At 62.5% G+C, this 57671-nt stretch carries 46 protein-coding genes (1 of these 46 running past the window's edge); 22 read left to right on the plus strand and 24 right to left on the minus strand.

Features of this window, described 5'->3' with window-relative positions:
• Together K289_RS49210 and K289_RS0131040 are read right to left on the minus strand one after the other, a co-directional pair.
• Nucleotides 1-122 (minus strand): twin-arginine translocation signal domain-containing protein (locus K289_RS49210; RefSeq protein ID WP_156918288.1); only part of this gene is annotated, 122 nt, incomplete at its 3' end.
• Nucleotides 123-257: 135 nt separating this feature from the next.
• The gene (locus K289_RS0131040) at nt 258-1991 is read right to left on the minus strand and encodes an adenylate/guanylate cyclase domain-containing protein (RefSeq protein WP_027555044.1); all 1734 of its coding nucleotides are present in this window, start codon (nt 1989-1991) and stop codon (nt 258-260) included.
• A gap of 217 nt (nt 1992-2208) precedes the next feature.
• Here K289_RS0131040 and K289_RS45760 point away from each other — a divergent pair, with 217 nt between their 5' ends.
• A complete protein-coding gene (locus tag K289_RS45760) occupies nt 2209-3792 on the plus strand; it encodes a glycosyltransferase family 39 protein (RefSeq protein ID WP_084788798.1) in 1584 nt (527 codons plus the stop codon).
• Between the two features lie 113 nt (nt 3793-3905).
• Here the strand turns inward: K289_RS45760 and K289_RS0131050 are convergent, their stop codons facing one another.
• Both K289_RS0131050 and K289_RS0131055 read right to left on the minus strand, forming a co-directional pair.
• Nucleotides 3906-4934, minus strand: coding sequence for a YcjF family protein (locus tag K289_RS0131050; RefSeq protein WP_027555045.1), 1029 nt, complete (start codon nt 4932-4934; stop codon nt 3906-3908).
• Nucleotides 4931-6400, minus strand: coding sequence for a YcjX family protein (locus tag K289_RS0131055; protein ID WP_027555046.1), 1470 nt, complete (start codon nt 6398-6400; stop codon nt 4931-4933). The genes K289_RS0131050 and K289_RS0131055 overlap by 4 nt, the downstream gene beginning before the upstream one ends.
• A 178-nt stretch (nt 6401-6578) precedes the next feature.
• Here K289_RS0131055 and K289_RS0131060 point away from each other — a divergent pair, with 178 nt between their 5' ends.
• Both K289_RS0131060 and K289_RS0131065 read left to right on the plus strand, forming a co-directional pair.
• Nucleotides 6579-7274 carry a hemolysin III family protein gene (locus K289_RS0131060; protein WP_027555047.1) on the plus strand — a complete coding sequence of 232 codons (696 nt, stop codon included), beginning with the start codon at nt 6579-6581 and terminating at the stop codon, nt 7272-7274.
• 40 nt (nt 7275-7314) lie between these two features.
• Nucleotides 7315-8109, plus strand: a complete 795-nt coding sequence (locus K289_RS0131065; protein ID WP_027555048.1) for an SDR family oxidoreductase — start codon at nt 7315-7317, stop codon at nt 8107-8109.
• Nucleotides 8110-8333: 224 nt separating this feature from the next.
• Here the strand turns inward: K289_RS0131065 and mdlC are convergent, their stop codons facing one another.
• The 4 genes from mdlC to K289_RS0131085 form a co-directional block, all read right to left on the minus strand.
• On the minus strand, nt 8334-9956 hold the full coding sequence (gene mdlC / locus K289_RS0131070; protein ID WP_027555049.1) for a benzoylformate decarboxylase: 1623 nt from the start codon (nt 9954-9956) through the stop codon (nt 8334-8336).
• A gap of 181 nt (nt 9957-10137) precedes the next feature.
• A complete protein-coding gene (locus tag K289_RS0131075) occupies nt 10138-10989 on the minus strand; it encodes a MaoC family dehydratase N-terminal domain-containing protein (RefSeq protein WP_027555050.1) in 852 nt (283 codons plus the stop codon).
• Between the two features lie 15 nt (nt 10990-11004).
• Nucleotides 11005-12108, minus strand: coding sequence for a CaiB/BaiF CoA-transferase family protein (locus tag K289_RS0131080; protein WP_027555051.1), 1104 nt, complete (start codon nt 12106-12108; stop codon nt 11005-11007).
• A 9-nt stretch (nt 12109-12117) separates the two neighbouring features.
• The gene (locus K289_RS0131085; protein WP_027555052.1) at nt 12118-13287 is read right to left on the minus strand and encodes an acyl-CoA dehydrogenase family protein; all 1170 of its coding nucleotides are present in this window, start codon (nt 13285-13287) and stop codon (nt 12118-12120) included.
• A gap of 125 nt (nt 13288-13412) precedes the next feature.
• Here K289_RS0131085 and K289_RS0131090 point away from each other — a divergent pair, with 125 nt between their 5' ends.
• Complete coding sequence (locus tag K289_RS0131090) at nt 13413-14333, plus strand: LysR substrate-binding domain-containing protein (protein ID WP_027555053.1); 921 nt, start codon at nt 13413-13415, stop codon at nt 14331-14333.
• A 293-nt stretch (nt 14334-14626) separates the two neighbouring features.
• On the opposite strand, the gene K289_RS0131095 is transcribed toward K289_RS0131090, so the two are convergent.
• Nucleotides 14627-15901: a cytochrome P450 gene (locus K289_RS0131095; protein WP_027555054.1), complete on the minus strand. Its 1275-nt coding sequence runs from the start codon at nt 15899-15901 to the stop codon at nt 14627-14629.
• Between the two features lie 183 nt (nt 15902-16084).
• On the minus strand, nt 16085-17350 hold the full coding sequence (locus tag K289_RS0131100; RefSeq protein WP_027555055.1) for a cytochrome P450: 1266 nt from the start codon (nt 17348-17350) through the stop codon (nt 16085-16087).
• Between the two features lie 302 nt (nt 17351-17652).
• On the opposite strand from K289_RS0131100, the gene K289_RS0131105 reads away from it, so the two are divergent.
• Entirely contained in the window at nt 17653-18810 is a 1158-nt protein-coding gene (locus tag K289_RS0131105) for a YjgN family protein (protein ID WP_027555056.1), read from the plus strand.
• A gap of 3 nt (nt 18811-18813) precedes the next feature.
• Nucleotides 18814-19938 carry a M48 family metallopeptidase gene (locus tag K289_RS0131110; RefSeq protein ID WP_027555057.1) on the plus strand — a complete coding sequence of 375 codons (1125 nt, stop codon included), beginning with the start codon at nt 18814-18816 and terminating at the stop codon, nt 19936-19938.
• Nucleotides 19939-19952: 14 nt separating this feature from the next.
• Here the strand turns inward: K289_RS0131110 and upp are convergent, their stop codons facing one another.
• From upp to K289_RS0131125, 3 genes are read right to left on the minus strand one after another with little or no spacing between them, the layout of a single operon-like run.
• Nucleotides 19953-20582 carry a uracil phosphoribosyltransferase gene (upp, locus tag K289_RS0131115; RefSeq protein WP_027555058.1) on the minus strand — a complete coding sequence of 210 codons (630 nt, stop codon included), beginning with the start codon at nt 20580-20582 and terminating at the stop codon, nt 19953-19955.
• 50 nt (nt 20583-20632) lie between these two features.
• On the minus strand, nt 20633-21877 hold the full coding sequence (locus K289_RS0131120; RefSeq protein ID WP_027555059.1) for a URC4/urg3 family protein: 1245 nt from the start codon (nt 21875-21877) through the stop codon (nt 20633-20635).
• Nucleotides 21878-21884: 7 nt separating this feature from the next.
• On the minus strand, nt 21885-23141 hold the full coding sequence (locus tag K289_RS0131125; RefSeq protein WP_027555060.1) for a GTP cyclohydrolase II: 1257 nt from the start codon (nt 23139-23141) through the stop codon (nt 21885-21887).
• A 433-nt stretch (nt 23142-23574) separates the two neighbouring features.
• On the opposite strand from K289_RS0131125, the gene K289_RS0131130 reads away from it, so the two are divergent.
• The 4 genes from K289_RS0131130 (at nt 23575) to K289_RS0131145 (ending at nt 27402) form a co-directional block, all read left to right on the plus strand.
• Nucleotides 23575-24552, plus strand: a complete 978-nt coding sequence (locus tag K289_RS0131130; RefSeq protein ID WP_035686446.1) for a hydrolase — start codon at nt 23575-23577, stop codon at nt 24550-24552.
• Nucleotides 24553-24631: 79 nt separating this feature from the next.
• Nucleotides 24632-25756, plus strand: coding sequence for a threonine synthase (locus tag K289_RS0131135; RefSeq protein WP_027555062.1), 1125 nt, complete (start codon nt 24632-24634; stop codon nt 25754-25756).
• 9 nt (nt 25757-25765) lie between these two features.
• Entirely contained in the window at nt 25766-26422 is a 657-nt protein-coding gene (locus K289_RS0131140) for a transcriptional regulator (protein ID WP_027555063.1), read from the plus strand.
• 179 nt (nt 26423-26601) lie between these two features.
• Nucleotides 26602-27402 carry a class I SAM-dependent methyltransferase gene (locus K289_RS0131145; RefSeq protein WP_027555064.1) on the plus strand — a complete coding sequence of 267 codons (801 nt, stop codon included), beginning with the start codon at nt 26602-26604 and terminating at the stop codon, nt 27400-27402.
• Between the two features lie 200 nt (nt 27403-27602).
• Here the strand turns inward: K289_RS0131145 and K289_RS0131150 are convergent, their stop codons facing one another.
• Together K289_RS0131150 and K289_RS0131155 are read right to left on the minus strand one after the other, a co-directional pair.
• A complete protein-coding gene (locus tag K289_RS0131150; protein ID WP_027555065.1) occupies nt 27603-28418 on the minus strand; it encodes a DUF2927 domain-containing protein in 816 nt (271 codons plus the stop codon).
• A gap of 84 nt (nt 28419-28502) precedes the next feature.
• Complete coding sequence (locus tag K289_RS0131155; RefSeq protein WP_027555066.1) at nt 28503-29081, minus strand: L,D-transpeptidase; 579 nt, start codon at nt 29079-29081, stop codon at nt 28503-28505.
• A gap of 263 nt (nt 29082-29344) precedes the next feature.
• Here K289_RS0131155 and K289_RS0131160 point away from each other — a divergent pair, with 263 nt between their 5' ends.
• Both K289_RS0131160 and K289_RS0131165 read left to right on the plus strand, forming a co-directional pair.
• Nucleotides 29345-30892: an acetolactate synthase large subunit gene (locus K289_RS0131160; RefSeq protein ID WP_027555067.1), complete on the plus strand. Its 1548-nt coding sequence runs from the start codon at nt 29345-29347 to the stop codon at nt 30890-30892.
• Between the two features lie 122 nt (nt 30893-31014).
• The gene (locus tag K289_RS0131165; RefSeq protein ID WP_027555068.1) at nt 31015-31533 is read left to right on the plus strand and encodes a hypothetical protein; all 519 of its coding nucleotides are present in this window, start codon (nt 31015-31017) and stop codon (nt 31531-31533) included.
• Between the two features lie 64 nt (nt 31534-31597).
• On the opposite strand, the gene K289_RS0131170 is transcribed toward K289_RS0131165, so the two are convergent.
• Together K289_RS0131170 and K289_RS0131180 are read right to left on the minus strand one after the other, a co-directional pair.
• A complete protein-coding gene (locus K289_RS0131170) occupies nt 31598-33139 on the minus strand; it encodes a heme peroxidase family protein (protein ID WP_027555069.1) in 1542 nt (513 codons plus the stop codon).
• A 376-nt stretch (nt 33140-33515) separates the two neighbouring features.
• The gene (locus tag K289_RS0131180; protein ID WP_027555070.1) at nt 33516-33749 is read right to left on the minus strand and encodes a DUF3551 domain-containing protein; all 234 of its coding nucleotides are present in this window, start codon (nt 33747-33749) and stop codon (nt 33516-33518) included.
• Nucleotides 33750-34017: 268 nt separating this feature from the next.
• Between K289_RS0131180 and K289_RS0131185 the strand changes: the two genes are divergently transcribed.
• The 10 genes from K289_RS0131185 to K289_RS47930 all read left to right on the plus strand — a co-directional run bounded on the left by K289_RS0131185 (nt 34018) and on the right by K289_RS47930 (nt 46657).
• Nucleotides 34018-34413, plus strand: coding sequence for a hypothetical protein (locus K289_RS0131185; protein ID WP_027555071.1), 396 nt, complete (start codon nt 34018-34020; stop codon nt 34411-34413).
• A gap of 162 nt (nt 34414-34575) precedes the next feature.
• Nucleotides 34576-35058, plus strand: coding sequence for a hypothetical protein (locus K289_RS0131190; RefSeq protein ID WP_027555072.1), 483 nt, complete (start codon nt 34576-34578; stop codon nt 35056-35058).
• 41 nt (nt 35059-35099) lie between these two features.
• Complete coding sequence (greA, locus tag K289_RS0131195) at nt 35100-35582, plus strand: transcription elongation factor GreA (protein WP_027555073.1); 483 nt, start codon at nt 35100-35102, stop codon at nt 35580-35582.
• 185 nt (nt 35583-35767) lie between these two features.
• Nucleotides 35768-36793: a D-cysteine desulfhydrase family protein gene (locus K289_RS0131200; RefSeq protein ID WP_051310993.1), complete on the plus strand. Its 1026-nt coding sequence runs from the start codon at nt 35768-35770 to the stop codon at nt 36791-36793.
• Nucleotides 36794-37613: 820 nt separating this feature from the next.
• A complete protein-coding gene (locus K289_RS0131205) occupies nt 37614-38945 on the plus strand; it encodes an integrase arm-type DNA-binding domain-containing protein (RefSeq protein ID WP_027555075.1) in 1332 nt (443 codons plus the stop codon).
• Between the two features lie 532 nt (nt 38946-39477).
• Nucleotides 39478-40113 (plus strand): hypothetical protein, encoded by a 636-nt coding sequence (locus K289_RS47925; protein ID WP_156918290.1) that lies wholly within the window; start codon nt 39478-39480, stop codon nt 40111-40113.
• 284 nt (nt 40114-40397) lie between these two features.
• Nucleotides 40398-41171 carry a Hachiman antiphage defense system protein HamA gene (locus K289_RS0131220; RefSeq protein WP_027555076.1) on the plus strand — a complete coding sequence of 258 codons (774 nt, stop codon included), beginning with the start codon at nt 40398-40400 and terminating at the stop codon, nt 41169-41171.
• Nucleotides 41155-44673 carry a DEAD/DEAH box helicase gene (locus K289_RS0131225; RefSeq protein WP_027555077.1) on the plus strand — a complete coding sequence of 1173 codons (3519 nt, stop codon included), beginning with the start codon at nt 41155-41157 and terminating at the stop codon, nt 44671-44673. Before K289_RS0131220 ends, K289_RS0131225 begins: the two co-directional genes overlap by 17 nt.
• Before the next feature lie 11 nt (nt 44674-44684).
• A complete protein-coding gene (locus tag K289_RS0131230) occupies nt 44685-46259 on the plus strand; it encodes an LA2681 family HEPN domain-containing protein (protein ID WP_051310996.1) in 1575 nt (524 codons plus the stop codon).
• Nucleotides 46247-46657, plus strand: a complete 411-nt coding sequence (locus K289_RS47930; protein ID WP_051310998.1) for a GNAT family N-acetyltransferase — start codon at nt 46247-46249, stop codon at nt 46655-46657. Before K289_RS0131230 ends, K289_RS47930 begins: the two co-directional genes overlap by 13 nt.
• A gap of 31 nt (nt 46658-46688) precedes the next feature.
• Here K289_RS47930 and K289_RS45775 read toward each other — a convergent pair whose 3' ends face one another.
• From K289_RS45775 to K289_RS0131270, 7 genes are all read right to left on the minus strand, one after another.
• Entirely contained in the window at nt 46689-47627 is a 939-nt protein-coding gene (locus K289_RS45775; RefSeq protein WP_156918291.1) for a hypothetical protein, read from the minus strand.
• Nucleotides 47628-48198: 571 nt separating this feature from the next.
• Nucleotides 48199-49104 (minus strand): DUF4238 domain-containing protein, encoded by a 906-nt coding sequence (locus K289_RS0131245; RefSeq protein WP_027555079.1) that lies wholly within the window; start codon nt 49102-49104, stop codon nt 48199-48201.
• Nucleotides 49101-49709, minus strand: coding sequence for a hypothetical protein (locus K289_RS0131250; protein ID WP_198024805.1), 609 nt, complete (start codon nt 49707-49709; stop codon nt 49101-49103). Before K289_RS0131250 ends, K289_RS0131245 begins: the two co-directional genes overlap by 4 nt.
• Nucleotides 49710-50031: 322 nt before the next feature.
• Complete coding sequence (locus tag K289_RS45780; protein ID WP_051311001.1) at nt 50032-54858, minus strand: hypothetical protein; 4827 nt, start codon at nt 54856-54858, stop codon at nt 50032-50034.
• A 105-nt stretch (nt 54859-54963) separates the two neighbouring features.
• Nucleotides 54964-55860: a DUF4238 domain-containing protein gene (locus K289_RS0131260; RefSeq protein ID WP_245284050.1), complete on the minus strand. Its 897-nt coding sequence runs from the start codon at nt 55858-55860 to the stop codon at nt 54964-54966.
• Between the two features lie 169 nt (nt 55861-56029).
• A complete protein-coding gene (locus K289_RS0131265) occupies nt 56030-57142 on the minus strand; it encodes an XRE family transcriptional regulator (protein ID WP_035686449.1) in 1113 nt (370 codons plus the stop codon).
• A 10-nt stretch (nt 57143-57152) separates the two neighbouring features.
• Nucleotides 57153-57671, minus strand: the 3' portion of a protein-coding gene (locus tag K289_RS0131270; protein WP_027555083.1) for a hypothetical protein. 153 nt of this gene lie beyond the right edge of the window; the window shows 519 of its 672 coding nt (coding positions 154-672); the start codon falls outside the window, past its right edge; its stop codon occupies nt 57153-57155.

Below are 57671 nucleotides of genomic sequence, written 5' to 3' on the forward strand. Positions count from 1 at the left end.
GGCCGTTCGCCATTGGCGAAAGGCAGGGTCACGGTGTCCTCGGCGAGCACTTTGCTGGCGCCGAATCCCGCCGCCAACGCGGCGAGGCCCGCTCCCTTGAGCAGGTTGCGTCTGTCGATCATGTGTCTCCCCCCGGAGATTTTTGCGCTGAGTCGCGATCATCACCGCGAGCCCGCGATCATCTGTTGCACCGCTGGCGGCGAAGTCAATTCGTGCTTTCGCAGCAGGCCATGCCGCTGCGCTGCAACAAGGCGGTGTTACGCCGCGACGCGCTCACCGCGGTCGACCAGGGCGGAGAGCTGCCTGACGTCCGCGACGACGCGCACGGTCATCGGCTCGTCGCGGCCGCGGATCGTGACCTCCCGCTGCGGCAGCGCATCGTCGCCCAGGCCGGCGGTGTGACGGACCTCCTCCGAGACGATCGCCTCGCAGGCCAGCGTCTTGGTCATGTCCTGGAGCCGGGCGGCGACGTTGACGGCATCGCCGAGCGCGGTGAAGACGGTGTGATCGCGATAGCCGATATCGCCGATGATGACCTCGCCGCCGTGGATGCCGATGCCGAAGCGGATCGGCTGGCGCAGATCGTGGCTCAACAGCTCGTTGAGCTCGTCGATATGGAGGGCGATGCCGGCGGCGGCCCTCAGCGCCTGGCGGCAGGCGGTCTGCGGATCCGTCGTGAGCCCGAACAGCGCCAGCATGCCGTCGCCGACGAACTGGTTTGGTTGACCGCCATTCTCGATCACCGCCTGCGACACCGCGCCGAGGAAACGGTTGACGATGAAGACGGTGTCGAACGGCAGCCGCTTCTCGGCGAGCTGCGTCGAGCCGCGCATGTCGACGAACAGGCTGACGAGATAGCGTTCCTGGCCGATCCGCGCCGGCGTCGAGGCCTGCGCGTTCGCCGACAGCGTGTGCGGCGTGAAGAGCTGGAAGAAGGAGAGGTCGCAGGTCGGCCGCAACTGGCAGGCCAGCCGGATCGAGGGATCGGTGGTGCCGACGCGGGTGAGCACGAAGGCTTCGCGCTGAGAGGGCTCGGGCAGGGCGCCATGATCGCCGATGACACGGATGCGGCAGGTCGAGCAGCGGGCGCGGCCGCCGCAAACGCTGGCATGCGGCACGTTGTGGCGCAGGCTTGCTTCCAGCACGGAGAGGCCCTTGGGGACGCGCACCGTCTTGCCGTTGCCGTAGGACAACGCGATCATGCCGCCGCGCCGCTCGCGCAAGGCCCGCACGCCGCGCGCGAGCAGGACCACGCCCAGCAGGCCGAGATAGCCGACGGTGAGGCCGCCGGTGATACGGTCGAGCGTGTTGGCTTCCGCGAGGGTGCCGAGCTGGCGCCTTGTGAGGTTATGCGTGCGCCATTCGCCGTCGTCGCTGTCGGCGACGACGCTGCGGCCGCCCTGGTAGATACCGAGCAGCGCCAGTGTCGGGATCAGCACGGCGGCGGCGAGCAGATAGGGCGCGGCGCGCGTGAAGAAAGACTTCAGGCGGAGCCAGAAACAGATTCCGATGCAGCCATGCACCCAGGCAATGACAAGCAGGATGGTCATCTGCCAGATCCGGTTGGATGACCCGGCGAAGAACAGATAGAGCTCCTGGGGATAGAGCTTCTGGTGGCCGTACAGCGTGTGGCCGAGGCGCACGCCGATAACATGGGCCATGATGAGGGCGGGGATGCTCAACCCCAGCACGAGCTGGAGCGGCTCGATCGTCTTCCAGCGGAACTGCCGGCGCTGGTACAGCGCGTACACGCCGAGCCCCATATGCGTCAGCGCCGCTGTGTAGAACACGATCGCGACCGGCAGGAACTGCCAGAAGGCTGTATGGTAGTAGACCCCGGCCTCCATCGCATCGACCGAGATGTTCCCGAGCGCATGGTTGAGGAAATGGCTGATCACATACGAGAAAAGGATGACGCCGCAGACCAGCCGCACTTGCCGCAGGCTGGTGCCGCGGATCATTTCGGACATTCGTGCGGAAGCGGTGGCCATGATTCGGTTGTATCAGTTCATGAAATAGAACAGCCAGCGGAGAGTTAAATTCCCGGGCGGAGGCAACGTCCCAGATCACATACCTGGCAAATCCCGCCGCCGTTGTCCCGGATCGGCGCGCTTGTCCGGGACGACGTAGAAATACGCGGCAACATGCCCCACATTGACTCGCTCTCCCAAGTCGGGGAAAAGCGCGGCCGTGACGACGACCGCCGACATGACACTGAAGCCCGACGGCGCTGCGCGTCGTTCCCTCGTCATGGCCGCGCTCGTGATCGCGGCGATGACGCTGCTGCGCATCGTTTACGCCTCCGCGATCGAGCTGCGCACCGACGAGGCCTATTATTGGACCTGGTCGAAGGAAACCGCGCTCAGCTTCCTTGACCATCCGCCGATGATCGCTTGGTTCATCCGCTTCGGCACCGCGATCTTCGGCGACACCGTGCTCGGCGTCCGCTTTGGCGGCATCGTCGCGATGCTGGTGATGCAGCTCCTGCTCATCGACATAGTCCGCCGCGTCACCCATGACGTGCGCGCGATGGCGCTCGCGGTGCTGATGCCCGAGGCCGCGCTCTACTACGGCCTCTTGATGGCCAAGGTCGCGCCCGACGTCGCCCTGATCCCGTTCGCGATGGCGATGATGTGGTCCTTGGTGCGGCTCGCGCTCGGCGGCGACGGCCGCTGGTGGCTCGCGGCCGGCCTGTTCGCCGGCCTGTCGCTGCTGTCGAAATTCACCGCGATCATGTTTGCGCCTGCGGTCGCGGCTTTTCTCCTGGTGCCGGATTGGCGCTGGCGCTGGCTGCGCAGCCCTTATCCTTACCTTGCCGTGGTGATCGCAATCGCGGTGTTCTCGCCGGTCCTGATCTGGAACGCCGGGCACGACTGGGCCTCGTTCCGCTTCCAGGGCGTGCGTGCCACGGCCAATTACGGGATCTCCTTGCGCACGGTCGGAGATTATATCGGACTGCAATTCGGGCTTGTCGGCTTCGTCATGCTGCCGGTGGTGCTGGCAGGGCTGGCGATGATGGCGTGGCGCGGCTATCGCGCGCGCGAGCCGGTTGCGATCCTCCTGTCCACCGCGGTGCTGGTGCCGTTCCTTTATTTTCTCGTGAAATCGTTCACGCTGCGGGTCGGTGACACCTGGCCGATGTTCATGTGGCCGGTCGGATTTGCCGCCGCCGCGATCAACCTCGCGATGCTGCCGTGCGAATGTTGGCCGGTCCGGATGGTCCGGTTTAGCGTGTTCTGGGCAAAGACGGCGGTCGTCTCGGGGATCGTATTCGTCGTGATCGTGTTCCTCTACTACGTCGCTGCCCCCTGGAACCTGCTCGGCAAGATCGATCCGGTCGGTGCCGAGGCCGGCTACGAGCAGGTTGCGGCACGGGTCCAGACCGCGCTGGATGAGACCGGCGCGACCTGGATCGCGACCACGGACTACCGCACCTACGCCATGATGCGCTGGCTGTTCAGGGGCCGCGTGCCGGTGATTGAGCTCAACGAGCGCGGCCGCTTCCAGGATTTTCGCGACCCCGGCATGGAGAAGATTCGCGGTCATGCCGGAATCTATGTCGGCCGCGTGCCCGACAATCGCTCACTGGTATGGGATTCGATCCCGGCCAGGCGCGAGCCACTGGCAGAGGTCGAACGGCGCTGGCGCGGCCTCGTGATCGATACCTACGCGCTGGAAAAGCTCACCGGCTGGACCCCGGAGCTCTCGCCGCCGAAGGACTCGCCGCTGTTCCAGTGGCGTGTGCTGGCCCTCTTCTCCCTCTCCCCGCTCGCGGGGAGAGGGTTGGGGTGAGGGGGAGTCTCCGCGGGGACGGTGACAGATGGATTCGCGGAGAGTCCCCCTCACCCGAAATTCAAGCTGCGCTTGAATTTCGGCCTCTCCCTGCAAGCGGGGAGAGGCGAAGGCTATTCCTCGTCCTCTTTCTTCCGCAGCAGATCCGTCGCGAGGTCGGTTAGCTTCGGCTGCGGCAGAGCCGCGAACGGCAGCGGGCGGGTGACGTCGATCGCGGCCAATCCCAGCCGCGCGGTCAACAGGCCGTTGAGCACGCCTTCGCCGAGCCGCTGCGACAGCTTTGCCGCAATGCCATGGCCGAGCATCTGCTGCACCAGGCTGTCGCTCGCGGCCATGCCGCCGGTGATGGCGAGATGGGCGATGACGTGGCGGATGAGGCGGATCATGCCGAGTGCGCCGGGCCGGCCGCCATAGAGCCGGGCGAGTTGCCGGATCAGGCGGAGCGAGGCCACGAACACGAACAGCACGTCGATCAGCGCGCGCGGCGAGACCGCGGTCACGATCGAGACCCGCTGCGCGGCCGATGACACCAGCCGCCGTGCCTCCGTATCCAGCGGCGTCATCAATTCGCGCTCGGCGAGCCGGATCATGTCGGCGCCATCGATGATCTCGCCGGCGTGGCTCTCCAGCGTCGTGCGAGCGCGTGCGAGCTGCGGGTTCTGATGCGCGATCTTGAGCAAGTCCTGCACGATCGCGCGGCTCTCGGCGCGATCATCGCTGGTGAGCACCGCGGCCGCGCGCTGATGCAGCTTCTCGATCGTGGCAAGCCGCGCCAGGCCGAATGCCTCGCGCCCGATCACCACCGCGAGCGCAAGCGTGGTAACGAAAGCGAGGGCAAGGCCGACGATCCCGAGGCTTTCACTGCGCGCGAAGAGATCCTCGATCAGATGGACCACGCCAAGCCCGACCCCGAGCAGTGTCAGGCCGGCGACGCCTGACCAGAACAGCGTGCCCCAGGGAAAGCCACGCCGCGCCGGTAGCGCCGGCTCGATCGGCACAGGCAGCATCGACGGATCGGGCTCCGGCGTGATCTGGATCGTCCCGCGACCGATCCGCCCGGTCTCATCGGCCTCGGTGACGACGACGCCCGGATCATCCAGCCGGAACGTTGCCGGCCGCCGCTGTTGGGATCGGTCGTTCATAGCAACTTGTCTCCGATCAGGAACTGCAAGGCACGGTCGAGGCGGATGTGAGGCAGCGCCGGCTCTTCCGTGCCTTCGCGTTCGAGTTTTGGCGGGCGGAAGCGCAGGAAGCGGAAATCGCTCTTCTCGGCTTCGCCTGTGGAAAGGCCACGATAGGCATCGGTACCGTCGAACAACGCTTCGGGATCGGCGGGCAGGTCGCCCGGAAAGGTCGCCACTTCCGTGTTGCCGTCGAAGAACTCGCCGCCGGCACTTTCACCCGCCGCCGGTGTTCCCAGGATCGACGGCAGCCTGTCGCGGCCATGCGCGACCTGCGCCTCGCGGGTGGCGCGCACGGCGGCGAGCGCCACCACGTCGATCTCCGCGCCGGTGTTTTCGGCCCGCGCCACCGCGCGCGTGACCGCGCGGCGCAGCACGGCCTCGAGCCGGTCGTGACTGGAATGATGCAGATGGTCCGCCTTGGTGGCCGCGAACAGGATGCGGTCGATGCGCGGCCGGAACAGGCTGGAGAGGAACGTGCTGCGGCCGATGCGGAAGCAGTCGAGAATGCCGGCGAGCGCGGCTTCGAGATCGTGCAGTGCCTCGGGCCCCGCGTTGAATGCGGCGAGCGCATCGGCCAGCACGATCTGGCGGTCGAGCCGGGCGAAATGATCACGGAAGAACGGCCGCACCACGACGGCCTTGTAGGCTTCAAAGCGGCGGACCATCATCGCCCAGAGCGAGCCGTCCGGCGCCTGTCCGTCCGCAGGCACGTCGAGCGGCGCAAAGGTCAGCGCCGGTGTATCGGCGAGACTGCCGGGCATCAGGAAGCGGCCGGGCGGCAGCAGGCTCATGGCAAAGCGCTCGTCGCGGCAGGCGCGCAAGTAACCCGTGAAGAGCCTTGCAGCGACAAGCGTCGCCTGCTCGTCCTCGCGCGCCTCCGGCTTCAGCGTCGCAAGATGCGCGTGCCATTCGGCGGCAAGATGGGCGCGGGGCGCCTCGCGCGACAGCGCCAGACTCTCCGCCGACCACTGCTCGTAGCTCTTTTGGAGCAGCGGCAGGTCGAGCAGCCATTCGCCGGGATAGTCGACGATGTCGAGCGTCAGGGTCCGGTCCGCTCCGTTCTGGCGCTGGTAGTCGATGATGAGGCGCAGCTCGCTGATGTCGACGGTCGAATTCGGCCAGCGCCGCTCCTCGAGCAACGCGCGCAGATGGTTCTCATAGGCGAAGCGCGGCACGGCGTCGTCTGGCTGGGGCGCCAGATGCGCCCGCGCGATCCGGCCCGACGCGTAGGCCTCGAACACCGGAAACCGCCCGCCGCGGGTGAGGCCATGGATCAGCGCGGTGATGAACACGGTCTTGCCGGCTCGCGACAGGCCGGTGACGCCGAGCCGCACCGTGGGGTTGAAGAAGTGCTCGCCATAGTCCATCAGCGCCCGGGCCGATAGGCGTGCCTCCTCGACCATATCCTGAAAGCTGAATGCCATGTGAACGAAGGGGCTCGGGCGGGGTAATACGCAAAATGGATTAGTCACAAAGGTGGCAACTGCCTGACGAAAATCAAGTTCATACTTCCACCGCCTTTGTCGGCGAAGCAGCGGTTGAACGCTCTGCCGAGCCAGCAAGACCCACATAAGAGTGCCATAGCGTCGCCTCCGGATTGCCATGACCGTCTTCAGAGTGAAGCAACTTGCATCCAACTCGGTCCATGCCGCGGCCGATGCGATCGGCTGGGACTATGACCGCGCCGAGCTGATCGCCGACGGCATCATCCATGCCATCGGCGTGCTCTCCGGCATCATTGCCGCCACCGTCCTCGTGGTGCTCGCGGCGGTCTATGCCAGCGCGGTCGACATCGTCGGTGTCTCGATCTACGTCGCCGGCCTGCTCTCGATGCTGGTGCTCTCGGCGACCTATAATCTCTGGCCGGTGTCGCCGGCCAAATGGCTGCTGCGGCGCTTCGACCATTCCGCGATCTATCTCTTGATCGCCGCGACCTATACGCCGTTCATCCTGGAGCTGAAGGACAGCGTGTTCGCGCTGGCGCTGCTCGTCTGCGTCTGGTGCGTGGCGATCCTCGGCATCGTGCTGAAGCTCGGCTGGCCCGGCAAGTTCGACCGCGTCTCGATCGGCATCTATCTCGCGATGGGCTGGAGCGGCCTGATGCTCTACGACGCCGTGGTCACGGCGCTGCCTGCGATGGCGCTGGGCCTCGTGCTTGCGGGCGGCGCGCTTTACTCGCTCGGCGTGATCTTTCACGCCTGGCGTCGCCTGCGCTTCCAGAATGCGATCTGGCACGGCTTTGTGTTGGCCGGCGCGGCGTGCCATTATACCGCGGTGCTCGACCTCGTGTTGAGCTGAGCAAGACCAAAAGCGGTATAAGAATAAGAGGAGACGTCGCATGCAGGTGACCGGCAAGATCGTGGTCGTCACGGGCGGCGCCAATGGCATCGGCAAGGCGCTGTGTGAAGCCTTTCATCGCGCAGGTGCGGCCAAGGTGGTGGTCGCGGATATGGAGGCCGCCGGCGCGAGAGCAGTGGCGGCGACCGTGAACGGTGCCGCCTTCAAATGCGACGTCGCCCAGGAAAAGGACATCGCTCACGTCATCGAGGAGAGCGAGCGGCAGTTCGGCCCCATCGACCTCTTTTGCTCCAATGCCGGCATCGGCGGCGGCTTCGATCCGATGTCGGTGAATGCCGGCGGCTCTTCGGACGAGCCGTGGCAGCGCAGCTGGGCGATCCACGTCATGGCCCACGTCTACGCAGCGCGGCATCTCGTCCCACGGATGAAGGCGCGCGGCGGCGGTTATTTCCTCAACACGATCTCGGCCGCGGGCCTGCTGTCGCAGGTCGGCAGCCCGGCTTATTCGACGACCAAGCATGCCGCGGTCGGCTTTGCCGAAAATCTCGCGATCTCGCACAAGGCGCACAACATCCGCGTCTCGATCCTGTGCCCGCAGGGCGTCGACACCAACATGCTGCGCTCGATCCCGAAGGGACCGCAATCCGGCGACGGCGATCTCTCGCCCGAGCAGGTCGCCAAGGACGCGCTCGCCGGCATCGAGCAGGAGACCTTCCTGATCCTGCCGCACCCGCAGGTGCTCGGTTACATGCGCAAGAAGACCGAGAATTACGACCGCTGGATCGGCGGCATGGCCAAGATCCAGGCGAAGATGCGCGAAGAGTTTGGGAAGTAGGCACTGCTGACGCCGCGTTTGACGCTGTCATGCCCCGGCTTGCCGCCTTCGCTGAAGCTTCGGCGGCCGAGCACCCTTGTGGCCCGGCGTAGCCTTGGCGGGAGCCGGGACCGGGGCATCCAGTACGCCGCGGCGTCTCCGTATCACGTCACCGTCGCTGGAATACTGGATCGCCCGATGAAGTCGGGCGATGACAGCTGAGTGTGTGGAGAAAAGTCGCGCCCCTAATGCTTCTGCGCGTAGAGCAGCGGCACCGCCGAATCCACCACCACTTCGACCAGGCTCGTGCCCTCGAACGCCATGGCGCGCTTCAGCGCATCGCCGAGCTCCGCGGCCTTCGTCACCCGCACGGCCTCGCAGCCCATGCCTGCGGCGAGCTTGACGAAGTCGATTCCCGGCAGCTCCAGCCCGGGCACGTTGCGCACCTGCATCACCTGGCTGAACGAGCGCATCGCGCCGTAGCCGGAATTGTTGATGACGACGATGGTGAGCGGCAGCTTGCGCTGCGCGGCGGTCCACAGCGCCTGGATCGAATACATCGCCGAGCCGTCGCCGATCAGGCACACCGTGCGCTGCTTCGGCTTGCCGAGCGCCATACCGACAGCGGCGGGCAGTGAGTAGCCGAGGCCGCCGCTCGCCATGGTGTAAAAGCTATCCTGGCCGCGCATCGGCAGGAATTTTTGCATTGCGGGCCGGTGCGAGGGCACTTCCTCGACGAGTGAGGCGCCATCCGGCATGGCCTGCGACAGCGAATGCAGCAAATATTCCACGGGCAGTGGATCGGCGGCTTGCGGCGCTGGCGGCAGCGTGCGGCCTTTCGGCGTCGCGCGTCTGCTCTCCGGCAGGAGGTCGAGCAACATCGCGAGCGCCGGCTTCATGGTGGCGATGATGCTGCTGCCGACCGGCGTCACCGCCGCGGCATCCGGATCATCGGTGATCTGGAAGATCGTCGCGCCACCGTTGAAGATCGATGCATGGCCTTCGACGTGAAACGTGAAGACAGGCGCGCCGATCACGACGACGAGATCATGCTCGCGCAATGCGTCGGAGAGTTGCGCCGGTGAGGCGTGCAGGAAACCCGCGAATTGCGGATGACGCTCGGGGAACGAGCAGCGCGCCGAGAACGGGCTGACCCAGACGCTCGCCCTGGCTTTCTCGGCGACGTGCACCATCAGGTCGACCACGCCGGCGCGGTCGACGCCGGGGCCGACGACGAGGGCAGGGTGCTTGGCTGAACCGAGCGCCGCCACCAGCGCCTTCATCGCCTCCGGCTCCGGGCCGACCTCGCGGCTGACCTTGCGCGCCTCGACCGGCGCGGTCGCATGCGTCCAGTCGTCGATCGGGATCGATACGAAGGTCGGCCCGCACGGCGGCTGCATGGCGGTGTAATAGGCGCGCGCGATCGCGGCCGGCACGTCCTCGGGTCTTGCCGGCTCGACGCTGTATTTCACGTACGGCCGCGGGAATTCCGAGGCGCGCTCGGCATAGAGGAACGCCTGCAACGGGAGGATCGATCGGGCCTGCTGGCCCGCGGTGATGACGAGCGGCGTCTGGTTGCGGTGCGCGGTGTAGATGTTGCCGAGCGCGTTGCCGACGCCGGCCGCCGAATGCAGATTGACGAAGCCGGCATTGCGCGTCGCCTGCGCATAGCCGTCGGCCATGCCGACCGCGGAGGCCTCCTGCAGCGCCAGCACGTATTCGATGTCATCAGGCCAGTCGCTGAGGAACGGCAGCTCGGTCGAGCCGGGATTGCCGAACACCCTGTTGATGCCGAAGGATCGCAGCAGGTCGAGCGTCGCCTGCTTGACGGTGACGGATTTGCTGCCGGTCTTGCCATTCTTTGACATTGTTTCCGTCCCTTCTTAGTTCCTCATCCTGAGAAGCGCGGAACGCGCGTCTCGAAGGATGAAGGCCCGGCTCTCGGCCTCGCCCTTCGAGACGCGCACGAAGGGCGCGCGCCTCAGGGTGAGGGTCTAGGTTCCTACATCGCGGCTGTACTCGCAAGGACGACGAGGGTGCAACGGTGACTCACCACACCGCCGTGCCCTTCATGGTCGGCTGCCCCTCGGCATTCGCGGTCCACAGCTCCATGCTCTCGCCGCTGTCGTTGGCGTTGATGGAGAACTCCGTGCCCTCGAACAGCGGCTGCAGGCCACGATAGGTGAATTTTTTCGGCGCGATGCCGCCGCGCAGCTTCGCGGCCATCTCGATGATGAGCGCGGCCTGCAACGGCCCGTGGAAGATCAGGCCGGGATAGCCCTCGACCCTGGTGACGTAGTCGCGATCGTAGTGGATGCGGTGGCCGTTGAAGGTCAGCGCGGAATAGCGGAACAACAGCACGGGATCGGATATATGCGTCTCGCGGTGCTGAGCCTTGGGCGGCGGAGGCGGGGCCTTCGCAGATGCCGCCTGCGCGCTCGTCATCTCGCGATAGACGATGTCCTGCCGCTCGCGGATGGCAACGCCGCGCGGTGAGCTGATGCTATGCTCGACCGAGACGAAGCACAGCGTGCCGGTCGAGCCGGACTTCACCTGCACATCGGCAATGCGCGAGGTCCGCGTCGACTCGTCGCCGACGCGCAGGGGCTCCAGAAACTCGATCTCGCCGCCGGCCCACATCCGGCGCGGCAGCGGCACCGGCGGCAGGAAGCCGCCGCGGGTCGGGTGACCATCGGGGCCGAGCATCGACATCGGAAACACCGGCTGCGCCAGGCACCAATGCACTGTGAACGGCGCTGCGTCGCCTTTCGCGGGCTCGCCCACCTCCTGGAACAGCGTCGCGCGCAGGCCCTTGACGAGCTGCGCGGTGACGATGTCGGTGGCTTCCTGGGTGCGGCCGATCCATTGCCGCAGATGATCGATGTCGAGCTTCTCGGTCATGACGCCTCGCTCTTGTTACTTCTTCGACTGGGGACCTTCGCCGATGGCCGGCACGGCGCCGTAGCTGCGCGTCTCGCCGACGATGATCGGCGCCGGCGCGGGATAGCTGACAGGGCCGTTCGGCGTGTCGACCTCGATGCGGCGCAGATGTGGATGGGTGGTGAGGTCGGCCATGGTGTTGACCTCGGCGAAGGCGATGTCGGCATCCGACAGGCGCTTCAGCAGCTCATCGCGTGTCATCTTGCCGAAGGCATCGGCAACCGTCTTGTCGGTGAAGTCGCGGTTGCGCACGCGCTCGACCATATTGGCGACGCGCGCATCGCTCGGCAGATTGGGCTGGTCGAGCACCTCGGCGCAGAGCGTCTTCCATTCGCGCTCGCTCTGGATCGAGATCAGGATGTCCTTGCCGTCCTTCGACGTGAACACGCCATAGGGCGCGATGGAGGGATGGCGAAGGCCCATGCGCTTTGGTGGATTGCCGGCCTCGGAATTGAGCAGCGGCACGGTGCACCAGTCCGCCATCACGTCGAACATGGAGATGCGGATGTCGGCGCCCTTGCCGGTGCGCCCGCGCGCGATCAGCGCCTCCAGGATCGCGGCATGCGCGGTCGCGCCGGTCGCGACATCGACGATGGACATGCCGACGCGCGAGGCGCCATCGGGATTGCCCGTGATCGAAGCCAGCCCGCTCTCGGCCTGGATCAGCAGGTCATAGGCCTTGCGATGCGCGTAGGGACCCTCGTCGCCATAGCCGGTGATCGTGCAGGAGATCAGCTTCGGATAGTCCTTCAGAAGCCGCTCGCGGGAAAAGCCGAGCTTGTCCATCGAGCCGGGCTTGAGGTTCTGAACCAGCACGTCGGCGCTCGCGATCAGCTTTTCGAGTTCGGCGCGACCCTCCTTGGTGGCGAGATCGACCACCGCCGACTGCTTGCCGCGGTTGAGCCAGACGAAATAGCTGCTCTGGCCCTTGGCCGCCGCGTCATAGCCGCGAGCGAAATCGCCCTCGGGCCGTTCGATCTTGATGACCTCTGCGCCGGCATCCGCCAGGCGCGACGAGCAGAACGGCGCTGCGACCGCCTGCTCGACCGCAATCACCCTGATCCCGTCAAGTGCTCCCATGATGCGACCTCAGTATGAGCGGGGCATGCCGAGCACGTGCTCGGCGATGAAGGACAGCACGAGGTTGGTCGAGATCGGTGCCACCTGGTAGAGCCGGGTCTCGCGGAACTTGCGCTCGACGTCGTATTCCTCGGCGAAGCCGAAGCCGCCATGGGTCTGGATGGCCGCATTGGCCGCCTCCCAGGACGCATCCGCTGCCAGCATCTTGGCCATGTTGGCCTCCGCGCCGCAATCGAGGCCGGCTTCGTATTTCCGCGTCGCTTCCTTCACCATCAGCTCGGCCGCGCGCATCGAGGCATAGGCCTTGGCGATCGGGAACTGGATGCCCTGGTTCTGGCCGATCGGCCGGCCGAACACCGCGCGCTCCTTGGCGTAATTCGATGCCTTCGCAATGAACCATTTTGCGTCGCCGACGCATTCGGCAGCGATCAAAATACGCTCGGCATTCATGCCGGAGAGGATGTAGCGAAAGCCCTTGCCTTCCTCGCCGATCAGGTTTTCCGCCGGCACCTTCATGTCAGTAAAGAAGACTTCGGTGGTGGCGTGATTCATCATGGTGCGGATCGGTCGGATCTCGAGACCCTTCCCCTTGGCCTCGCGCATGTCGACGATGAACACGGAAAGCCCATCGGTGCGCTTCTTGGCCTTCTCCTTCGGCGTGGTGCGCGCGAGCAGGATCATCAGGTCGGAATGCTCGGCGCGGCTGGTCCAGATTTTCTGGCCGTTCACGATGTAGTGGTCGCCCTCGCGGCGGGCGAACGTCTTGAGAGAAGAGGTGTCCGTGCCGCTGGTCGGCTCGGTGACGCCGAAGGCTTGCAGACGCAATTCGCCGGTTGCGACCTTCGGCAGATACTTCGCCTTCTGCGCGTCATTGCCGTGCCGCAGCACAGTGCCCATCGTGTACATCTGGGCGTGGCAGCCGCCGCCGTTGCAGCCCGCGCGCTGGATCTCCTCGAGGATCGCGGCCGCAGCGGAGAGCTTCAGGCCCGCGCCGCCATATTCTTCCGGAATCAGCACCGAGAGATAGCCGGCTTCGGTCAGCGCATCGACGAAGGCCTTGGGGTAAGCCATCTCGCGATCGAGCTTGCGCCAGTATTCGCCGGGAAACTGCGCGCAGAGTTTTGCCACGGCCTCGCGGATGTCGGCGTGATCTTCGGTGTGGTGCTCTTCTTGGCTCATGGCGTTTCCCGTGGGCTTTGGTTGAGAGAATAGCGCCGGCCAATCCTCCGGCGTTGTGAAAACAACGCCAACCCCCTATGCTCATTTGCTATAGCGTATGGAGTAGCGTTCCAAGATTGGCAAGTATGGATTTCCGGCAGCTCAGGACCTTCAGTTGCGTGGCGGAGCTCGGCAGCCTCTCCAAGGCATCCGATACGTTGCGCGTGGCGCAGCCGGCGCTGAGCCGCCAGATCAAGCTCCTGGAACACGAGCTGCGCACCGAGCTGTTCACGCGCAACGGCCGCGGCATGGTGCTGACCGAGGCCGGGCGCCTCCTGCTGGCGCGCACTTCCGGCATCGTCCGCCAGATCGACCAGATCCGCGACGACATCCAGTCGGCGAAGGGGCTGCCGTCCGGCCAGGTCGTGCTCGGCCTGGTTCCGACGGTGAGCTGCGTGCTGTCGGCGCGCTTTGCGCGGCGCTGCGTCGAATCCTTTCCCGACATCTCGCTGCGTATCGTTGAAAGCTATAGCGGCCATCTCGTCGAATGGTTGCATCGCGGCGAGATGGATCTTGCGATCCTCTACGGCCGCTCGGCCGATCTGCATCTCAACGTGCAGAGCCTCGGCCGCGACAATATCGTCGCGGTCGGCCCGCGCGGCTGCGGCCTGTCGCGCAAGAAGAGCGTCGATGTCGGTTGGCTGTTGCGACAGCGGCTGGTCCTGCCCAGTCATTCCCACGGCCTCCGCGCGCTGATCGAGCACGCGGCCGCCCAGCGCAAGATCAAGCTCAACGTCCAGCTCGAGGCGGATTCCTTCCGTGTCCTCACCAGCCTCGTGGAGGAGGGGCTGGGCTTCGCGCTGCTGCCGCCCTCGTCGGTGCATGGCGAGGTCGCGGACGGGCGGCTCGAAACCGCGGTCGTCTCGAAACCGATGACGCGCGAGCTCATTTTCGCTTCTCCGATCGACCGCCCCGCCTCGACGGCCTCCCTCGCCATCACCGCGCTCCTGCGCGACGAAGTCGCGGCCTGCCGCAAGGAAGGCCTGTGGGAGATCAGGTTGAATTAGAAGTGCTCGTGTCTTAGAACAGCCGCGCGCCGTCTTGCCTTCGCATCTGGCGCGACCTGCAATGCCGAAATGTTATAGCTGGACTACCGTCACTGCGAGTTTGACGCGCATGCGCATCCAAAATTTCGTTGTTGCGAACGCAGCGAAGCAATCCAGGGATTTATCCGCGGTGACAGTCTGGATTGCTTCGCTGCGCTCGCAATGACGGAGAATGTTGCAGCGGCGCTCGAATCAACTCGCAACTCAATCGCGGAGGCGGCTTCCTTTCTCCGGCCCTACAAAGACGGCAACCGTCAGCCCGGAATCCGCACCGGCAGCGTCTCATAGCCCTTGATGAAGCTCGAATAGATCCGCCGGGGCTCGCCGACCACCTCGATGCGGTCGAACCGCTTCAGCATCTCCTCCCAGACGATCCGGAGCTGGAGCTCGGCGAGCCGCATGCCGACGCAGCGGTGGATGCCGAAGCCGAAGGACAGATGCGTGCGCGGCCGGGGGCGGTCGATGATGAACTCGTTCGGCTTCTCGAACATCTCCTCGTCGCGGTTGCCCGAGACGTACCACATCACGACGCGGTCACCCTTCTTGATGTGCTTGCCGCCGATCTCGGTGTCCTGCAGCGCGGTGCGCCGCATATGCGCGAGCGGGGTCTGCCAGCGGATCACCTCCGGCACCATGGAATCGATCAGCGCCGGATTGTCGCGGAGCTTGTCGTATTGCTCGGGGTTCTCGTTCAGCGCCAGCACCGAGCCGGTCATGGTGTTGCGCGTGGTGTCGTTGCCGCCGACGATGAGCAGGATGATGTTGCCCATGAGGTTGTCGGGGTCCATGAAGCGCGTGGCGTCGTTGTGGGCCATCAGCGACAACAGGTCGTTGCGCGGGGCGGAATTGACCCGCTCGTTCCACAGCTTCGACATGTAGGCGTAGCACTCGTCCATCTCGCGGCGGCGCTCTTCGGCGGATGCGACGATGCCGCTCTTGGGCAGCGCAGTCGAGACGTCGGACCAGCGCGTCAGCTTGCGCCGCTCCTCCCAGGGGAAGTCGAACAGGGTGGCCAGCATCTGCGTCGTCAGCTCGATCGAGACGCGCTCGACGAAATTGAAGGTCTCGTTGCGCGGCAGATTGTCGAGCACTGTCTGCGAGCGCTGGCGGATCAGTTTCGCCAATTCGTCCAGATGCGTCGGCGTGAACATTGGCGACACCGTCTTGCGCTGCGCCGAATGCTGCGGCTGATCCATCGCAATGAAGCTTGGCCAGTCATAGCCGGACGGCACGTCGCGGATCGAGATGCCGCCGAGCGTCGAGTCGGAGGAGAAGAGGCCGTGATTGGTGTCGACATGCATGATGTCGTTGTACTTCACCACCGACCAGTAGGGCTCGATCGGCGCATTGGTGCAGTAGTGCACCGGCTCTTCCTTGCGCAGCCGCTCGAACCACGGCCACAGCGTGTCGTCCTGGAACAGCCGCGGCGCGCCCGGGTGGAACTGCGCCAGCGGCGTCGCATAGGCCTCCTCGCGCGCCCTGCGCATGCGTTCGGCCTTGTCCACGTTGACCGGGGTTTGGATGTTCATGGTGGTGGCTCCAGTGTGTTCCTCTTCGCCTCTCCCCGCTTGCGGGGAGAGGTCGGAATTCGCGCAAAGCGCGGATTCCGGGTGAGGGGGACTCTCCACGATTCGGCTCTCACCGCCCCCGTGGAGACTCCCCCTCACCCCAACCCTCTCGCCGCAAGCGGGGAGAGGGAGTGTTCTTACGCCTTACGCCGCAATCTTCACCGGCAGCGTCTCGTAGCCCTTGATAAAGCTCGAATAGACCCGTTTGGGCTCGCCGACCACGTCGATGTGATCGAAGCGCTTCAGGATCTCCTGCCAGATGATCTTCAACTGCAATTCGGCAAGCCGCAAGCCCACGCAGCGGTGAATGCCGAAGCCGAAGGAGAGATGCGTCCGGGGACGCGCGCGGTCAATGATGAATTCGTAGGGTTTTTCGATCGCCTCCTCGTCGCGGTTGCCCGAGACGTACCACATCACGACCTTGTCACCTTTCTTGATCTGCTTCCCCCGAAACTCGAAGTCGGCAAGGGCGGTGCGGCGCATATGCGCCAGAGGCGTCTGCCAGCGGATCACCTCAGGCACGAAGCTGTCGATCAGCGCGGGGTTGTCGCGCAGCTTGCGATACTGCTCCGGATGCTGGCTCAGCGCGTAGATCGAGCCCGACATGGTGTTGCGCGTGGTGTCGTTGCCGCCGACGATGAGCAGGATGAGATTTCCGAGGAAATTCTTGGCGTCCATGTGACGCGTCGCATCGCTATGCGCCATCATCGAGAGCAGGTCGCTCTTCGGCGGCTGCTGGCTGCGCTCCTTCCACAGCGCGGAAAAATACTGCGCGCATTCGAGCAGCACGGCCTGCCGGTCATCCTCGGTGGGGACGAGCCCGTCCTTGCCCGGGATCGTCATGGCGACATCGGACCAGTGCGTCAGCTTGCGGCGTTCTTCCCAGGGAAAATCGAACAGCACCGCCAGCATCTGGGTGGTGAGCTCGATCGAGACGCGATCGACCCAGTCGAACACCTCGCCTTTGGGGAGATTGTCCAGGCATTCCGCCGAGCGCTTGCGGATGTTGAGGGCGAGCTCGTCGAGATGTGTCGGCGTGAACATCGGCGCCACGGTCTTGCGCTGGGCGCTGTGGCGCGGCGGGTCCATCGAGATGAAGCTTTCCCGGCGCAGCTCCGGATCGACGTCACGGATGGTGATGCCGCCGAGCATCGCGGCCGAGGAGAACGCCGCGTGATTGGTCTCGATCTCCATGATGTCGTTGTATTTGGTCACCGACCAGTACGGCCCGAACATCGAATCCTTGCAGTAGTGGACGGGCTCTTCCTTGCGCAGCCGGTCGAAATAGGGCCAGAACGTATCGGTCCTGAACAATTCAGGATCGCCGGGATCGAACTGTTCGAGCGGCAGTGATAGAGCGCGTTCGCGCAAGGCGTCGCAACTGGCTGTGCTCTCGATGGTCCCATGCATGGCCGTCTCTCCCTGACGTTTCCCGCGCGTTTTTCTTAATTCTGCTCTGCGGTATTTGGGCCGTAATTACAGCCGGTTGTCCGCGTCGGGGCAAGGGAGAGTTTTGCCACATCCAACCTTCGCGTGAACGTTGGACGGTCGTCACGCTTCGCGGCGAACGTGACCTCCCGCACGTCGGTGGGGACGGAATCGTGCGAGAAAGCGCTTGAAATCCCGCTAAATCGAACCCGTCCGTCTTGGGTATCGACTAACCTCTGATCTATAGTTTGACCCGATAAAATCCGCATCCCGAGGTTGCCGCCGTGAACGACCTGCAATGGAGCCCCATCGGCCCGCCCCAACCGGTACCGCCGCCGCTGCCGCCCACGCGGGTCGATTTCACCGGCGACCGCACCGAGTTCCGCAAGATGGCGACAAGGGGCGCGGCGCTCGAGCTCGTCACCTTCGGCTTCTACCGGTTCTGGCTGGTCACCGACATCCGGCGGCATCTGTGGTCGAACACATCCATCGACGGGGATGCCGCCGAATACACCGGGCGCGGCAAAGAGCTCCTGATCGGCTTCCTGATCGCGCTCGCGATTCTGGCGCCGATCTATCTCGCCTATTTTCTGGTCGGCATCGAGTTCGAGCGCTGGCGGGGCTTTGCCTCGACGCCGCTGTTCATCAGCTTCTACGCCTTCGGGCAATTCGCGATCTATCGCGCGCGGCGCTATCGCCTGACCCGCACGGTCTGGCGCGGTGTTCGCTTCTGGATGGACGGATCGGGTTGGGCCTATTCGCTCCGCGCCATGCTGTGGGGCCTGCTCGTCTTCCTCACGCTTGGCCTCGCGCTGCCCTGGCGTGAAGCGTCGCTGGAGCGCTACAAGATGCGGCACACCCATTACGGCGATCTCACCGGCGATTTCGAGGGCGACGGCTGGGAGTTCTTCAAGCGCGGCTGGTGGCTGTGGCTGCTGACCCCGATCGCGATCGTCATCTTCCCGCTGGCGCCGTTCCTCTATGCCGAGTTCAAGGCGCGCGAGTGGCGCTGGTGGCTCGCAGGTATCCGCATCGGCGGTGTGCGCGTCAGCTCCTCGCTGCCGCACGATGCGTTCTACGGCCTCTACTGGAAGGTGATCGGCTGGTGGTTGCTGCTCTCGACATTGTTTGGCTTCTATCTCGCCGGCGCCACCGCGCTCGTCGTCAAGCTGAGCGGCCTGCCGGTCGAGCAGGCGCTCGGCCCCGACGGGCCTGCCAAGAACATCCCGATGCTGGTGATGATGGTGATCGGCTATCTCGCCCTGGCGCTCGCCGTCAACATCGTGATGCGCGTCTATCTCCAGCGCGATCTCTGGGTGAAGGTGCTGGAGACCGTCGAGGTGCATGACATCGGCGCGGCGGCGGATGTGCGCGGCAGAGGCGAGCTCGCCAGCGCGCTCGGCGAAGGTTTTGCCGATGGGCTCGATGTCGCAGGATTCTAGGTCGTGAGTGACGTGTCTGCCGAGGCCGCGGCCCAGCCCGGAAATCCGACGATCTTCTTCGACGGCGTCTCGAGCCGCAGGCGGAAGGTCGCGCTGACGTTCGGTGACGCGCTCGAGATCCTCGAAGAGGGCGAAGCGCAGGACCAACAACCGATCTCGCGCTGGGCCTATGCCGACATCCGCCGCGCCGACAGTCCGGCCGGGCTCCTGCGCCTCGCCTGCACCTCCGCGGCGCCGCTGGCGCGGCTCGAGATCCGCGACGCCTCCGTCGCGGCGGAGTTGACCGCGCGATGTACGCGGCTCGATGAGCACCAGACCACGCGCCGCGGCACGGTCAAGATCGTCGGCTGGTCACTCGCCGCCGCGGTCTCGATCGTCTGTGTCGTGCTGTTCGGCGTGCCGCTCGCCGCCGACCGGCTCGCGCCGCTGGTGCCGAAGCCGATCGAGCGGCGGATCGGCGACGCCGCAGAGGTCCAGATGAAGACCATTTTTGGCCGCGGCGCCTGCGACGATCCGGCCGGGCAGGCGGCCTTCGCAAAACTCGTGAACCGCCTGCGCGACGTCGCCGGTCTCGACGAGTCCATGACGGCCGCGGTGCTGCCGACCGGAGTGCCGAATGCCTTCGCGCTGCCGGGCGGCAAGGTCTTCATGCTGAAGGGCCTGCTCGACAAGGCCCAAAGCCCCGACGAGGTTGCGGGCATCCTCGCCCACGAGCTCGGTCACCTTAGGCATCACGACAACATGCGCGGGCTGATCTACAACGGCGGCACCTCGTTCCTGATTGGCCTGTTGTTCGGCGACGTCACCGGTTCGTCCGCCGTGATCTTCGCCTCGCGCAGCGTGGTCGAAGCCTCCTATTCGCGCGAGGCCGAGACCGGCGCCGACACTTTCGCGATCGAGACGATGCACGCACTCGGCCGCTCGCCCAAGCCCGCGGCCGAACTGATGTTCCGCATCACCGGCAAGGAAGGCGGCTCCGGCTTCACGATCCTGTCGAGCCACCCGCTGACCGAGGACCGCCTCGCGCGCATGACCAAGGAAGATCGCCCCGCGAGCGGCCCGCCGCTCCTGACCGACGCGGAGTGGCACGCACTGAAGGGGATTTGCGGCGGAAGCGGGAAGATATGATCTTTCCGCGGCTGCTATCTCGTCCCGTACGCGCGATCGCCGGCATCGCCGAGGCCTGGCAGGATAAAACCGTTCTCGTCGAGGCCTTCGTCGATCGCGGCGGTCCAGATCCGGACGTCCGGGTGCAATCCGCGAACGCGCTCGAGTCCTTCGGGGGCGGCGATCAGGCAGGCGAGACGGATGTCCTTCGCGCCGCGCTCCTTGAGCCGGTCGATTGCGGCGACGGCAGTGTTGGCGGTCGCGACCACCGGCGTCACCACGATCGCAAGCCGCTCGCTGAGGTCGGACGGCGATTTGAAGAAATACTCGACCGCGGCGAAGGTGTTGGGCTCGCGGTAGAGCCCGATATGCGCGACGCGCGCCGTCGGCACCAGATCCATCATGCCGTCGACGAAGGTCGTGCCGGCGCGCAGCACCGGAACGAACACCAGCTTCTTGCCGGCGATCTTGGCCGAGTGCATGCGCGCAAGCGGCGTGTCGACGACGACGTCCGCAAGCGGCAGGTCGCGCGTCACCTCATAACACAGGAGCATGCCGATCTCCTTGACGAGCTCGCGGAACGACTTGGTCGAGATGGATTTGTCGCGCACCAGGGTCAGCTTGTGCTGGACCAGGGGATGATCGACGATCGTGACGCCTTCCATGAGGGGATGCTCCTGAAAATGATCGATGCGCAATGCGTTCGGATCATGCGTTAGAAAACAGTGCCGTCGCTGATCACCTTGAGCGGCGGCGCGCCGTCGGGACGGCGCGCGAAGGCAATGGCCCGGCCCGCAGCCCACGTGCCGCCTTCCAGAATGCTTGCAAGCGGGAGTGATTCCGGACTGCGGCCGAGTTTTTCGCGCACGCGCTCTGCAAGCCGATCCAGCAGCGAGACGGTGAGCGCGCGCCATTCCACGACGAGCAGGGAATCCACCGCATGCGCGCGCTCGGCGTCAGCGGTATCGCGCAGGCGCAGCACCTCGTGATCGACGAACAGGCCGCCATTGCGGTATTCGGCAAGCCCGGTCAGGCCATCGATGTCGGTCACCTCAAGGCCGGCGCGCTGCAGCGGCTCGATCAGCGAATAGCTCAGCCATTGCGACAGCTTGTGCAGGGGGACGAGGCCCGCGGTCGCATCGTCAGATGCGATCGCCGGATGACGCCAGCAATCACCGAGCGGAATCCCCGCAAGCTCGAGTCGCGACGGCCAGATCGGCCCGAGCTGGTTCAGCACCTCGGACAGGATCGTGGGAGCAGCGATCGCGCCATTGTTCGCCTGCGCCGCGAGGCGATCGAACAGGCCTCCGGGCCGCGGCGTATCGCGCAAGCCAAAGATCTCCGGGTGCCCCGCTACCAGCCCGCCGAGCCGCCGCAGCAGATCCGCGCGGCCCTCCAGACCCAGCAGCGGATTTGCATCGCTCGCCTGAAAGCCCGACGTAAGCGAAGCAAGCGGCAGCGCCGCGATCACATCCGCATCGACCCTGAAGGGAGCCCGTGCGTCGCCGGAAAAGGCGCCGCTTGCGAACATGTCGAGACTTGCGATCGCGAGCCCCTCGGACCGGCCGATGCTCTGTCCTGTCAGAGTGTCGCGATATCGCCACGTTGCGCCCGCGCCGGCATCGAGCAGCACGCTGACGATGGCCAGATCAAACTCGGCGCGCGCACGCGCTGCGCGATCCGGCCAAGCGGCGGCATCGGCAAGGCGCGCCCAGCGGTCGATACCGCCGAGCACGAAATGCCGCCACCGCGCGTGGAACGGGATATCGAGCGTCGGATAGGCCCTGCGCGTGACCGCGACCACGGCCTCCGCAACGCCATCCATGCGATCGAGATCGATCGTGAAGTGCGTAAGCCCGTTGCCAAGGCCGAGCTCGAGCATCTGTCCGGCACGCGCGCGCACCGCTTCTGCGGTGAGCAGCGAACGGGCCTGTTGTTCTGTCGCCGTGGCGTCCGCCATCACGGTATCAGTATTTCTCCAGCGAACGCCCGACCACGCCATTGACGTCGTCTTCGGGCGCAACGTCGGTCGAGTAATATCCGGCGGCCTTCTTCGCGGCGATCTCGACATAGGCGTCGGCCGGAATCAGCTCCGGCGGGATCGGCACGCGCTCGACGATGTCGATGCCCTGCGAGGTGAGAGCGTCGTATTTCATGTCGCTCATCGACAGGAAGCGGTCGATGCGCTTTAAGCCCAGCCAGTGGATCGTATCAGGCATCAGCTGCTGGAAGCGCGCGTCCTGGACGCCGGCGACGCATTCGGTGCGCTCGAAATAGGCCGCGGCCGCATCGCCATCCTCCTGGCGCTTGCGCGCGTTGTAGACCAGGAATTTCGTGACCTCGCCGAGTGCGCGGCCTTCCTTGCGGTTGTAGACGACGAGCCCGAGCCCGCCCTCCTGCGCGCCGCGTGCGGATTCCTCGATGCCGTGAATGAGATAGGGCCGGCAGGTGCAGATGTCGGAGCCGAACACGTCGGAGCCGTTGCACTCGTCGTGCACGCGGCAGGTGATCCTGGTGCGGTGGTCCGGCAGCTTGCCGACATCGCCGAACAGATAGACGGTGGTGCCGCCGATCGGCGGCAGGAACACCTTCATGTCCGGCCGCGTCACCAGTTCGGGGAACATGCCGGCGGTCTGCTCGAACAGCGTCCGCCGCAGCTCGGTCTCGCCGGTGCCGAAGCGCGCTGCAAGGCCCGGCAGATACCAGACCGGATCGATCGCGATCTTCACCACTGACACGCTGCCATTGGCGTGCACGACCTCGCCGTCGGCGCGCAGGCGCTTTGCGGCCAGCGCGTCGCGGATCTCCGGCAGGTCGAGCCGCGCGCGCGTCACTGCGATGCTCGGCCTGATGTCGGCGCCCTCGGCGATCTCCTGGCGGAAATTCTCGGCGACGAGATGGCCCCAGGGATCGAGCGCGACGATCTTGGTCGGATCGCTCCATTGCGGGAACGGCCCGATGGTTGCCGCCGGAAAGGTGTTGGTGAGATCAGGACGCCGGATCGGATCGAGCGCGCCCGCGGAAACGGCGAGCGCCCGGTACACCGCATAGGATCCGCCATGGCTGCCGATCACGTTGCGATCCTGCGAGCGCGACACTGTGCCGATGATCGGCCCGCGCTCGCGCGCGTCCGCGGCGCCCCAGTGGATCGGAAAGGCCGCCTTCCTGCCCGGCTCCGGATGGGAGGTGAGGCGGATGTGGTCGGTACGGTTCGCTCGGCTCATGACCAAACTCCCAAAAAGCCAACGGCCCGCCTGTCCGACGGGCCTGGCTCAGTCGCGCTGCCGATACACCGGCGACGCGCCTAATCTTTCATATTGTAGCGGCGAGCCACGACGGACAAGTTAATCGTTCTGTGTGACGCTACCGTTCATTTCCAACACCAGACATATAGGTACTCGTGGCTCTCGGCTGAATGCTGCGGCCGGGGCCTGCGCGATACTTTGGCTTGCAGTGGGTGTCTTGATTATCTAGTTGAAAATACTTACGTTTATTTGGTTTTATCCGGAGCGCTAGGCGCTGCATTGCGCAGGTCCTTTGGACCATGTGAGCTACGCCCGACGCCGGAGCGGGTCGCGATCCCGATGCGCGCCAACCGTCCGACACAATTCAGTCGTCGTCTCCCGGTTAGGTTGATTTATAGGATCGGGGGCAACCTTGTCGTACAGAACGTTTTGGGCCTGCGCTGTCGTGCTCTGCTGCCTGGCCTCGACGGCGCGTGCTGCCGGCATCCAGCTCCTCAACTCCGATCCCGCTTTGTCGGGCGCCATCTGGTACCCTTGCGCCGGCGAGCCCGCGCACATCGCGCTCGGGAATCTGGATGTGGGCGCTGATTTCGGCCTGACCGGCGTGAAGGACTGCCCGGTCACCGGCGCGAAGCTGCCGCTTATCTTGTTCTCCCACGGCCGCGGCGGCTGGTTCGGCCAGCATCACGACACCGTGGAAGCATTGGCTGATGCCGGCTTCGTCGTCGCCGCGATCAATCATCCCGGCGACAGTTTTGGCAACTCCGCCCAGCGTGACGATCTCTCCGTCTTTGCCTCGCGTCCGGTCGACATCGTTCGCCTGCTCGATTTCGTCCTGCACGACTGGAAGGACAGGGCCGTGATCGATCCCGCAAAGGTCGGCTTCTTCGGCTTCTCCAAGGGCGGCTATACCGGCCTGGTCCTGATGGGAGCCGCGCCGGATTTCGCGAGGTTGGTCGAATTCTGCCAGGACAAGACGGGAGCTTGCGCAGAGCTCCGTGGCGGGGCGGCCGCGCCGCACCCGCCTCAAGATGCGCGCATCCGGGCCGCCGTGATCGTCGATCCCTCGACCGGAGTATTGTTTACGCGCGACACTCTCGCCGCCATCACTATCCCTCTGCAGTATTGGCGATCCGAGCGAGGGGGCCCGGGTGTCGGCGATGGTTCGGGCACCGCACGCATCGCCGAAATTCTGCCGAGCGAGCGTGAATTTCATGCCGTGCCGGCCGGCCACTTTGCCTTCCTCGCGCCCTGCTCGCCGGAGCTCGCGGCTGCGATCCCGCGCATCTGCACCGACAACCCGGCGGATTTCGACAGGGCCGCGTTCCATCGCGACTTCAACGCGAACGTCGCGCGGTTCTTCCGCGAGCATCTCGCAGCCGTGCCGTGATCCGCACCGTCTAGCGATCTCGACAAAACGTCCAATTTCAGACATATAGTCCAGACCGGCCTTCGCCCAGGAGAACGCCATGTCTGCCAGCTACATCGACCCGCGCAACGGAAAGCTCTATCCGCTGGACCAGCCGCGCTGGTGCTCGGACGAGCGCACGCCGCTCTTGGTCACGCCGGGGGCCGGCATGTCGCGCGAGGACATCGACAGCCGCACGCGCTCGCTCTGGCGCTACCGGGCGGCGCTGCCGGTCGAGATCAAAAACCCGATTACGCTCGGCGAAGGTTGCACGCCGCTGGTGCAGCAGGCCTGGGGCGACCTGCGCCCGTTCTTCAAGCTCGAATGGTTCAACCCGACCGGCAGCTTCAAGGACAGGGGCTCGGCGGTGCTGCTGTCCTTCTTGCGGCAGATCGGTGTCGACGCCATTCTGGAGGACAGCTCCGGCAATGGCGGCTCGTCCATGGCCGGGCTCGGTGCTGCCGGCGGGATGCGCGTGAAGATCCTGGCGCCGGCCTCGACGTCGCCCGCGAAGATCGCGCAGGTGCGCGCCTATGGCGCCAAGGTGCAGCTCGTCGAGGGCTCGCGCGAGGAATCGGAGGCCGAGGCCATCCGGCAGTCGAACCAGACCTTCTATGCCAGCCACAACTGGCAGCCGTTTTTTCTCGAAGGCACCAAATCGTTCGCCCATGAAATCTGGGAGGATCTCGGTTTTCGCGCGCCCGACAACGTCATCGTTCCCGTGGGTGCCGGCAGCAGCCTGCTCGGTTGCGCCTTCGGCTTCCGCGAGCTGCTCAAGGCCGGCCAGATCGCAAAACTGCCGCGCCTGTTCGCAGCGCAGCCGCTGAACTGCTCGCCGATCGATGCGAGCTTTCAGGCCGGCATCGATACGCAGGTCGCCCGCGAGGTGCACAAGACCATCGCCGAAGGCACCGCGATCAAGCATCCCCTGCGCCTGCGCGAGATCATCGGCGCATTGCGCGAGAGCGGCGGCGGCACCGTGGCGCTCGCCGAGGAGGAGATCGTCGCCGCCCTGCGGCGGCTGGCGCGGCAGGGACTGTTCGCCGAGCCCACCAGCGCAAGCGCGGCCGCAGCGTTGGACAAGCTCTCTAGTAGCGGAGCGATCAAGGCGAGCGAGACCACGGTGGTGGTCCTCACCGGCACGGGCCTGAAGGCCGCAACCACCGTTGCCGATCTCGTGCAGTAGGACCGCGCGATGAGCCGTCGCAAGTCCGTTCCGAGTTCGAGCAAGGCCGGCGCGGATCGCAAGGTGCTGTTCGATCAATTGCAGCAGATCGCCAAGGGGTTGGGGGACACTTTCGCGCCGTTCTGCGAAGTCGTCCTCCACGATCTCACCCATCCCAAGAACGCGATCCTCGCCATTCACAACAACCTGTCGGGACGCAAGGTCGGCCAACCCGCGACCGAGCTTGGTCTCGCCCGCATCGCCGATCCCGATTACGCGCAGGTGATCGCGAACTACGCCAACTCGTTTTCGGACGGCAGGCAGGCCAAGAGCACCTCCATCGGCATCAAGGACGCGGATGGGGACTACGTCGCCGCGCTCTGCCTGAATGTCGACCTGACGCTGTTCCAGGGCCTGCAAAGCGCCATCGGCCAGTTCATCAAGGTTGATGCACAAAACAGTCCGCGCGAGATGCTCAGCCCCGTCGGCGCCGACGCCATCCGGGAGCATATCGACCGGTTCGCCGCGCGCCGCGCCACTACGCCGCGCGCGCTCACCACGGAAGACCGCCGCATTCTGCTGCGTGAATTGCGAGAGGCCGGTTGCATGCAGGTGCGCCGTTCCTCGGAGATCATCGCGGCCCATCTCGGCGTCTCGCGCGCCACGGTGTACGCCGATGCCCGGTGATGCGGCCGGCTGACAACTGCGCAATCGCGGTCGGAGGGCGTTTCGATTTTTTGCCTCGCAGATCGCTGATGCGGCTGCCCGGTCGCGTTCTTGGGACTTTGATCGCAGGCGCGCGTTGAACCTTCGGCATCTGTCGTCATCCTCATAATGACGGAGTTCGAGCGAAGGGAGAGAGTTCCATGAACGACCCGTTTTCAGGTTTCAAGGCGATCCAGAAGGAAGCCTGGTCGCTGTTCACGCCGATGGAGGTGTTCACGACGCCGAGCGCGGCCAAGCTGGTCAATTTTGCCGGCGTGGCCGCCGGTCAAAGGCTGCTCGACGTCGGATGCGGCACCGGGGTCGTTGCGATCACGGCGGCGCGCCGTGGCGCGAAGGTGAGGGGTCTCGACCTGTCGCCGGTCCTCATCGAGCGCGCCCGGGAGCATGCGCAGCTCGTGAACCTCGATGTCGATTTCAGGGATGGCGACGCCGAGAATTTGCCCTACGGCGACGGTGAATTCGACGTGGTCCTCAGCCAGTTCGGCCACATGTTCGCGCCGCGTCCCGACGTCGCCATCGCCGAGATGCTGCGCGTGCTGAAGCCCGGCGGCACCATTGCCTTCTCAACCTGGCCGCCGCATCTCTATGTCGGGCGGATGTTCACGCTGGTGGCGCGCCATGTGCCGCCGCCCGAGGGGGTGGCCTCGCCGGTGCTGTGGGGCGATCCCAAGATCATCACTGACCGCCTCGCGGGCAAGGTGAAGGCTCTCTCCTTCGAGATGGACATGATGACGCCGTCCGCGCTCAGCCCGCAGCACTTCCGCCGCACCATGGAATCCACCATCGGGCCCCTGATCAGGCTCGTCGTCCAATACAAGGACGAACCGGACAAGCTGCGCAGCTACCGCGCCGAGTTCGACGCGCTGATCTCGGAGTATTTCGACCGCAGCAACAACGTGATGCGCCAGCAGTTCCTGATGACGAAGGCAAGGAAGGTGTGAGGACGCGATCGCGGCTGCTTGCCCTTCTCCCCTTGTGGGAGAAGGTGGCGCGCTTTGGAGCGCAATTGCGCTTCTGAGCGCGCCGGATGAGGGGTCGCTTCAGCGAATTCAAATGCGAGAGGATTACTCGCGCAGAGAGACCCCTCACCCGCCTCGCTTCGCGAGGCCCCCTCTCCCACAACGGGAGAGGGGGAGATCGTTCACTCCTTCAGATCGTTCACCTGTCTCACCCAGGCCCGCACATCGGCGAGCACGTCGGGCAGCAGCGCCTTGACCTCCTGCACGGTCATGCCGGGCTTGATGCGGGGATCGTAGAGCAGGTTGAGGATGTACTGGTCGTAGACGTCGAAATAGCCCATCGAGACGTTGTCGTTGAACATGGTCCAGGGCACGCTTGCGGTGTCGTTGATCGGACCGAGCGACTGCAACACCTCCTCATAGGCGCAGTCGAGGAACGTGAAATCGCCGTTATCGACGGTGAGGATGACGTCGGAGTGCTCGATCTCGTAATTGTCGTTCTTGCGGAAGCCGGACAGGCACTGCGGATCGAGCGAGGAGCGGATCTCGCGCGCCTTCTCAGCGCCGTAGAAGCTGGCGATGGTCCGGTAGAGGTCGCGGTCGCGCACGAGCTTGACGCGCACGTTCGCCGCCTCGCTGGTGTCGGTCATGGCGATGTCGAGATGCTGCACGCGGGCGCCGATGTCGTCCACGATCCTGGCAAGCTGCGCCTTGCGGTCGGCGCGGTCGCTCTCGGCGTAGACGCGCACCGGCCCGTCGAACTTGCGGATGCGGTCGACGCGGCCGGCGAGGTGGTATTCGGCGCCGAAGGCGGTCTTGAAAAAGCCCTCGACGATCTCGGCATCGGTGAAGCTCTTCTTCTCGGCGCGCTGGCGCGAGGCGATCGCGGGCAGTTCGGCCGCGGCGGCGATGGTAGCGATGTCACCGACGAACGCGAGGGCTGCGAGCGCCACGAGGGCGATGCGAGTGACAGGCGAAGGCGGAACGGATGCGCTCATCGTTGCCCGACGCTGCCGTATTCGCAAGCCGGGCACAAGACCGCAAATTCACGCGCCCGCACGGTTCCCGCCGCGCAGCTCCGCCTAGTTGTTCAGCACCACCACGGTGGTGCCGACCGAGACGCGGCCATAGAGGTCGGTGACGTCGTCATTGGTCATGCGGAAGCAGCCGGAGGAGACGGCCTGACCGATCGTCTCCGGCTCGTTCGACCCGTGGATGCGGTAAAGCGTCGAGCCCAGATACATGGCGCGCGCGCCGAGCGGGTTCTCGATGCCGCCCCTCATGTGGCGCGGCAGGTCCGGACGGCGCGCCAGCATCTGCGACGGCGGCGTCCAATCCGGCCACTCCTTCTTGGCGGTGATCCTGTGCACCCCGCCCCAGCGGAAGCCGTCGCGGCCAACGCCGATGCCATAGCGCAGCGCCTGGCCGTTCGGCAGCACCAGGTATAGCCGCCGCTCGGCGGTGTTCACCACGATCGTGCCGGGTGCGTAGGTCCCGGTATAGGTGACGGTGGTGCGGGAGATCGCGCTCACGCCGGTGCGGAAGAAGTTCGGGCCGCCGCCCATGATGTCGCGGGTGTCGAACCCTTCCGCGAACGCGCCGCTGACCCCGGCCGTCAGGAGTGCGATGGCTGAAATTGGCGCGGCAAAAATCCGGATCATGGTTTCCCCCAGAAAAAAACGATTCAACGAAAGCCACAGGCCATATTTGCGCCCGTTCCGCAAGCCACGGCCCCGTGAGCGGACCATCCTTAACGATTGGCGTTGCCAAATCGCAACCCGCGCCAATTTGCCGAAAAGCGTTAGCCAAGACGATGCGTCGTTGCGCGGGGCAGGGCCGCGATGCCCGCTATTGCTTTGACGAGGCGCGCGAACAATGATTGATCGGAATGGAACGCTTTGAAATTGCCGGCTGGAGCTGAATGATGAACGGTGCGGAAAGTCTGGTACGGACGCTGGTCAAGGGCGGGGTTGACATCTGCTTCACCAATCCCGGCACGTCCGAGATGCACTTTGTCGCGGCGCTGGACCGTGTGCCGGGCATGCGCTGCGTGCTCGGCCTGTTCGAAGGCGTGGTGACGGGAGCGGCCGACGGCTATTTCCGCATGAAGGGCACGCCGGCCTCGACACTGCTGCATCTCGGCCCCGGCCTCGCCAACGGCCTTGCCAACCTGCACAACGCCAAGAAGGCGAATTCCGGCATCGTCAATATCGTCGGCCAGCATGCCACCTACCATATCGGCTACAACGCACCGCTGACCTCCGACATCGAGGGCCTGGCCCGGCCGATGTCGTCCTGGGTTCGCACCTCGCCGGACTCCAAATCGGTTGCCGCCGACGGCGCCGCGGCCATTGCTGCCGCCAGAAGCGCGCCGCCGCAGATCGCGACGCTGATCCTGCCCGCCGATACCGCCTGGAACGAGGCCGACGGCATCGCCGAGGTACCGGCCGAGAAGCAGCGGGCGAGCTACTCGCCGCAGGCGGTCGAGCACGCCGCGAGGATCCTGCACGGCGATGGCGAGGGCACGCTGCTGCTGATGACCGGCAGCGCGCTGAGCGAGCACGGACTGGCACTGGCCCAGCGCATCGCCGGCAGGACCGGTTGCTCCGTGATGGGCCCGACCTTCCGTCCCAAGATGGCGCGCGGCCGCGGCCGCTTCTCGATCGATCGAATCCATTACGTGATCGAGCAGGCGCTGCCGATGCTGGCGAAGTTCCGTCACATCGTGCTGGTCGAGGCCGACGATCCCGTGGCCTTCTTCGCCTATCCGAACAAGCCGAGCATGCTCAAGCCCGAGGGCTGCGACGTCCATCGCATGACCTCCTGGGGCGAGAACTCGGTCGCGGCGCTGGAGGCGCTTGCCGGCGCGCTGCATGCAAGCGCCAAGGATGTCAGGCCGCAGGCGCTGCAGGAACTGGTCAAGCCGACCGGCGCGCTGAACTTCGCCTCGATCGCGCAGGCGATCGCCTGCGCAATTCCGGAGAATGCGATCCTGGTCGATGAATCCCTGACCACCGGCCGCGGCTTCTTCCCGCCGACGGCGGCCGCCGCTCCGCATGATTGGCTCCAGAACATGGGCGGCTCGATCGGCTTCTCGACGCCGCTGTCGATCGGAGCCGCGATCGCCTGTCCGGACCGCAAGGTGATCTGCATGGTCGGCGACGGCAGCGCGATGTACACGATCCAGTCGTTGTGGACGCAGGCTCGCGAGAATCTGAACATCGTGACCATCGTGTTCGCCAACCGCATCTATCAGATCCTGCGCGGCGAGTTCGACAATGTCGGCGCGGGCGAGCCCGGCCAGCGTGCGAACGACATGCTCAGGCTCGACCGGCCGACCCTGGATTTCGTGGCGATGGCGAAGGGCATGGGCGTGCCCGGCCGCGCCGTGACCAACGCCGACGAGTTCAACAAGGCGCTGGCCGAAGCCGTCGCCGAGCCGGGGCCTCGGCTGATCGAAGTGCAGATGTAGGGTGCACGCGAAAGGGGGCGCCTGGAGCGCGATACGTCGCGCTCCAGTTCTTAGGTTGAGCATGATCTCGTTCGGAAAACCGGTGTCCACCTTTCCGGATCATGCTCTGGTCGAGGGGCACGATGCAGACCGAGCTGAACAAGGTGGTGGCGGCGCTCCGAGACTTCTACGCGCAAGAGACGTTTCTGTTCGAGAAGGATGTCGGTGAGCGCACCATCACGCACCGCTTCGCCGTCTATCTCGAGCGGCAGTTCCCGGGTTGGGCGATCGACTGCAACTACGACCGGCTTGGCGAGCGCACGCTGCACCTGCCACACGGTACGATCATCTCGACCGACGACCATCTCGGCAAGTCGATCTACCCCGACGTCGTCGTGCATCAGCGCGAGATCCCGAACAATCTGCTCGCCGTCGAGGTGCGCAAGGCGAGTAATCACACGTCCCTGGAGCACGACCAGCACAAGCTGAAGGCGATGACCGATCCGGATGTCTGGTTCGCCTACGGGATCGGCGTGCTGCTGGTGCTTGCAAAGCGCAACGTGACGATGTCGGAGGTCTATGTCGGCGGCGTCATCGATCGGCCACTCTCGCTCTGGCTCGCCGCGCGGTTGGAGGAGGTCGGCCTCGGCGGCGGCCATTGAGGCGGCAAGAGGCCGCCCGGGCAGGGCGGCCTTCGCGATATCCGGAGCTTACGAAACGGCGAGGTCAGTGCAGCGGCTTCCCCTGACCCAGCGCATAGGCCACGAGATCCTTCAGCGCGAAGCCGGGTCCCGTTACCGGCGTCCATTGTGGGTCGAGCGACAGGAGCGAAGAATTGTCGCCGAACATCATGCCGAGGAAGACCTCGGCCACGATGCGTCCGCCGACCGGCCCGAGCTGCGGCGTGTTGATCGTATCCGGGCCGCCCGTGGCGGGAATCGTCACGGCGGTCTGGTTCTGCCGCGCCTCGGCGAGGATGTAGGTCCAGAGCGGGCAGTTGCCGGCGAACGCACCGTTCGCGATGGTCGCGATCTTGGTCTGCGGATCACCCTTTTCGGGCTTGTCGACGGCCTTGCCGATGATGATCTGCTCGTCCGGCAGCGGCGTCAGGTGCATGGCTCTGGCGACCGCCTGGCCCGACGGCAGGCCGAGGCGCCAGCCGCGGTCGAGATTGCGTAGCGCAAGGGATGCCGGCGGATCGGAGGCGATTTCCGGCGGAAGCGTGCCCAGCGGGTCGACCAGCGCGGTGTCGATGCGATAGGCGAACTGAAGCCGCTTCTTGTTGTCGGCATTGGTGGCGTCGTCCTCGACGCCATAGGCGCGCTTGTCGATGTCGATGAAGCGGCCCCAGTCGATGGCGCGTCCAGGGCCCATCGTGCGGAAGCCGGTCAGCGCGTTCTTGTCGGGGTCTTCGGGATCTGGAAAAATCAGCAACAGCATTGTGTCGGCGTCGTTCAGCCGATAGCCGGGACGGATCATCGAGTGTCCGAGCCGGTAGGCCGCGACCGAAAATTCGACCGGCATGAACGGCCAGGTCTTCCAGTGGTAATACCTGATCTTGCCACGGTCGTAGTGGCCAGTGGTCTTGAGGTCGTTCAGCACGCTGGCGTGGACGATCCGCGGCAGGAAATCGTTCAGCACGACATATTGATAGTGGAAGCGGACGCGCTGCTGCACCTCCTCGAAGGAGAGGGCGGAGTTGTCGTCGACCATCCGGTTGTGGAAGCGCAGGAACAGGCACTGCAATTGCGACACGATGCTGTTCTCGTCGTTGCGGGGATCGCCGATCAGCGCGCGGCCGTTGAAGCGCGGCAGGTCGGTGGCGTCTGGTACGCCCGTGCCGGTCAAGGGGGCGCCGAGGAGGAACTTGCCGTTCTTGTCATACATGTAGGGCTGGTCGCCCGGACCGCGCCCGTAGAGATTGTCCAGATCCAGCGCCGGCGTGCGGAAATCGACGAGCCCGTCCGGGTCCTGTTGCTTGGTCAACGAGCTCACCGGATCGAAGGTGATATCGTGGTCGATGAATTGGCCGAAGTAGGTGTAGAGCGCGGGAATCCCGCTCTCTTCCGCATCGGGGCCGTCCTTGGGCGGGTCGAAGTCGGCCACCATCTCGTCCGCGAGCGCCGACAGATTAGCGAAACTGTCGGCATCAGTGGCGCCGAATTTCGCTGGCGTGAGGTTGCCGAACATGCGGCCGAAGCGGCCTTGCGAAAGCGGAGAACGCGTCACGTTCAAACCGCGCGGAATAATGCTGTGGCGGCTGCTCATGAAAAACCTCCCTGAAAATTCACACGAAAAGCGAATAGAGCTAAAGTTGTTCACGAAAGGATATGCAGGTTAGGCTAGATCAAGCGTTGCGAGGCGACAAGCCGCCCCACGGCTGCACGCGCGATACTGCTGCTGGTTTGGGAGGGAGCGTCGTGAACAAGCTGCGGCCGCGCTTTGCAAATTTTTCCCAGCGCGCTCGCGAATAACATTCTCGTCATCGCGCGGCGCGACTCCGGTTGCGCGGCCTCGCGCGCAGTCTGCACGTCGTCGTCGGTCGCCTGTACAATGTCAGCTTCGTCGACCTATCGGCCCCGATCGTGCGCACGAAAGAAATGTGGCGGCGTGCGAAGGCTCGCGCGCGCACGCCGCCGCATCATCAGTAGTAGTCGCGCTGCTGCGCGAACGCGTAGCGCGGATTGATACCGCAATAGGACGACGTGCCGGATGCCGTGGCCAGACACTGCTGATAGCTCGCGAACTGGCAATTGCCGGGATAGCCCCAGGTGCGCCCTTGCAGACAATATCTGTCGCTTGCGGCATGTGCTGGTGCCGAGAATGTCGCGGCAAGCAGCGCAGCGAATGAGGCGAGGGTCAGGATGGTGTGACGCATTTCAATCTCCTTCGAATGCGGGGTGAGAACCATGTCGGCCGGACCTTTGCGCTTCCAGCGCTCGTCCGCATGATCTTGCCTGCTTTGGTGCCCCGCGGCGCGGGAGCGCGTTTCGGGTGTGACGCATCATGACGCAGGCAGCTATCGGTTATGTGATCTCGGCCACAGTTCGCGCACGGGTTCCCGCCTATCCTCGCCGACTTGCACGCGTTGATCCGGCGGGATTACGCTCCCCATCATTCGGATCAGGCATCCTGGAGGCTCTCTGATGCAAAAGTCATATTTGCTCGCTGCGACGGCAGCGCTCGCGCTCGTTCTGCAGACGCCGGTCGCGCTGGCCCAGAGCACGCCGGCAGAGAGCACACCGGCCCAGAGCACGCCGGCCGAGAGCGCGCCCGCCGCGGCCGGCACTGCGCCGGCGGCTGCGACCACGGCGCCGGCCGCCACCTCCACGCCGGCCGCAACCACGCCGCCGAGCGCAGCCGCCGCCACCCCAACTCCGTCGACCGACTCGAAGAAGAGCGCCGCAAAGAAGCCGGCGAAGAAGAAGATGACGCGGCAGCAGGAGATCGATCATTCCATCGACACCGGCACCGTTCCCGCGCGCTATCGCAGCTCCGTGCCGAAGCAGTACCAGCAATACATTCCGTTCGATAAACGGTAATGCACGTTCGCAGCGGCGCGATGCGAGTTGCGCCGCAGTGATCATCTGAGATGGGCGCGATCAGAGCGCGGCCTTGGATACCTTTGTCAGGCGCAGATCTGATCTACCTTGCGGCGGCCTGCGGTCGCGGTGCTAGAGTAGGCCAAAGCCCAGGGGACGGTCATGAGTGATCATGGGAAGGATGCTGGCCTTGTGGCGATGATCAGCAGCATTCTTGGAGGAGGCAAGCGCGCCGACGCCGTAGAACCGCCTCCGCTCGCTGATGTCCCGCCAACTGCGCCGACGAACGGACTGGAAGCGATGGCCGCGCAAATCGCGGACGTGGCGCCGCTGAAGCGCGAGGATGCCTCCAATGGCGCGGTCGCGTCCGCGCAACTGATCGAGCCGGCTCAAGTCGTGCCGCAACCGGGCGGCAAGCGACGGCTGCCTGCGGAAGTGATTGCCGATCTCGTGCTCGGCGAGTTGCGCAAGATCGTTGATTTTCCGGCGTCCGGCGTCTCCGTCACGGTCTATGGCTACCGGAATTGGAACGCCATGATCACGTTCGCGCCATTCTCGACCACGTTCCGGGACGCGACCCGGTTCCGCCAGGCGTTGCCCGATATCGTTTTCAAGCTGCGCCGATACGTCGACCTCGAGCTTTAGTTTCGCTACAATCGCCGACAGCTATCGATGAGGTCCAAGGATTGAGCGTCGCCTTTACCAAAGAAGAGAGTGCCGAAACCGCGTCCGAGACGTTGTTGCCGGACCGTCCGATTTCGCCTCATCCCAACCTGGTGACGCAATCAGGATTGCAGGCGCTGGAGCTGCAGCTTCGGCAAGCGCGCGAAGCCTATGACGCCGCGCAACAGGTCGAAGACGTCAATGAAAAGCGCCGCCAGTCGGCGGGCCCCTTGCGCGACGTTCGCTACTTCGTCGAAAGGCTTCGCACGGCCCAGCTCGTCCCCGATCCGTCGTCGACCGATATGGTCGCCTTTGGAAGCACGGTGACCTTCAGCCGCGCCGATGGCCGCGTCCAGACGTATCGCATCGTCGGCGAGGACGAAGCGGATCCGAAAGCCGGGTCGATCTCGTTCGTATCTCCGGTCGCAAAATCCCTGATCGGGAAAGCCGTCGGAGACGTCGCAGGTTCGGGCAATCAGGAGATCGAGATTCTGTCGATCGCGTAGCGATGCGGTTGCGACGAAGCGTCCCGACCGCGTCCGCGGGGATCGCGAAGATATGTTCGGCGGCGTGTTTTGCGGGCGCTGCCATGGGATTTCCGCTGGTAGGGTCAAAGCTGACATGCTTTAGATCCGAAGACGGCGCTTGTTGACCCGTTGCGGAAGCCGGCTGGCCTTTCTATCTCGACGGCATGACCAGCAAAGACGCATCGGTTCTTGCCTCCAAGCTGTCAGCGTTTCCACGCCTTGGGCTCGCCACCCTGCCCACACCGCTCGAGCCAATGAGGCGGCTTACAGCGTATTTGGGCGGGCCACGCTTATGGGTGAAGCGTGAGGACGCGACTGGCCTTGGCTTTGGCGGCAACAAGCTGCGCAAGCTCGACTATGTCCTTCACGAGGCCGTCGCATCCAAGGCTGACGTGCTGGTGTCTGGCGGCGTCGTCCAGTCCAACAGCCAGCGTCAGGTTGCTGCCGCGGCAGCGAAGCTTGGTATGGAGTGCCATCTGGCTGTCTATCACGGCCGGCTGGCTCCGCCGACTCCCGAGTACGAGACCTCGGGAAATGTCCTGCTCAATCGACTGTTCGGGGCTCATCTTCATGACGTGCCGTGGACCGGCAATCGCAATGCGGCGATTGAGGAGCTGGGAAGCCGGCTCAGGGAACAAGGTCGTCGGCCCTACTTCGTTCCGTACGGTGTTTCCAGTCCACTCGGGGCGATCGCCTATGCATCGACAATCGTGGAGATCGCGGAGCAGTCGGGGGCACTCGGCATTCGGCCTGCGGCGATCGTACATTGCACCGGTAGCGCGGGAACACAGGCCGGTCTTGTTTTCGGCGCGTCCGTTGCGATGCCTGAGACGCGGATCGTCGGCATCGACATCGATGCCGAACCCGAGCGCGTGCGTTCCGATGTTATCGCCTACGGAAGAGCCGCAGCGGAAATGATCGGCACCCGTTTCGATGCAAGCGAGGTCGAGGTCGTCGCCGGGCACGCTGGTCCCGCCTATGGCGTGCCGCATGCGGCGACCATCGAGGCCATCAAGCTTGCCGGAGCGCTCGAAGCCTTGCCCCTCGATCCGGTCTACTCTGGCAAGGGATTGGCTGGCCTGATCGCGCTTGTGCGGGAGGGGCGATGGCCACCCGACACAGATGTTATTTTCATCCATACCGGCGGAACGCCCGCTCTGTTCGCCTATCAGGCTGTGCTCGGTATCTAATCGGCCATTCGCTTGTCCGTTGTTGGCCCTTCGCTGACTATATCGGTCGGCTGCTTGATTTCTGCTTGCGAGGGCAAAGCGGGCGTTCGCGCGCCTCGGCAAGGAAGCTTTCCGCGACTCTTGAAAACTAGGCTGAATGGTGGGCGCACAACTCGCCGGTACGGTTTCCGGCGCAAAGGCTTTTCCGGGGAATGCCTTGGATCCGGGGGCAATAAAATCAGGCTCGGCCTGATCGCCGGTGCCGTGCGCCTCTCCTTGGATGATAGCATCGTGCTGCTGTTTTGCCCGACAGGTCAAGCGGCTTCGGAAAAGACGCAGCCGTCATGACGGCAGCCGCCGGCTACTTTGCATGGGGTTGTTTTCGATATTTTGATGGGGTCGTCACACACGCCGTCAGGGCGGACGCCCGACGTCGATGATTGTTCGCGACCGGTATGATTCAGGAGAAGGAATGGTGGGCGCACAAGGGATCGAACCTTGGACCTCTCCCGTGTGAACCACAATTCGTAGACCCGAGCCAACCAAATCCGGCCATAGTTGAAATGTAAAAACCCCTTTAATTAATGTGGGTTGTAGCCCTATTCGGCCATATGAGCCCATAGGTGACCTTGCTACATTTTGTATGCCCCCGTTGTGCCCGCCGTGGATTTTCCCTCGGGGCACAAAAACGAGGGGAGGACTGAGACCCGGTTCTGTTTGGGTCTGTGGATCCTCCCCGCGCGGGCACACGGCAAAAGGGGAGGGTCTGAGGCCCAGTTCTGTTCGAGAGCTGCCCGCCCTTTTTGCGGGGCACGCTGGGCACAGAGAGAGGGAAGGAATCATGATGGAGCCGGCCAACCAGCTTACACTCACCGATACGGTGATCCGCAACGCAACGCTGCCGCCGGGTAAGGCGCAGCATTATCTCCACGACGACAAGCTGCCCGGCCTTGCCTTGCGCATGCGCGCCACCGGCGGCCGGACCTGGGTCTACCTCTTCACCAAGCCGGGGGTGAGGGGTACCCAGCGCAAGACCCTCGGCGCGTGGCCCAAATATAATGAGAAAGCCGCGCGCAAGGCCGCCACCATCGCCGCAGGCGAGGTCGTCAAGGGCTTGGACCCAAACGACGCGAAGCGCGAGGCGAGGCGGCAACAGGCAGCCGAGAAGCAGCGCACCACGCTCGCGACCCTCATTGTTGAAGATGGTCCCTACCAGACGTCCCTGACCGAACGTCAAGTGGTCAATTGGAAGCCAGCAATGTCGGCGCTGCGGCGCGGGCTCAAGGATCACGCCGAAAGCGGTGTGGGGGACCTAACGCGACGGCAGATCATGGCTGCGGTCGACAAGATTGCCAAGACCGGCAAGCGCGGTGCAGCTAGGGACTTGCGCAAGCACGTGCATACCTTCCTCGAATGGTGCGTCGGCGAGGGCTATGTCGAGCACAACGTACTCGCTGGCTATCGCGCTCCCAAGGAAACGCGCGCGCAAAGGGTCGGACGCCGAACGAAGGGTCGCGCGCTGACCGATGAGGAAATCATCAAGATCTGGGATGCATCCGGCAAGCTCGGGGCGTTCGGTCTCCTGGCACGCATGTGCCTGCTCGGCGGCCCGCGCCGCAGCGAGCCTACCATGATCGAGTGGCGAAAGCACATCATGGACGACCGGATCACCTTCGACGCAGCGTGGACCAAGATGGGGCTGCACCACGATGTGCCGCGCACTCACCTGGTTGACGAGGTGCTCACGGCCGCGAAACATTTCCAGCGGGCAACCTCCGACTATGTCTTCCCATCACCAAAGACCGGCGGCCAGATGTCCGGCTTCACCAAGATGGTCAATCGCCTGGTCAAGGAAGCGAGCGTCGCCAAGTTCACCATGCATGACTTAAGGCGCAGCTTGCGCACCATCATGTCGCGTTGCGGCTACGACAACGAAATCCAGCGGCTGTGTGTTGGGCAAAAGCCAAGCGGAATTGATCAGGTCTACAATCACGACGAACAGTGGATCATCCGCAAGATGGCGTTCGAAGCAGCCCACGACTACATTGCCGAATTGGTCGGCGCGAAACGGGTCGGCAAAATCGTGCGCCTTCAGCGGACGAATCCGCTTGACCCGATCAAGGCCGAACTCCTCGGCCGTCTCCGTGAGCATTATGCGGCTGACGCGCCCTAGTGGTCCTATCGCACTTGGCCAGATAGTCGCGCACCGCATCGACACGATAGAGAGGCCGGCCATCGACGTAGCGCCACTTCAGCGGGTGGTTTGGATCGCGCCGCCACTGTTCCAGCGCTCCGGGCGTGCGCCGGATGACCGCGGCCGCCTCTAATGCCGTCAAATTAGAGCTGCTCGGCAGTGTATCGATATCGAACGTCGCCGGTGGCGGCATGCCACGGTTCTTGCGACGCCGCTTTGTGGCAGGCGGCACCTTGATGTCGTCTGGCGACCCAAGTGTCTTGATCCGGGTCTTTCCGTCCTTGCCGCCCATGCCTCAGCTCCGAACCATGATCGGTCTTAGGCAATAAGATCCTAGCCTTCTCAAGCAAGAAAGAAATCTAAAGCGCTGTTATGGCTGCTGGGTAGCTGTGGCGTGCAAATAGGACGAGTCGCTCCCTTTGCCGAGAGGTTGAAGCTGTCTGCGGTCTGGGGCCGATCGGCATCCCAAAATATTGATGGACCTCGCATCTGGGGTCAATGTTAGCCGAAAATGATTGGTTTGGTTGTCGATTCGGAAAGCGCTCGGGAAGATACCTTCGCGCTCGTTTTGGCGAACCCGACGGTTTGCAGAATTTTCTTCGCAGCGACGGCAGCGACAATCTCGTGCATTGAGATTTCAATATTAAGATTTCTGCGCGCACAGCAGCAGATAAATCAGTGGAAAGCTTGGTTTCTCTCGGACCAGAACAAATCTGGCTTCTTGGCCACAGTCAGCGCCGTCCAGGTCCCACAGCATATGGCCCGAAATCCGACCTACAACAAATATGTTCTCGTCTTCGATCGTGGAGCAGAATACGCGGGCAACGAAGATCGTAGGCGGCTTGTGAAGGCCGCCGAAACTGACGATTTCAAGATCATCACGTTCGACAGTCTTGCGGAGGGTCTCAGCCAAAAACAAGAGCTCACAGTTGGTAGTCGGCATAATCAATTCATCGATATCCTTGCCGACGAGATCACGGATGCGGGGATGTATGCGTGGATGGAGCCGACGCAGCTTCGCGTGAGCAAAGCGCTCCACGAAAGGCTGAGAAAGGGTGGCTCCAATCACTTCGTCCTCGGCGATGATAGCCAGCGGCAAGAAGCGCTCAGCCGCGCCGCTTCGCTGGTCCGGGTTCGGCCTAACTGATCTTCGTTCCGGACAGCGTCGAAACAGCAGGCCGGCGAGCCGATCATGACCTTTCGTTGTAGAGGGTCGCCTGAAACGGCCAGGCTCGAAATCGGCTTCCTGTAACTTATTGAAATGCAGCGGTTTTTTGTTGGTGCCTCGTGGGAGCCTGGAAACGCCGAATGGCCGCCCCGCGTTCTCCCCAAAAAATATGCGTCGTTCCGGCAGCGTGGGCTAGAGTTGCGCGCGGGCAATGTGCGTAATCCAGAGTTGAATACTGGAACCGCTATGGGTTGGGGGGAAGAGTGTCATTCGCGGATTGGTGTGAACAACAGGAAGAGGCTGTTGGCGACCACAATCTCACAGTCCTGACGAGCTTAGCCGCAGGCCGCGAAGTCGGCCGGGATGCGACCGCGCTTTGTGTACCGACGCACTACGCATCCGAGGAACGCATCGCGGATCTACTTCAGCGTCTCGGTAAAACGGCGTCAGCTACGTTCATCAAGCAAAAACTTCCGGAAGGCTCCCGTATCCGATCCGGCGACCTCGGCGAAATACTGGCCACGGAATACGTCGCCGAAAAGATGACATTCACGGTGCCCATCAAGCGCTTGCGATGGAAGGACCATCGCGAGATGGCAATGCGCGGTGACGATGTACTGGCAGTCCGCATCCCAGACGATGGCAACCCTCTCGACTTTCTCAAGGCAGAATCAAAAAGCCGTGCGCAGCTTCAAACAGATGTCGTCGCATCAGCCAGAACATCCTTGAATGCCGACGGAGGCCTGCCATCACCCCACGCTCTGGCGTTCGTTGCTGACCGCTTGCGCGAACTAGGGCAAGTCGAACTCTCCAATAAGATCGATGACGCCCAGCTCGCCGATGGGATTCTTCCCGATCAAGTCTGCCATCTATTGTTCGTATTCACGGGCAACGACCCGACGAATTTTCTTCGCACAGATCTCCAGCAGTACGCCGGTACGATGGAGCAATTTAGCGTAGGCCTGAGAATTGCCGACCACGCACAGTTCATTGAGGACGTTTACGAGAAGGTGATTGCCGATGGCGACAACGGTTGAGGAGCTGCAAAACAGTATCCGCCAAGCCGTCGGCCCCGGCTTCCGCGCCCGATTGATCGACCGCGGCGAAGCCAGGTCTATGATTTGGCGAGACGGCGTCCTTCCGCCCGGCTCCCCGGCATTCGCTCAAACACTGTCGTATGACCTGCTGTCCTATGCCTATTCGCTGCTTGGGATGGGTTTGCGCCTGAAGGAAGCTGGCGGTGATCAAGTGATCGCGCGCCAGGCATTCGAATACGCAGGCATGGCCCTCGAAAGCGTTCTTCTTAAAGGCGAGCGTGCCGATGACACGCGCAGTTTTCACTACATCGTGGCCGCCGGCGCATATCATCTGGGCCGGTTCTCCGCGCGCGCCTTCTCGCTTTTGTCACACGGACAGCGCGATGCTTCGTTCTCTCCAATAGAGCGTTGCCTGGCCAGCCTCGTCCTTCGGGACTTGGCTACGCTGGAATCTGAAATTCTTGCGTGGCGCGTTGAAGGCCCCGGCGCGGATGCCAGCATAGCGCAGTTTCTCCAAGATGGCTGGGATGCCGCAACAGAAGGCGAGCCGCCAGATCCAGAAAACGGCTCTTACGTTGTCGATGCCCTTGGCGCAGCTATTATCGATAATTTCCTTGCCGGGATGGGTCTTTTCTTATTCGCTGTGGAACGTGGGGAACAAGAATATATCGCCCAGGCCGTTGAGCGCCTTCGGGTCGGCCTTCGAGTGTGCGCTGAGGTAAATCTACTGCCTCAATGGTGGACATACCGCCTTGCTATAAACATCATCGACGACCTGTGGTCATCCAGTTTCCATGCACGTCTCCCGTTGCTGCCGAACACACCGGATGAGGTGCGCTGGGCGGATCTGAGAAAGCTGTTCATTTCTCTTTTATATCGGCGACCGCGCTCCGAAATAGACCTCTGGCCGTCGCAGATTGATGCCGCGGCAAAAGCCGTAAACGAGGGCAACGATTTGGTCGTCTCCCTTCCGACGAGCGCGGGAAAAACGCGCATCGCCGAGCTCTGTATTCTCCGCTGTCTGGCTGCCGAGAAGCGCGTTGTGTTTGTGACACCGCTTCGCGCCCTATCGGCTCAGACCGAAAATACCCTCCACCGCACCTTCGGACCATTGGGCAAGACCATCTCAACCCTCTATGGAAGCATTGGCACGAGTGTTTTTGAGACGGATGCGCTGGGCTCGCGAAACATCGTGGTGGCCACACCGGAGAAGCTTGACTTTGCCCTGCGAAATCAGCCGTCGCTACTCGACGATGTCGGCCTCGTCATTCTCGATGAAGGACATATGATAGGACTAGGCGAGCGCGAGGTGCGTTACGAGGTTCAAATCCAGCGACTCTTGAAACGTCCCGACGCTGGCAATCGACGTATCGTTTGCCTATCCGCCATCTTACCTGAAGGCGACCAGCTTGACGATTTTGTCGCTTGGCTCGGCAACGATGACGATCAAAGCGTCATCAAGAGCGCGTGGCGGCCGACACGGCTCCGATTTGGCGAAATTATATGGTCGGCAAATCGCGCCCGTATGAATATCCATGTCGGCAATGAGAATCCCTTTGTTCCCGGCTTTTTCTCATCGAAAGCTCCCACACGAGGGCAGCGGCGAAAACTGTTTCCGTCCGATCACCGGGAACTGGTTCTAGCCACCACGTGGCGGCTTACAGATGATGGACAAACCGTCCTGATTTACTGCCCGGAACGCCGGTCGGTTGAGCCCTATGCGTCGGCGATAGTAAAGCTGCACGGGTACGGTCTGTTACCCTCGCTGCTGGGTCCGAATGAGGCAAGCATTGCTGTTGCTCTCGCTATCGGTGCGGAATGGCTGGGCGAGGACCACGATATCCTGTCATGCCTCAAACTTGGTGTAGCAATCCACCACGGCGCACTTCCGACGCCGTTCCGGAAAGAAGTTGAAAAGCTTCTGCGTGACGGCATTCTCAGGGTTACGGTATCATCACCGACGCTTGCGCAAGGCCTCAATCTCTCTGCCACAACGATTGTGATGCACGGCATCATCCGGAACAGGCAGCCTATCGAAGTCTCCGAGTTCCGCAACGTCATCGGGCGAGCCGGAAGGGCTTTCGTCGATGTGGACGGGCTGGTCCTCTTTCCATTTTTCGAGCCGAATGCACAACGATCCGCACAATGGGAAACGCTAAAGGCGGGCGACCAGGGCCGCGAGATGGAAAGCGGCCTGCTCCGCCTAATCATATCTCTCGTACAACGCATGTACTCAAGTCTAGGTGGCGACCTTGCCCAGTTGCTCGAATACATCCTCAACAACGCTCAGGTCTGGGAGTTTCCCGCCGTTACTGGCGAGTCTACTGAGCGCAGGGACGCAGCGCTACGCGACTGGCAACAGTATCTAACGACGCTTGATTCAGCCATCTTGAGTCTCATCGGCGAAAACGAAGTGCCCGATGACGAGGTCTCTGCCCAGCTCGACGCTATCTTAAGCTCTTCGTTGTGGGAACGGCGGCTCACTCGACGACCCCAAGAGATTCAGCATATTTTTAAGAGCGCTCTCTTAAGCCGCTCCAAGTTCCTTTGGCAAAACGCCACATCGATCCAGCGTCGCGCTTATTTCTTAGCGGGCGTGGGATACGAGACCGGCAAAAAGCTGGACGAAATTGCTCCAAATGCCAATGAGCTACTATTGCAAGCGAACGGGGCGGTTCTCACGGGTGACAATGAGCAGGCCATAACGGCGATTACGGCACTTGCAGAACTGCTTTTCGAGATTTTGCCATTCAAACCCAATGTGCAGCCGGCTAATTGGCGCGACATTCTCCGCGCATGGCTCCTGGGCGAGCCTGTCGCGGCGTTGGCGAAAAATGACGAGGATGTCCTCCGCTTTGTCGAAGATGCCTTGATCTACCGATTGCCGTGGGGGATGGAGGCCATTCGTGTTCGTGCCCTCGCTTGCGGCGACCAGTTTGAGGACGGAACGGATCTTGATGACTATGAACTCAGCCTTGCGGTGCCAGCGATTGAGACGGGCACGCTGAATAGGTCGGCAGCCATTCTGATGCAGGCCGGATTTACCTCTCGCCTTGCAGCGATAAAGGCCATCTCCGCTACTGACGCTGATTTCGATACATCCGAGGGTCTTAGAGAGTGGCTTCGGTCAGACGAAGTGGCTGCTCTTTCAGCGGATGTCGAATGGCCAACCGAGACCAGCCATGCCATTTGGATGAGCTTTCTATCGAGTTACGTTCCGCAAGACCGCACCGAATGGAAATCGTGGACCTATTCGGATAGCGCAAACTGGGTGGATATCAACAATCGCCCTCCAGCCGGAAGCGCTGTTCGCATTGTGAATGCCCAGGACGGCGATACATTTCAAATACTCTCCCCAGACCATGAACTATTGGGGTCGCTGGCCAGCCCTCTTCATGCGGAAAGGAAGGGTCTGCTGCGCGCCTCTGTAAATGGAGATCGCACGAGGATTGAGATGTCGTATGTCGGTCCATCCGACCTCGTACCCAGCCAGTTGGGATAGGACTTTCAGATATGTCCTCGGCGACGGACTTCGAGAAAATCTTCCAACGGCTCATGAAGCTGGACAATCTCGCCCGTTACGCAGATGCCCGGGCCATGGAGGCGCTCGGTTCTCTCATTGATCTGTCTTCGGATTTGGGCCGGGGTGATGGGCTTGATAAGGCGCTGGCGTGGTGCGACGAGCTGGAACAGCGGCCGCTGAAAGGCACGGATATTCCAACCCTCGATTACTTCCGCGCAAATGCATGGCATGCACGGCAACGCACGAAACATCGGGACCCCAATATCGCCTGGAGTTGGGATCAGCCCGAAGCGCTTGAGCAGATACGGTTCCTGCGCAGGGCCACTCGCCATCCGGGCTTCGAGAATCTCGACGCGGTGCGCCGGGCCCAGATCTTCACGAATCTCGCCAATCTCCTGAACTCGCTGGGGCGCTTTGTCGAAGCTGTCCCCATGTGGAGCCGCGCTCTTTCGGTCAATCCCCGATTTGGAATGGCGCTTGGAAATCGCGGTCTTGGCCTATCTGAATATGGAAGACGCCTCTATGACGACGGCCATACGGATGTCTTCCTGCTCTTTGCACATAAAGACCTCATTGCTGCACTTTCTCCAGACGCAGATTATGCCGGCTATCCTGACGACGACGCCAAGGCCGCCTGTGCACAAAAACAAAAGCAAATCGAGCGCCTTATCGATTGCGCAGCCGTCCAGAAGTCGTTGCACATGGATGGCTATTCTTTGGGCGACAGCCCTGAGGAGCAGAACTATCGCCGATGGGTGCTGGACAACGGACTATTCCTAAACCCGCTCAACGATCTTGGACGGCATTCAATCAGCGCCGAGGAGATATTCGGCCTTCCAAGCTTCACAACAAAGATAGACGAGCCGCCAACGCTCATCGGCCTCTTCAATCAAATGAAGCAGGAATACATATCCGCCCGGTGGATGCTCTATGACGGCATGGAGGCTGACACGCCGCATTTCGCGGATCGAGGCGTGACGCTTCCCAACACGCTTGACTATCCGAGCTACTCCATTGCCGTTGAGAAAGTGAAGGCGGCCTTCCGCATCGCTTATTCGCTATTCGACAAAATAGCGTTCTTCCTCAACGACTATGCAAAACTCCGCGTCAATCCAAGGCAGATCTATTTCAAGACAATCTGGTACGACAATCAGGATTGGAAGCGCGGCATCCGCAAGGAGTTTCTGAACTCCCGGAATTGGCCGTTGTGTGGGCTCTACTGGCTTTCCAGGGACCTCTTCGATGCGGAGCTGCAAGCGACTGCCGAACCCGACGCGCAAGAGCTTTACATTATTCGGAATTGCCTCGAACACAGCTACCTCAAGGTCCATGAAATCTTGCTGCCGCCCACAGGTCCATCGGATTTGTTTCTCGATAGGCTCGCATTCTCCGTGCAACGGGAGGAATTTTTCAGGAGGACTCTTCGGGTGCTAAAATTGGCGCGCGCCGCGCTCATTTATCTTTCATTGGGCATGCATCATGAGGAATTGCAGCGCCCGCCTTCCAAGAACGGGCTTGTTGCCCCCATGGTACTAGGCCTTTGGGAGGATGAGTGGAAATTCTAGCAATTACGCTCGTCGCAATCGGTGACGACGTTTCTTGCAATGACGCAGACATTCGCCAGCGCATTGCCACAAGCAAACGAGGAAAGCGCACCACTCAGTATATCGCCTATCGGGACGGTTCCGAGATCGGCTTCGTCGCGCTCGACGATATTGCGGAGCTTGGCTGTCTTGTCCTTTACGAACTATTCGTTCCCAGCAGACTCCGCGGCTCTGGCCTCGGCGCGCAGCTACTCGATAAGGTTGAGGCTATTGCCCGCACGGAAGGTTACGAGCGCGTGACACTTTATCCACGCCCGCTCGAGCCCGGATTCCCGGAGGAGCGCCTCATCGCGTGGTACCGACGTCACGGGTACACTACCCGGTCTGACAGCCCAACCGATTTGGAGAAGACGATATAGACTGGCTGACGAGCGGAAGCGTGCTTCCTGCTCAGCCTCCTGTGATTTTCCCTGCGCTGAAATCGAAATTTATCGGACACCAGCTTTTGTGGTGCTCATCACCGACAGCCAAGTAGATCTCCGACAGTGCCCATGCCGGCACAGCCACAATCTCAAAGAACGCTCCTGTTTCAATACCCCCATCGAAGCCCGCCGCAGAACCGAACTGCGCCGTCATCATGACAAAGCAGGCGCTCACTGCGGCAAAGCAATGCGCCAACGTTGCTCTCTCAAAGCTGTTCTCTCGATCATGCTTTACCGCGTTGTACGCGTCGTACCACTCCAGATCCTGACTGGGCCTCCCGTTGTAGCCCCAGCCGCCAAATGGACCAACAGGTGAAAGCCAGGGGAAATTGGAGAATGATACCTCGTATTGGTCGAGCTTCATCGCGGATCGCAGATTCACGTAGTCGCGCGTATCATATCGGTCTCTTAGATATCCGTTAGCGGAGAGAACGCCGCGCCAATGCATCTCTACCTCGGTGCACGCGAGAATCAGAAGATTCCTGATATCGTGCCCGTATGTTTTCAGCGTTCCCTCGCTTGGATGAACGGTTTGGCAAATCCGATCAAGCTGCCGGGTAAGTGCTTTCGTTTGCCCGCGCGCGGTTGCGATGAAGGCTAAATCGCCCTCAACACCGGGATTGAAGCCGATAGGAGCGCTTGACCATTCATTCGTTGGCCGCGCCATCCGAGGGAAGAACTCTCCCGGCTTCAAGGGGCTCTTGTGAAATGGGCTTTGGCCGTCTGCCGCAAACCAACTCGTGGCCTGACGCTTGACAGCATCCAATATCGGTTCGCCCGGCTCGGCCTTGAAGTATGTTCCAGCGCCGGTTTCGGGATTAGTTACGCCCAGGCACGTCGCCGACACATCATCAATTCTCCAAACCTGCAACGGCATCGCGTCGCTTGCACGTACATAATAGCTCATAATGCACCTATCTCGTCAGACAACATGGAGAACGGACCGGCACAACTCTTGTTCGCTCGCAGGCCTGGTGCTTGCCGGTGGGCGTGCAATCGTATGAAGGATACGACGTAGCATTTTTTCCAAGCAAGCGATTGGTTGCCGATGCGCCTGAAACTCCGCTCTTCTCTCCAGCTTCTCAAACCCAAGACGGAGAGCAAAACGGCGGTTACGCCGGCATGACCGTGACAACGACCAAAGCAAACTCCTCCTGACCCAGCCGGAGGACTTCGACGCCCTGCTGGCATCGCCGACCCGGCAGACACCACTGCCGCCCCGCGGCGGTGCTGGCTCCTCCAAGCCTCGACGGGCCCGGTGTAACGCACGCGTACCACTGACACCGACACAAACCTATGCTTCAACGGAGACGACTAGTCTTCGCCAGACCGAGGACCGGCCGGGGCGGCTCGAATTACACGGGCCCGGCCTTGCAAGGGACAAACCTCTCCCTCGCGGCGCTTGTGCATAAGCGCCCGGCCGGACGGCTTAGGCACGAAAGATCGCGCGGTAATGGACCGACCCGTTCTGACATCATTCAGGCGGTACTATTTCTGCGGAATACTATTTTTCGTGGACTGTCCTCTAGTGTTTGGAATTGGGCCCAAGCCATCTCCGCGGACAGGCCGTCCCGGTCGGCAATCAAATGGCGGGTGTAGCTGTTGTGGCCGAACTGACCGACGAAATACCGATTTATCCCCCGTGATACGTCTGGCTCGTTCTCGAAGTTCGCGAAAGCATCATCAAAATCACCGAGGACAAGGCTAACCATTGTCGTCGGCGTCAAAGTCAAGATGTACTGAAAGGGCGTCATTCCGGGCAACGGCAGCCAAAGCCTCGGGTCTGGTGGCGCGGGGATCACTAATACGGGCGTGCTCGATGAGCGAAGCCGAATCTTCGACCGCATAATCATGATCCCTGATCCACGAAAGTTCTGCTCCGTCCACTCAAGTGACGACGCCATATTGGTGAAGAACTCTTTCGCCAATTCGGGGGCGGATCGCATCTCCGAATACTGGATGCGTTCTTGGTCCGAGAAGGGAATAGCGCTGGCTGGCGACGCCGCAAGTTTCGCGAGCTCCATATTGGTTGCATGGTAGTGGGGAGTTCGCGCTTCCAAGTGCCGGATGAGCGCGTAGAGAATCGCTTTGTCGGATCGATCCAGCGCTTCGGTTCGCCCGCTTGCAATCTTTGCCCATGTATCGCTTCGAGATATCGGCGTTTCGATGCGGCTGTTGATCCTGCTCTCAACCGATACAGGTGTCTTTCCCTGCATGAAGACGTAGAGGTCACGCTCAAATCCGAGACTCTCGATTGACCGCTCCGCCCAAACCGCAAAATCGCCGTTCTTTGCAACGGTCGTTATCTTCCGCTTCTCGGCGTCTGTCGCGAAATTTCGGAGGAAAAATTGCGGAACGTAATGGTGATCGCGCGGCTCGTTCATCTGGCTCGTTGTCCTACGGCGATAAAATAGGTTGGCGTCTCCAAAAGAGCGAGCAAGCGAATGCGAACTGCAACAACGTCCTTCGACGGACCTTGATGAGGGAGTAGCGCCAGCTCGTGAAGTCCTTCGCCCGCCGGCTCAGTATCCTGGACCCCTCCGATAAATTGCACACTATTTGTTGTCTCTTCTCTCAAAATGATCGGCAGAAGAAATGGTTGAAAAGCTCCAACGCCCATCTCGGCAACAGCAAATGCGTGGGCGATCTTCGCCAGCAAGCGAAAGAACGGTGGCGCGATGAAGTGGGCCTGCGGCTCGATATAGGCGACGCCTAAGTGGCGAGCGAGCTTCTCCAGATGGGGCATGATGCCATCCCGAAAGGACGCAGCTCTAATCCAAAGCGTCTTCACCTTGGCGCCACGCTCGCCTTCCGTGACATTCCCGGTCAACTCATCCGGCATAGCTAGATTGGGAAACAGGATAAGAAACGGGTAGATCTCCTGCGCCACCTCAATGAAGGAAAAGTCAGCATCCGGAGTGAGTTTAACTTTCAGGGGCAGCTTCTCGGGCCTTTGCTTCTTTCGGCGCGAGGGCATCGAATAATACATTCGCAGCGGTCCAAGCATGGCGCGAAGCACAACCCCCTCAAATGTGGCTGTGATGGCTGCGCAAGGTCGGCAACTCGCTTTCGGCAATAGCCAGCGGCCGCCAAGCCCCAGTGGAACAATATGCTCGTCCGTAAGAGCATCTTCGCAACCGCAGTAGATACAACGGTTCTCCGGTGGATACCTCCGGTCAGAATGAAGCGGCAATTGAAACATCAGCCATCTTAGCTGACGGGACCTGATTCGCACTCATTCGGTGCTGGGCCGCATGCCGCGGCAGCACATGCCCAGCGGGCGGCGGACTTCCTGCGGCAATGTACCCCGCCTAACGGCGGGGTTTCCTCTTCGTTTTCTTTGCCTTCTTTGGCACTGGCCGTGCAGCTCCTTTTGCGCGCTTCGGCTCTACCTTGGACTTGGCCTTTGACTTAGCCTTGGGCTTCTTGGCTGTTGCCGCGCGTGCTGGTCGTGAAGCGCCGCTCTTCCTAGTCGAGCCCTTCTTCTTCCCGCCCGATGCGGATGACGGCTTTTTCGCGCGAGCTGGTGGCATCGGCACGCCGGGTTCATCATAGAACCTTTCGAGCTGCTCGCCTCTTGGCTGTTCACGCTCCACAAAATTCTTGCGATCGAATTTGCTATTAGCCAGCCAATAGATGGACGTAAAGCTCTTTGAGCCGCCCCAACCCTCGCGGTGCTTTCTTCCGCCGTGCGCTTCCTTCTCCCCGGCGATAATCCAGACGGCTTCAAGCCCCTCGCGTGCGAGGAACGACAGAAACGCATCGCGGTCCACCAGAGCGGCACCAGGTCCCGCTTCATGCGTTGACGGATCGAAAAAGAGTATCTTACCCGCGTCATCCGAATATGAGAGGTCCCGCCCGTTTGAAAGGTGCATCTTAAGCCCGGCAATGAGCCCCGGTGCAGGCACGCTGAAGCTGAAGGATTCCTCGATTGAATAGTCGTGACCACTGCGCTCAGCGAGATAGTCTGTAACCGTAGGCTGAATCTCGACGACCAATCCATTCCAATCTTCAGGGCTCATCCACACGGAAACATCATGATACAGCGGATGCCAGGGGTATTCGCCGATATACCCGTCCGACGACTTGTCCAGTTCAGGAAGATCGGAATGCCTTCTAAACAGTTTTCCTGACAATTCCTGCACAACCTTGCTGCGATCCGCGGCGCGCACCAGAAAACAGCGAATCTCAAACGCCGTCTGCCGATCGAGCATTCGCTCACCTTCTCGCATGACCCAGCAATTCCAGCGTTCGAACTCATCGACAACGAGCCATGCCCGACCCGTCTTCGGATCCGTCACGCTCAGCAATGACGCGTCATTCACCATATCTTCCGGCGTATCGAGCCACGCGAGACGCGACTGTGGCGACATCGCGCGGAGGTTCACCTGAGCCGGCATCCACCATGTCCGGTCGCTCTGCCGGGCTTCCTTAGGGGTCTTTGTGACAAAAAGGGAGGGATCGATATCACGTCGGCTCACTTGCCATGGCCCCTGAAAGATACGCAGCCCGTCGTCGCGACTCGACCCAACGAAGCAAAAGTTATCGCCTAAACGAGCCAGAAACTCGTGAAAGGCTATCCATTGATACTTTTTCCCAATGCGCTCGATCCGATGATTCGTCCTGTCTCTGTTCCCGTAATTCCGGTCAAATTCTCCGAACAGTTCCGGAGTCCAGCCGAAATCGTGGGCACGCTTGCAAACCCAACGCCGCGCCCGCATCCGGTCAAAGGATGGTGGCCAGGTGTAGTAACGCTTTGCGCCGCGCAAATCGTTGCGAACAACATGGCGAGCCCGGTTATTGTACTCCAGCCATTCGGCCTCACCCAAAGTGGCCCGCAACCGCGCTTCCGCTTCATCGACGGCTTGCTCGAACCGGCTCACATCCTCTTCTTCAAAATCTCCGTCGTCTTCGACTTCATCCTTTTCCTGCTCTGAGTCATCGACGGTCAGGAACTTGAACCTGAAAGGACCTATGGGCCCCTGATTGGCCCGCCACGCATCGCAGGCTACGATGAGTTCGCTGAGACGCGCTTCCGCATTCGGGATCCGGCCAACCACATCGCTGATCCAATTGCGATAGATTTGCTCCTGGCTCTGCTCAATGAGGGTGATTGGAAACGCGCTGAACTTTCCGACCGGGCCGTCAATGACATAGCGTGCGAAATCGCCGTCGTTCACGCTGGAGTTCACAATATCATCGCGAAAGCTCTTTCCTGGGGCATATTCCTGCACATAGGTCGCAATGACGGCATCCGCCACATCCTCAATGCCCGATGGGCTGAGATACGGAGGCCGCGCCCGTGTTAGATCGACGCCTGCCGGCAAAACACCCCTCATATGGGCAAGCTCGATAATTCCACGTGCATGGTCACGGATAAGGACATGGGCAAGCGCTTCATCGCGGTCGAACACGCAACGATACGCCGCCTCCGCCAGCTCACCCAACCCGTCCTTCGCCATTCCCTGCAAGGCGGCTCCGTAGGCGGCAGCCATGACACGATCGAGGATATAGGGATCGTCGATGTCTTGAAAACGACGAACAAGGCCGGCAGCCACTGTCAGCCGCGTCGCAAGCAACGCCGCCAGCGCCTTCGTAGCCCGGTCCCGGATAAGACGGTGGCTTGTCGTAAACAGCCAGCTCAACGCGATGGCGGCAAGTTCGGCGCGTTTCTCTTCGATTGCTTCAAAGCCGTTCTGGAGAGTCCAGCTAATCAAGGTCTCGATGGGGCTGTCCTCTTCGTCGCCCTCCTGAGCAACATATATAGACCAAGTCTTGTCCCGCTGCGGCATCGCCCGCTTGACAAGTCTTCCGTGCAAATATTCAGCATTAAACGCATTATCCGGCTCGCTCGCGACGGCAAGCAGCGTGCGCATGGCCTCGTTACGGCCCGAGGAGCGCGAAGCGTCCTTCAACAAATCAAGGGTTCGCTGCGTGAATGCACGCTGCTCGCGCCAAAGCACACTGCCAACAAACACGCGCAGCAGGAGCAGCCTGTTCCGCGGCTTGGGCATGGCGTCCGGGAGTTCGAGCCCGCAGCGCTCCGGCAACTGGACCGCCATCGCTTCCAGAACGCCCGCATGCTCGTAGGCCTTTTCGCCTTCGAGGTAGGCCTCCAGCGGAGTGCCCGGCAAAAACGAATCCTTCGGCACCGATACATCAAGATGCTTGTCAAGAAGCTGGCGCGCAATTCGATGGTCGCTATACCGCTCGAACGAAAAGCGCACGATGGGGACGATAGCCCCATCATCTCCCGTCACGGGTTCATCCGCCAAGACTCCTTCGCTCACCAGCCTGGCGAGCAGACTTCGTTCAAACACGCCATGCGCCGGAGCGATGGCCTCCATGAGCGCATCGGCCTTATCGTATTCGAGGAAGCCGCGCTCCCCCTCATCGAAAGCGGCCGCAAGCGACTCCAGCGCTTTGGCGACCCTGCCAAGCTTATGGTCGAGCCCGAGCTGCCGTTCGACGGATTTTGCAACGGCTTCCGAGTAGAAGCCGAAGATCTCCGTTACCCCGCGCATGCCGCGTGGAAATTCCTGAAGTTGTTCCTTTTCGAGATAGTCACAACAGGTCTTGAGAAAGAGCGGGTTCTCAAATTCCGGGATGAGGTTCGGTGCCGCCATGCGCACAATGCCGCGCTTATCAAGATAGTAGCGGGCGGCCTCTGCCGCGCGGCCGGCAAATCCCACATGCTCGACTTGAGTCAAATCGGGCCCAGGGCCCGCCGGCAGGATGTACGGCAAATAAGTCGAGCGACACGACAAGGCGAGGGCGACGCGCGGGAAATCCTCGATGGTCTTGAGAAATGCGGCCAGCCGGTGTGACCAGATGGCGATTCCATGCCGCTCGTTGATGGCGTCGACAAAAATGACGGCCCGGGTACCTGCCGCCTGCGCTGCGGCGTCGAGGGCGCCGAGAAATTTCTCTACAGAGATTTGCAGATCAAGCTGCTTGATGATTTGCGCCCACGGGTCGTCATCAATCAGCGTGCCGCCGAGTATAAGAAGCGACGGGCGGCCATTCGCGACCTGATGATCGACGGCATCTCCGAACAGATGTGACTTGCCGATGCCGGCCGGCCCTGTCACCAACGCCCATCGGCCGTTCACCAGGCGCCAGCTATCACCGGCCACCCCTTCGATGATGGTGTCCAACGCCTCCTCGAGCCCGCGCATGGCGTGATACAGGTAGCGCGCGTCATCGTCGCGTTTCGAAGGCGGCGGATTGAGATTGCGAACGGCCCGCATGACTTGGCCAGCCGCAACAAGGGCATCGCTCCCCAGCGACTGAAGGCGATCAATGGGAAATACATAGGCGGGATCATCAGGCGTCGCCGACAATAGTGAGCTGAGCGCGCTCGTCGTGGCCTCAACCGCCGTGATTTCGGCAGCCAGTACCGTGTCCGCGTTCAGCCGCTTCAGACGATCGATGACATCGTGACGCGCCTCTTCCAGTTTCTCACCCCATGCTTGCACCTCGCTAAGGAGGGCCGGGTCGCGGCACAGGCCGAGGATGGTACGGCGGATCGGCAATTCGACGTTCGTTTCGGGAGTATAGCGCTGGCCGAGGCTAACGCGTGCCCGCTCAAAGCGGCTCACGAACCATGCGGAAGTTAGAAAGGTCTCATCGAACCAGAAAGCCGCCCTACCGGAATAGAGCGGATTGTCGCGGCCCAACCGCTCCACAAGCTCGGAATGTCCCCACAGTTCGATGACGAGCTTGCGCTTTGCTTTGGTTGCGGCAGTCGTCCATTTCTTGACCCAGGCCTGCCAGCGCGAAAGCTGGGTTTTGGCTTTGCCGGTGCGCTGGTCAAACAGATCGAACGGTATGCAGACAATGTACCGGTTAAGTCGCGGATGCTTGGCCAGCGCCCGCTTGATGGACTTGTCGAGCTGCGCAACCTGACCTGCGTCAAATTTAAAGAAATACTTTGTCTGCCAGCCCGTCTCCGAGCCGTCACCGTGCCGCATGAAACACTCGACACCTGCGTCCGCTCCGACGCCCTTCCGGTAGAAAACGTCACCGGATACCCGGGGCTCCAGCGCAGCAAGCTGTGAGCACAATTCCTCGAAGGCGTAATTTTGGGACCCTCCGAAGGAGCGAATGCGCTGGAAGTCGAGATTGACTGCTGCCACCTGGGCGCCTCGATTAATTGAAATGATGGGGGCGTAAAATTGGGGATACGCGTACCGCCTTGGGGAAGGCCCAAGATTGCGCGACAATACTAGATTCGACTGTATTCAATCCACGGTTGGATACTTGCCGATGTTAGGGAAGAGCGGCAACGGCTCCATCTCGTTCGACATCTTGGCTCGGACAAATGCCTCTTGCGACTGGTCGCCGGCCCATACGAACCGCCTTGCGCGCCCGGTGACAAACTCGTTTACGCGATCGACCAGATCAGGTGGCTTTTGGGCACCTACCAACGCAATGGAGTTCTGCTGGTTTGCGGCAAGAAATAGCTTGGTCGGGCCAATCGGAATGAATATCACCCCGTCAGGCCCACCAAGATTGTGAATGCAGACTGGTCGGTCGGACGTGACGAAACGCCTCGGCGACCCCGAAGCATCGATGACTGCCCACTGCATTTTGTTCATATGCGTGATGAGCGTTTCATTGTCGAAGTTCTTGATGATGAGATTGACGCGCATCTTCGCCGCGGTGAACGGGTCGACAGTAGCAAGATATTCGTCGAAGGTTGCCGGCGCTTCTGGCGGCTTGATTTTTTCCCACTCAGACTGGAACGCGGCGCCGCTTCCGTCCCAAATTGCTTTAGCTGCGGCGCGCAGCTCAGGCATCGCATGCGGATGCCGGAAGTGCACCCCGAAGACGAAGCGCGACCACGCGTTTATGAGTTCATTGGTCCACGGCAAGCCGTTTCCGATATGAATATCGAGGGCGTCGGCCGCCGTGCGGTCCAAGTAGTTGAAAAACACCGTTTCAAGGTACTGGCGCTGCTCCGGTGGCAGATCGGCAAACTCGTAGAGATCGGTCTCGAACCCGGTTGCCCGCGGCCCGACAGGCTTCGCGATGAGCTTGCCGTTCTTCAGGCTGTACTCAACCAGCTTGCCGTTGGCGCCGGTCCACTGGGATAAATAGAACGCAGGAATAAAATGATGGTCGCGCGGCTCACTCATAGTGAGTCGCATAGTAGGGCGCGGCAGCGATATTGCCAACGATCCTCCCGCAACTGCTCACCATGAGTGAGCGGCCCGCCCGGCAATGCGGCCGCACGGCCGTGGCCCGCACGAAGCTGCCCGAGGGGCAGCTTCCGACAACAGCGGCGGATTTGCGGTCGGTAGGGATCTAAACCTGCCGCAACGTTGGGAACGACAGCACCTTGTTCTGCAGGCTGCCGGCAGGCAGCGAGCAGAGCGACTCTACATCGCTCGCATTGAGGAGCACATCTTCTGCGATCTCAGTGGGCAGCTTGATATTGTTTTCGATCAGCATCCGCGCGGCCGAGCCGAGAACCGTCGGCTTCGACAGCGCAAAAGCGTTGTCGAGCGGTTCTCGCTTGCGGATGCCGCGGGCGTTCATTTGCTTCCACATGTACTTGACCTGGTCCGGGTTCAGTATCCCGAGATCCTTGCATCGGTAGATCATAGCCGCCACCGCCACGCGCCATCGGCCCTTGAGGGATAGGAAGTAGTCGATGGTGGTATTCGCGATTTCCCGCGCGAACGTTCGGCGCGGCAGGAGCAAGGCACCGGCGAACCGGTTGGCCTGGTTCTCAAGCCGGTCCAGGTTGCGACTGTTTACCTCGACAGCGTTGTGCAGGACGAGGTGGCCGAGCTCGTGTGCCATGTTGAAGAGTTTGCGCGAGTTACTCTGTTGGTCGGCGGCGTAGAGCACGTATGGTCTTCCACCCTGCCAGCGGGAGACGGCATCCATGTCCTCGCAGCGCACCGGCTCCTCGATCACGATGACGCCGTGGTATTCGAGCAGCGGAGCCAGATCGGTGATCGGACCGAAGCCGACGTTCCAGAACTCGCGCATTTGATCGGCGATCTCCTCGATCCGCTCGTTGCCATCGCGTTCGTAGTCGAACTCGATAGCGGGCAAGTGCACTGGCGGCAGCTCGACGTATTCCGCGAGGGACTCTGCGATGTAGAACGCCCATTCCAGCCGACGGCCGATCCGCAGGCGGTCGGGCCGCTGCATGCGCTTCAGGCTGCGCCACGTCGGCGTCAGGAAGCGCTCGGCGGTGTGTTTGCGCGGCGTTATGAAGAAACCCGGTGGCTGCCGGGTGATGGCGATGATCTTGCTGAACACGTCGCCGCGCGGTGCGAAGGCGCCAGTCTCATAGGTGCCAACGGACTGGCGGCTCACGCCGATCGCGTCGGCGAACTGCTCGTCGGTCATGCCGACGGACTCGCGCGCCTCCCGAATCCTCTCGGGAATGATCCTCGCAGACATGGGCACGCCTTCAACGCTTGGTGTCGTCGCTCTTTTTCTTTTCGATTATCGAGACCACGTTGTCCTTAAGCTTCATCTTGGATTTCGGGTCGACCGCCGCGGGCCGTTTTGTGTCCTCCGACTTCTTCTGAATCACCACGGCCATCAGGTTGATACGGGCGAGCCACTCGTCAGCATTCGCTGACGGCGATTGCCAGAGTGCGTGCGACAGCCGGCCGTCCGGCGCCGCGCGGTACGTCAGCCATGTGTAGAGCTTCGGCGGTGCCAGGCGGATGATCCGCTCCTCCTCGGTCTCGAAGAAATTCGGCATGTTCGACGCCCTCGCGTCCTGACGGTTTGGCGTGTCTTCCGGAAACTTGGTCGGGTCCTCGGTGCGGACGATGTGCCCGTGGCAGTCGCCGCTGTAGATGTCGAGCCAGTGCCAGGTGCCGCGAGGCATCGGCGTCAGCATGCACTTAAATGGGAGGTCGCCGGCTTTGCACATCTCCTCGAAACGCATCAGAATGCCGGCGCGGCGGATCAGACCGCG

It is taken from the genome of Bradyrhizobium sp. Cp5.3 (assembly GCF_000426265.1).
Classification (GTDB): domain Bacteria; phylum Pseudomonadota; class Alphaproteobacteria; order Rhizobiales; family Xanthobacteraceae; genus Bradyrhizobium; species Bradyrhizobium neotropicale.

Excerpts from the sequence above, each read along its gene's own strand:
- K289_RS0131190 (WP_027555072.1), top strand. The coding sequence starts at position 34,576 with ATGAGTGATCATGGGAAGGATGCTGGCCTTGTGGCGATGATCAGCAGC.
- K289_RS0131060 (WP_027555047.1), top strand. The coding sequence starts at position 6,579 with ATGACCGTCTTCAGAGTGAAGCAACTTGCATCCAACTCGGTCCATGCC.
- K289_RS0131085 (WP_027555052.1), bottom strand. The coding sequence starts at position 13,287 with ATGAGCCAAGAAGAGCACCACACCGAAGATCACGCCGACATCCGCGAG.
- K289_RS0131260 (WP_245284050.1), bottom strand. The coding sequence starts at position 55,860 with ATGAGTGAGCCGCGCGACCATCATTTTATTCCTGCGTTCTATTTATCC.
- K289_RS0131180 (WP_027555070.1), bottom strand. The coding sequence starts at position 33,749 with ATGCGTCACACCATCCTGACCCTCGCCTCATTCGCTGCGCTGCTTGCC.
- K289_RS0131250 (WP_198024805.1), bottom strand. The coding sequence starts at position 49,709 with ATGTATTATTCGATGCCCTCGCGCCGAAAGAAGCAAAGGCCCGAGAAG.
- K289_RS0131075 (WP_027555050.1), bottom strand. The coding sequence starts at position 10,989 with ATGACCGAGAAGCTCGACATCGATCATCTGCGGCAATGGATCGGCCGC.
- K289_RS47925 (WP_156918290.1), top strand. The coding sequence starts at position 39,478 with ATGATTGGTTTGGTTGTCGATTCGGAAAGCGCTCGGGAAGATACCTTC.
- K289_RS0131140 (WP_027555063.1), top strand. The coding sequence starts at position 25,766 with ATGAGCCGTCGCAAGTCCGTTCCGAGTTCGAGCAAGGCCGGCGCGGAT.
- K289_RS0131200 (WP_051310993.1), top strand. The coding sequence starts at position 35,768 with ATGACCAGCAAAGACGCATCGGTTCTTGCCTCCAAGCTGTCAGCGTTT.
- K289_RS45775 (WP_156918291.1), bottom strand. The coding sequence starts at position 47,627 with ATGAGCTATTATGTACGTGCAAGCGACGCGATGCCGTTGCAGGTTTGG.
- K289_RS0131080 (WP_027555051.1), bottom strand. The coding sequence starts at position 12,108 with ATGGGAGCACTTGACGGGATCAGGGTGATTGCGGTCGAGCAGGCGGTC.
- mdlC (WP_027555049.1), bottom strand. The coding sequence starts at position 9,956 with ATGTCAAAGAATGGCAAGACCGGCAGCAAATCCGTCACCGTCAAGCAG.
- K289_RS0131225 (WP_027555077.1), top strand. The coding sequence starts at position 41,155 with ATGGCGACAACGGTTGAGGAGCTGCAAAACAGTATCCGCCAAGCCGTC.
- K289_RS0131055 (WP_027555046.1), bottom strand. The coding sequence starts at position 6,400 with ATGGCATTCAGCTTTCAGGATATGGTCGAGGAGGCACGCCTATCGGCC.
- K289_RS0131150 (WP_027555065.1), bottom strand. The coding sequence starts at position 28,418 with ATGAGCGCATCCGTTCCGCCTTCGCCTGTCACTCGCATCGCCCTCGTG.
- K289_RS45760 (WP_084788798.1), top strand. The coding sequence starts at position 2,209 with ATGACACTGAAGCCCGACGGCGCTGCGCGTCGTTCCCTCGTCATGGCC.
- K289_RS0131230 (WP_051310996.1), top strand. The coding sequence starts at position 44,685 with ATGTCCTCGGCGACGGACTTCGAGAAAATCTTCCAACGGCTCATGAAG.
- K289_RS0131100 (WP_027555055.1), bottom strand. The coding sequence starts at position 17,350 with ATGCATGGGACCATCGAGAGCACAGCCAGTTGCGACGCCTTGCGCGAA.
- K289_RS0131165 (WP_027555068.1), top strand. The coding sequence starts at position 31,015 with ATGCAGACCGAGCTGAACAAGGTGGTGGCGGCGCTCCGAGACTTCTAC.
- K289_RS0131205 (WP_027555075.1), top strand. The coding sequence starts at position 37,614 with ATGATGGAGCCGGCCAACCAGCTTACACTCACCGATACGGTGATCCGC.
- K289_RS0131125 (WP_027555060.1), bottom strand. The coding sequence starts at position 23,141 with ATGAGCCGAGCGAACCGTACCGACCACATCCGCCTCACCTCCCATCCG.
- K289_RS0131265 (WP_035686449.1), bottom strand. The coding sequence starts at position 57,142 with ATGTCTGCGAGGATCATTCCCGAGAGGATTCGGGAGGCGCGCGAGTCC.
- K289_RS0131155 (WP_027555066.1), bottom strand. The coding sequence starts at position 29,081 with ATGATCCGGATTTTTGCCGCGCCAATTTCAGCCATCGCACTCCTGACG.
- K289_RS0131040 (WP_027555044.1), bottom strand. The coding sequence starts at position 1,991 with ATGGCCACCGCTTCCGCACGAATGTCCGAAATGATCCGCGGCACCAGC.
- K289_RS0131095 (WP_027555054.1), bottom strand. The coding sequence starts at position 15,901 with ATGAACATCCAAACCCCGGTCAACGTGGACAAGGCCGAACGCATGCGC.
- K289_RS0131185 (WP_027555071.1), top strand. The coding sequence starts at position 34,018 with ATGCAAAAGTCATATTTGCTCGCTGCGACGGCAGCGCTCGCGCTCGTT.
- upp (WP_027555058.1), bottom strand. The coding sequence starts at position 20,582 with ATGGAAGGCGTCACGATCGTCGATCATCCCCTGGTCCAGCACAAGCTG.
- K289_RS0131135 (WP_027555062.1), top strand. The coding sequence starts at position 24,632 with ATGTCTGCCAGCTACATCGACCCGCGCAACGGAAAGCTCTATCCGCTG.
- K289_RS0131170 (WP_027555069.1), bottom strand. The coding sequence starts at position 33,139 with ATGAGCAGCCGCCACAGCATTATTCCGCGCGGTTTGAACGTGACGCGT.
- K289_RS0131065 (WP_027555048.1), top strand. The coding sequence starts at position 7,315 with ATGCAGGTGACCGGCAAGATCGTGGTCGTCACGGGCGGCGCCAATGGC.
- K289_RS0131090 (WP_027555053.1), top strand. The coding sequence starts at position 13,413 with ATGGATTTCCGGCAGCTCAGGACCTTCAGTTGCGTGGCGGAGCTCGGC.
- K289_RS0131145 (WP_027555064.1), top strand. The coding sequence starts at position 26,602 with ATGAACGACCCGTTTTCAGGTTTCAAGGCGATCCAGAAGGAAGCCTGG.
- K289_RS0131245 (WP_027555079.1), bottom strand. The coding sequence starts at position 49,104 with ATGAACGAGCCGCGCGATCACCATTACGTTCCGCAATTTTTCCTCCGA.
- K289_RS0131160 (WP_027555067.1), top strand. The coding sequence starts at position 29,345 with ATGAACGGTGCGGAAAGTCTGGTACGGACGCTGGTCAAGGGCGGGGTT.
- K289_RS0131120 (WP_027555059.1), bottom strand. The coding sequence starts at position 21,877 with ATGGCGGACGCCACGGCGACAGAACAACAGGCCCGTTCGCTGCTCACC.
- K289_RS0131050 (WP_027555045.1), bottom strand. The coding sequence starts at position 4,934 with ATGAACGACCGATCCCAACAGCGGCGGCCGGCAACGTTCCGGCTGGAT.